This is a genomic window from Streptomyces sp. NPDC050145, assembly GCF_044460245.1.
Classification (GTDB): Bacteria; Actinomycetota; Actinomycetes; order Streptomycetales; family Streptomycetaceae; genus Streptomyces.
In genome coordinates, this window is sequence record NZ_JBITJS010000029.1 from 1 (window position 1) to 55,261 (window position 55,261).

Sequence of the window (55,261 nt, forward strand, 5' to 3'; positions counted from 1 at the left end):
CCCCCCCCCCCCCCCCCCCCCCCCCCCCCCCCCCCCCCCCCCCCCCCCCCCCCCCCCCCCCCCCCCCCCCCCCCCCCCCCCCCCCCCCCCCCCCGACGGGGTGGGCTCGCTCATGTCAGGCCGTCGCCGCCAGGGCGGTGCCGGAGGCGTCCGCGACGATCTCCCGGACGCCCGGCTCCAGCACCTCGTACAGGGGGGTGAGCTCGCCCTGCAGGAACAGCTTGCGCATCAGGGTGCGCTGGATCTTCCCGCTGGTGGTCTTGCGGATGGTGCCCGGCCGGACCAGGAGCACATTGCCCGCCGGGACGTTGAGCTGCTGCCCGATGCGGCTCTGGACGGCCGTGGCCAGGCTGCGCAGGTCGCCGTCGACGGCGCTGATCCGGACCTCCTGCACCACGACGAGGCGCTCGCGGTCGGTCTCGACGGTGAACACCGCGCCGGCGCCGGCGCCCAGGGCCTTGTCGGTGGCCTGCACCGCCCGCTCGACGTCCTGCGGGTAGAGGTTGCGCCCGGAGAAGATGATCAGCTCCTTGAGGCGGCCGGTGACGTAGAGCTCGCCGTCCTCGAGGGCGCCGAGGTCGCCCGTGCGCAGCCAGCCGCCGGCGTCCTCGCCGCCGTCGCCGTCGGTGATGTTCGCGTCGAAGATCTCCACGTTGGTCAGCGGGCGCTTCCAGTAGCCGGAGGCCACGCTGTCGCCCTTGACCCAGATCTCGCCCACGGAGCCCTCGGGACGCTCGATGCGGGTGTCGGGGTCGACGATCTTCACCGTGAAGTCGTGGATGACGCCGCTGCTGACCAGCTCACGGCTCGGTTCCTCGGCCACCGGGTCGGTGAGCGTGCCCTGTTCGAGGGCGGCCACGTCGACGGTGCGCACGGCGGGGCGGCGGTCCCTGGGGGTGCCGGAGACGAGCAGGGTGGTCTCCGCCATGCCGTAGCAGGGGAAGAACGACTCGGGCTTGAAGCCGGCGGGCGCGAAGCGCCGGGTGAACGCCTCGATGGTCTCGCGGCGAATCGGTTCGGCACCGTTGGCGGCGCTGACCCAGGTGGACAGGTCTAGTTCGGCGAGCTGCTCGTCGGTGACCCGGCGCACGCACAGGTCGTAGGCGAAGTTGGGGCCGCCGCCGATGGTGACGCCGTAGTCGCCGATGGACTTCAGCCAGCGGTGCGGGCGGCGCAGGAAGGACGTCGGGGAGAGCAGGACGGCGGAAGCGCCGATGTACAGCGGGTGCAGGATGTGCCCGATGAGCCCCATGTCGTGGTAGAAGGGCAGCCAGCCACCGAACCGGGTCTGCCCGTCGGTTCCGGCGGCGTTCTGGATCGCGGCCTCGTTGGCGAGCAGATTGCGGTGCGAGACCATGACGCCCTTGGGGTCGCTGGTCGAGCCGGAGGTGTACTGCAGGAACGCGAGGTGCTCGGGGGTGAGGTCCGGAACCCGGTAGGCGCTCGCGTCACCGTGGTCCGCGACGTCGGTCGCCAGGCACTTGACGTCGGTCAAGCCCTCGGAGGCGAGCCAGGCGGATATCTCGGGCGCGCTCGCCGAGTCGGTCAGTACCGCGCGGACCTCGGCATCGCGCAGGATGCCGGACACCCGGGTGAAGTGCTGGCCCTGCTCGGTGGGCAGCGGGGCGGGCACGGCGACGGAACCGGCGTACAGGCAGCCGGTGAACGCCTTGATGAAGTCGGTGCCCGAGGGGTACAGCAGGAGCACCTGTCCGCCCGCGGCGCCGTTCGCCTGCAGCCAGGAGGCGATGCGGCGGGCGTCGTGGTCGAGTCCGGCGTACGACAGGTGCTCGGGGACCGAGCCGTTGGCATCATCCGGCAGAAAGATGAAGGCGTCCTCGGTACCGAGCTCGGCCGCACGGTCCAGAACCAGTTCCGTGAAGGTTCGGAAGCTTGTCAACGTCTTTGCCTGGCCTCTCCGAGATCCGCAGGCGTAGTGCCGGCGATGGCTGTCTGGGACATGTCCGAGACTGGCCCGCCGCGCTAAGGCGTCGCTTGTGCTGCCCGGCCGGGGTCCGGCGGCCCGGCGGCCCCCGGACATGCGACTGCCGCCCGCCAGAGGGGGGCTGGCGAGCGGCAGTCGGCACGCGCCGCACGCGCGGGGCGTACGGCTCCCGGCTCCGTGCGGACCGGCCGGGCCCCGGGCGCGGCGGGGGATGGTGACGCGCGCCGGAACGGTGCCGGTCCCCGGCCGGAGCCGGGATGTCGTGAGCTGTTCTTGCGTTTCCACCCCGCGTGAGGTGCGTTCAGGAGGCGGAGGGTGGCACGGGTGGCGGGAAGGCCGCGTCGAGCGTGACGTGGGAGGGGTGCGGCGGCAGCCGGGTGAGGTCGTGGCGGAAGTCGAGGGCGCCGTCGTCGCCCGTGCGCACGGTCTCGAAGCCGAGCGACGGGTACAGGTCTCGGACCTTGCCGTTCTTGGCGGTGGGCCGGTACGAGGCGAGGACGGCCGGCACCTCGGTGTCCCGGGCGTGGGCCAGCAGCGCCGCCAGGGCGGCCTGTTCGATGCCGCGGGCGAAGACCCGGCAGCTGAGCAGTACGTTGTCGATGCGCAGCGCGTCCGGCCCGCGCTCGGCGAACACCGCGCCGACCAGTCCGTTGTCGCCGAAGCGGTCCGCGGATCGGACGGCCAGGACCAGGTGGCGTGGTGAGTCCAGCAGGGCCCGCACCTGGTCGGTGTCGAGGCGCCGGGTGGTGAGGTTGAACTGGTTGGTGCGCAGGGTGATCTGGGAGATGCGGGGCACGTCCGCCTCGGTCACCGGTGCGACGGTGACCCGGACGTCCAGGGCCTGGAGGTACTCCTCCATCGACGCGGCGCCGTCCAGGAGTTCCAGGCGTCCGGCGTCGGCCCGGTACTGGCCGGCCCGGCCCCGGTCCGCCTCGGTCAGTTCACGGACGTCGAACCAGCCGTCGGCGAGCAGCCGGTCGATGTGCAGGGCGGGTTCCTCGTCGAGGCGGACCACGGCGGTCTCGGGTACGGAGGTGGCGACAAGGCCGCACTCGAAGGGCGAGTCGTCGACGAACACGAAACTGTCCGTGCCGAGGTTGAGCTGTGCGGCCATCTCCCGCAGATTGGCGTCCTTGGGCTGCCAGTTGGCGGTGATCCGCACGAAGTCGTCCGGCCGCAGCACCATGTCGGGGTGGTCCGCGAGCACCCGCTCCACGGGTTCCTGGTCGTTCTTGCTGCACACGCCGAGCAGGACGCCCTGGGAGCCCAGCTGGCGCACCACCTTCTGGAAGGCGCCGAAGGCCTCGCCCCGGTAGGTCCCTGCGACGGCGATGCCGTCGGGGCCGTCGTCGCCGAGGATGCCGTCCCACAGGGTGTGGTCCAGGTCGACGACGAGCACCTTCTTGGTGCGGCCGCGCAGCGCCCGGGCCAGGTGCGCGATCTCCCGGGCGTACCGGCCGAGCAGTTCGCCGCCGAGGTGTTCCTTGGTGTAGACGGCGAGCCTGCTGTCGCGGACCGGGCCCGACTCCGCGATCAGCGGCTCGAGGTCGACCACGTGGACCCGGGGGTGGGCCAGTGCGATGCGCAGCAGTCCGGTGTTGAACTCCCGCCACAGCACCGACAGTTCGGTGCGTGAGCGGTGGTCGACGAGCTGGCGCAGGTGCCCGGGCAGCAGCGGCAGGGTGTTGAGCACGAGGGTTCCCGAGCCGTGCCGGACGTACCTCTCGGCGAGCCGCTCGAGCAGGCCGAGTTTGGCCCCGACGGCGTCGGCGACGTCCGCCACCCGCCAGGGCTGCGGAAGTTCGTCGAAGACGACCTGGGCGTCGAGCACGACGAGCGACAGGTCGGTGTCGTCGGCGTACAGCGCTCCCCCGGTGTCCTGCAGGTCGCGCCGCCAGCCGTCGTGCTCGCCGTGGGTGGCGCGCAGCGGGATGCCGTGGCGGGCCAGTTCGGCGGTGAGCGGGCCGGTGAGCGCGTCCAGCGTGCCGTGTCCCGACACCGTGACGTTCAGCGGCCGGGCGTCGGGGTGCGCGGCGTGGATGCGGGCGGGGTCGACCCGGGCGAGCAGCCGGCCGGCGCGGGCCAGGTCGGCCGCGGCGGCGGGCCCCTGGGCGAGTGCGGCCAGCAGGGCGCCCAGGGCGGGGAACTCCTCGGCGAGCCGCTCCTCGGTGTGCAGGGTGCGGATGCGGTCCAGCGCCTCGGCGCGGTCGGCGGGAGCGGTCCTGGTCGTCACGGGTGCGCTCACGAACTCTTCCTCACTTCGCTGCTCGCTTGCCTGACGGTCGGCCGGCGCCGCTGTGCTCGGGCCGCACGCGGTTCTCGGTGCCGCCGCCGCTGAGGCGGTCCCAGGTGCGGCGGCGCAGCCGGGGGCCGGCCACCCGGTACAGCAGGCGGACGGGCCCGGGCAGCCGCCCCAGGAACTCCTCGCGGCGGTCGGTCCCGGCGGCCTCGCCCAGTGCGGCGAGCATGTACAGGCGGTGTGCCCGCGGCACGGCGGCCCGGCCGCGTTCGCTCAGCCGCGCCCACTGCGCCGCGGTGAACCGGCCCGGCACCAGCGGCAGGATGTGCCGCTCCTCGTCGCCGAGGTGCTCCTCCAGGGCGGGCAGCAGGGCGGCGCAGGCGTCCGCCACCTCGTCCCCGAGGTCCGGCTCGGCCCGGTCGGCCCACTGCGGCAGGGCCCGTTCGAGACGGCCGAGGGCGTCGGCGATCTGCTCGTGCTGTTCTTCCATCCGGGCCACGAGGCCGGGTTCGACGGCCGGGTCGGCCGCGAGCCGCGGCCACACCAGCTCGTCCTCGGCGAGGTGATGCTCCGTCAGCATCTGACCGAGTGCCGCCAGATGGTCGGCGACGAAGGCGGCGCGCGCCGTGTCGCCGGGGGCGACGGCGCGGACCACCGCCACCGCCGCCGCGTACTCCTGGAGGAAGAGGCGGTGCACGACCACCATCTCCCCGGTGTCCGGCGCACCCCGCCCGTTACTGGCCGACATCCTTCTCACCCTGGCCTTCGTGGTCGGTACGTTGCCGCCGGATCCTGTCCGGCCGGCCTTAAGCGGTTCTTGTGCCCACATTTTCGCTACGTACGTTTCGTTATTCAGGGTACGAGCGTCTCCCGCAATTACGCAACGTGCGTTTCGCAATTGCTCGGGTTCGCACGCCGGCCCCCGGCGACCGTCGTGCGGGCACGACCGCAAGCCGCGCTTTAGCCGGGCCCCCCAGGCTCCCGGTGTCCATCACGTCCGTTGAGTCCGTTGAGAGGCAGTGGCGATGACAGGGGCGGTGCAAGCACAGGTCTGTGTGGTGGGAGGGGGACCCGCGGGGCTCACCCTCGCGCTGGAACTGGCGCGGAGGTCCGTGTCCGTCGTCGTCGTGGAGCAGAGCGCGCGCTTCGACCGGTCGTTCCGCGGCGAGTCCATCTCCCCCGACTCCGTCTGGCTCCTGGAACGGATGGGCGTCCTGCAGGGGTTGCGCGAGCAGACCCTGGAGACCCGCCGGATGGAGATCACCGACCAGGGCCGCACCGTGCTGCGCGCGGACTTCGCCGACTACGACCGGCCGTGCCCGTTCCCCATGGAGCTGCCGCAGCCGCCGCTGCTCGAGGCGCTGGCCGGCCAGGGCGCGCAGCTGCCCGGCTTCCGGCTGCTGCGCCGCACCACCGCCACCGCCCTGCTGCGCGACGGCTCGACGGTCACCGGGGTGCGCTGCAAGGGCCCCGACGGCGAGTTCGAGATCTCGGCGGCGCTGACGGTGGCGGCGGACGGCCGGTTCAGCAAGATCCGCGAGATGTCGGGCCTGCGGTACGAGAAGCAGCCCCTGGAGCGGGACTTCGTCTGGTTCAAGGTGCCCCGGCCCGACGTCTGGGACGGCCACACCTACCGCGTACGCATCCACGGCGCCCGGCACGGGCTGTTCATCCCCACGGTCCCCGACCTCGTACGGGTCGGCTTCAACATCCCCAAGGGCGGCCTGAAGGAGCTGCGCGCGCAGGGCGTGGGCGCGCTGCACGCGCGGATGGACGAGCTCGCGCCGGAGATCTCCGCACAGGTGCGGACGGCGGTCACCTCGTGGTCGGACACGTCCATGCTGGACATCTTCACCACAGTGGTCCCCCGCTGGTCACGACCCGGCCTGGTACTCATCGGCGACGCCGCGCACACCCTGACGCCGGTGCTCGGCCAGGGCGTCAACCACGCCATCACGGACGCGGCGGTGCTGGCCCGCATGGTGGCCCCGGCGCTGCGCGCCGAGGACCGGACGGCCGCGCTGAGCCGGGCGACCCTCCGCTTCCAGGAAGAGCGCGAGGCACCGGTGGCCCGGGCCAGGGCCCTGCAGCTGCGCCAGGAACGGGCGTTCGCCCTGTCCGGCCCGCTGCCGGTGCTGCTGCGCCGGGCCGCGTACCGCCTGGTGAGTGCGAGCGCCCCGCTCAAGCGGCGGATCCTCTCCGGCATCTACTACCCGCTCCAGGAGGCGGACCGGGTCCACCCCTTCGACGTCGCCCCGGTGCCGACGGCACCGGCCGGCGTCTGAACCGCCCCGCGCGCCCCGACCACAGACCTCGACGAACGCGAAGGACAGGACTCCAGATGCCCCTCAGCCCCGAAGTGCCCGACTCCGCGGAGGCGGCCGACCCCACCCCTCTCGCGTACCCCTTCGAGCAGCCGCCCGGGCTCGCCCAGTGCCCGATGTACGCGCACCTGCGCGAGGAGGACCCGGTCGCGAGGGTGCGGATGCCCAGCGGCGACCAGGCGTTCCTGCTCACCCGCTACGAGGACGTGCGCACCGCGCTGTCGGACCCCCGGTTCAGCCGGGCGGCCACGCTGGAGCCCGGAGCGCCCCGGCTCGCCGCGGCGCCGCAGAACTTCAAGAGCCTGCTCAACATGGACCCGCCGGAGCACACCCGGGTGCGCAAGCTGGTCTCCCGCGAGTTCACCGCCCGCCGGGTGGCCGCGCTGCGCCCGCGCATCCAGGAGCACACCGACTCCCTGCTGGACGCCATGGCGAAGCTGGAGCCGCCGGTCGACCTGGTGCCCACGCTGGCCTTCCAGCTCCCGGTCACCGTCATCTGCGAACTGCTCGGTGTGCCCTTCGAGGACCGCGACGACTTCGCGGCGTGGTCCCGGGTGTTCCTGGCCACCACCTCCGTGTCCAAGGAGGAGATGCTCGCCTCGCAGATCGCCCTGCGCACGTATCTGGCGAACCTGGTGGCGGCCAAGCGCGAGAACCCCGGCGACGACCTGCTGTCCGCGCTGGTCTCGATCCACGACGAGGACGGCGACCGGCTGCAGGAGGAGGAGCTGATCTTCCTCGGCATCAGCCTGCTGGTGGCCGGCCACGAGACCACCGTCAACCAGATCGCCAACAGTGTGGTCGCGCTGCTCACCCACCCCGAGCAACTGGAGCGGCTGCGCAAGGATCCGGATCTGATCAACTCCGCGGTGGAGGAGCTGCTGCGGCTCCACCCGCCGGGCAACGAGGGGCTGCTGCGGATCACCCTGGAGGACGTCGAGCTGGACGGCGTGACGATCCCCAAGGGCAGCGCCGTCCTGCCGAGTCTCAGTTCCGCCAACCGGGACGTCCGTCAGTACGAGAACCCCGACACCATCGACTTCGACCGCCCGGCCAACCCGCACTTCGCCTTCAGCCACGGCACCCACTACTGCATCGGCTCGGGCCTGGCCCGCGCGGAGCTGCAGATCGCCATCGGCTCGCTGATCGAGCGCTTCCCGACCTTGCGCCTGGCCGTCGCGGAGGACGAACTGCGGCGCCCCGAGGGCATGCTGGTGCACGGCATCGCCTCCCTGCCGGTGAGCTGGTGACCCGGCCGGACGCGTGAACCGGGGCCCGCGGCGGATGCCGTGGGCCCCTGATCCGCACCGGGACTCCCGGGGTCAGCGTGCGGCGAGCCGCTCGACCCGCTGCTTCAACGCGCTGTTCATCGCCCGGAACTGAGGCAGGGTGTCGCTGCGGAGGCTGTCGGCGACGAAGGGCACCGCCACGCCGGAGAACTTCTCGCTCTGCGTGAGGCGGACCGTGTTGCGCCCGGTGCGCTCGATGACGAAGCCGTGCTCGCCGTCGCCGATCCAGCCCGGCCCGACCTTGCCCAGCCAGCGCAGTTCGCGGCCGGCGCTCGCCTCGAGGACGGTCGGGGTGAACGTGCTGGTCTCGCCCTTCTGTTCCAGGCGGTTGCGCATCGTCGCGCCCCGCCGCAGGCCGTCGTCGGAGGTGACGGCGGCCTCGGTCACGAAGGGGTTCCACCGCGGATAGGCGTCGAAGTCGGTGAGCACCGCCCAGACCTGCTCGGGGGCGGCCTCGATCTCGATGGACGCGGTCAGGTGGACCGGATGGGTGTTGGTCCACACCGTGTAGCCCCCGAGCACGGCCACGAATCCGGCCAGTGCCAACAGGATCCGGCCGCGGCGCCGGCGCGGGCCGGTTCGCTGCGCGGCTCGCGGTCCGGACTCGGCGGGCTCGGCGGGCTCGGCGGGCTCGGCGGGCTCGGCGGGTGTGCGGGCAAAGACGGAAGAGCCGACGGACATGGTCAGATCCTCTCTGGGTGGGGGGTGGTGGCGGCCCCGGTCAGCACCTGGTCGACGAGTTCTTCGACGTAGCCGGCGCCGATCGGCGCCCCGGTGATCAGGAGCCGGTAGTAGAGGGCTCCGGCCAACTGGTCGAAGACCACTTCGGACGAGGCGCCGGGGGACAGCGCGCCGCGCTCGCGTGCGTGGTCGAGCAGGCGGAGCGGCAGGGCGTTGCGCCGGGCGAACAGCCCGCGTACGGCGTCGCCCACGTCCGGGTGCCGGGCGGCGGCCGACACCAGTTCGGCGACGACCCCGGCCGACCGGTCGGCCTGTCCCGCGGTGTCCCGGCCGACGCGGCGCATCCGGTCGAGGCCGGTCGCGACGGCGGTGAGGTAGACGGTCAGGTCGTGCCGGATGTCGCCGGTGTCGGTGACCTCCACGTCGTCCTGGAGCTTGGCGACGAGCGCGACGAGGAGATGGTCCTTGGTGGGCCACCTGCGGTAGAGCGTCGTCTTGGCCACGGTGGCGCGGGCGGCCACCTCGTCGATGGTGAACCTGTCGTACCCCCGCTCCGTCAGCAGCTCATGGGCGGCCCGCAGGATCCGTCCGTCGGTGCCCTCGCTCCGGGGGCGGCCTCTGCGCGCGGGGGTGGTCACGGGGGCTGCTCCTTGTGGTCGGAGGTGCTTGCGCCTGTTCGGTCGGGGCCCGCGGTCGTGGCCGGGCTTTCCGTCAGGTCGGGGGCGAGCTGCCGTACCGGGCATTTCGATACGGTCGTTTCGTAATCCAGAGTAGGCAGGGTCTCCCATTTACGCAACCGGCGTAGCGAAAATGGCGTGTTCGGCACCCTCGCACGCCCACGACGCACACCGGCCCGGGCCCGCAGTGTGTGCGGGACCCGGGCCGGCGGGTGGGACCGTCAGGTCGCCCGCGCAGTGGGCCGCCGGTCGAGCGGCTCCGCCGGCTGCTCACCCGGGGCCGGGGCCGACGCTGCGGCGGGCTCCGCCTCCAGCTGGTCGAGCCCGAGGCGCGTGTGCAGGCGGCGCAGCGGGCCGGGGGCCCACCAGTTGGCGCTGCCGAGCAGCGCCATGAGGGAGGGCACCAGCAGGGCCCGGACCAGGGTCGCGTCGATCAGCACGGCGAACGCGGTGCCGAGCCCCAGCTCCTGCACGAACACCAGGCGGGACAGCGCGAGCGCGCCGACCGCCAGGCAGAACAGGGCCGCCGCCGAGGTGACCACGGGACCGGTGCGCGCCAGTCCCTCGGCCACCGCCGCGCGGTCGTCGAGACCGGCCTGCCTGCCCTCCTTGATACGGCCGATCAGGAAGACGTTGTAGTCGGTGGACAGGCCGAAGGCGAGCGCGAGGACGAGCACCGGGGTGGTCGCCTCGATGCCGTTCTGGGCGGCGAAGCCCAGGTTGCCGTGCTGGAACACCCAGACGAGGAAGCCGAGCGCGGCCGCCGTGGAGAGGGTGTTCATCACCAGCGCCTTCAGGGGCAGCAGCACGGACCCGGTGAAGGCGAACAGCAGGAGCAGCGTGATCACCGCGAGGGTCGCCGCGGCGAGCGGTACGTGGTCGCCGATGCTGGCCTTCTGCGCGAGGAAGTCGGCGGTCGTCCCGGTGTAGCGGGCGAGGACCGGCGCCTCGAGGTCCTGCACCTGCTGCGCGGCGGCCTTGGCCCCGGTGCTGAGCGGGGCGCCGCCGAGCACCGCGTCGATCTGCCAGTGCCGGTCGTCCAGCCGGACCGGTCCGGTCACCGCCTCCACGCCCTCGACGGCCGCGATCTCGCGGGCGTAGGCCGTGATCCGGCCGTCCGCCGACGGGGTGTCGAGCACGATCTGCAGCGGCGCGGCGGGCGGCTTGGAGAAGTCGTTCTCCAGTACCCGCGACACCTGTCCGGCGCTGGTGGAGGCGGGCAGCGTGGACGGGTCGGCGCCGGTGAACTTCAGGCCCGCCACCGGGGCGGCGACCAGCAGCAGGATGCCGGTCGCGGCGACGGCGACGAGGACGGGCCGGCCCATCACCGCGTGGGCGATCCGGTGCCAGCGCCGGCTCGCCTGCACCTGGGTCGCGCCGTTCTTCTGCCAGCGGCGCGGTGCCAGGGCGTTGACGCGCGTGCCGAGGACGGCGAGCAGCGCCGGCAGTCCGAGCAGCGCGAACAGGGCTGCCGCGATCACCGTGATCACACCGGCCAGACCCATCGACCGCAGGTAGGGCTGCGGGAACACGGTGATCGCGGCCAGCGCGGCAGCCACGGTCAGCGCGCTGAAGAAGACGGTGCGGCCCGCGCTCGCCACGGTGCGGCGCACGGCTTCGACACCGGGCCCGTGCGCGGCGAGTTCCTCGCGGTAGCGGGAGACCATCAGCAGCCCGAAGTCGACGGCGAGGCCCAGTCCGAGGGCGAAGGAGAGGTTGAGCGAGCCCGACGACACGTCCATGAACAGGGTGGCGACGCGCAGCCCCGCGAACGTGAGCAGCAGGGTGACCAGGGCGCCGGCCAGCGGCACGAGTGCCGCGACCAGCCCGCGGAAGACCAGGAACAGCGCGATCAGGATGAACGGCAGGGCGAGGCTCTCCGCCTTGGCGAGGTCCTTGGTGGACACCTCGTCGACCTGCACGTGGCCGGGGGTCGCGCCGCCGAGCCAGGCGTGGTCACGCAGAGCCGGATCGTCCTCGATCGCCTCCTGGAGCTCCTTCGTGGCGGCGACCGTGGCCTTCTCCGCCATGGGTCCCACGTTGCCGAGAACAACGGTGCTGCGGCCGTCGTCGGAGACGAGGGCGGGGTTCGACGCCGACGCGTAGTCGACGACACTCTTGATCTCGGGCCGGCCCTTGAGCAGGTCGACCGCGGCCGCGACGGAACCGGGCAGCGGACCGTCGGGGTCGATCGCCTTGTCGGTGCGGACGAGGATGGCGTACCCCTGCTGGGCGTCGACGCCGGTGGCCTGCTGGATGATGCGGCGTGCGGCGACGTTGGCACCGCCGGGATCGTCGTAGTCGGACAGCCCGTTGGTCAGTTTGCTGTCCACCGTGCCGCCGAACAGGGCGGCCAGGAGGGCGGCGAGCCCAGCCAGTAACAGGCTGACGCGCCGCCGTGCGTGCAGTGCGGAGCCCAGGGCAGAAAACATCGAAGGTCACCTTCCGTCGGTGGGCGAAGTGTCCCGCCGGGCGCTTTAGTCCCGCTGAAGGCCACCGCCGCACACTCCCCTCACGCCTTCTCCGGCCGACCGGACCGGTCGCCGACCGCCGCTACGGGAGACCCCAGTTGATCGACAACATGTTCGTGATTGACGCCACCGTGCACCCGTACAACGTGGCGGACGACAACCTGCGCAAGGACGGGGAGTTCCCCAACCTGCACGCCTTCGCCCTGCGCGAGATGCTCTGGGGCATGCACGAGCGCTTCGCGACGAAGGGCTCCGCCATCCCCCGCGAGGCCTTCTGCACCGACTGGCCGCCGGAGCTGCTCGTACGGACGCTGTTCACCGAGTCCGACGTCGACATGGCGGTCAACCACCGGCTGCGCATCGACGCCGTGTTCGAGGACGGCCTGTGCAACGGCGAGAAGAACCGGGAGCTGGCCGAGCGGTGGCCGAACCGGATCGTGCCCTACGCCGGGATCAACCCGGCCCTGGGCATCGAGGCGTGTCTGCGCGATCTGCGCGAGCAGGTGGCCCAGGTACCCGGCACCATCGGTATCAAGATGTACCCCAACGCCGGTTCCCCGGACCTCAGTTGGCGTCTGGACGACCCGGAGTTCACGCCGCTGTTCGAGCTCGCCAAGGAGCTCGGAATCAAGATCATCGCCCTGCACAAGATCGTGCCCAACGGTCTCGTGCCGCTGGGCCCCTTCGGCATCGACGACCTGGAGACGGTCGCCATCCGCCATATCGACCTCTCCTTCGAGATCGTCCACGCCGGCCTGCCGCCGTTCGTGGAGGAGGTCGCCATGGCGCTGATGCGGCTGCCCAACGTCTACGCGAACCTGGAGATCACCTCCGCGATCCTGGCCCACGGCATGGGATACGTGGAGGAGGCCCTGGCCCAGATGATCTCCCTCGGCGGTGCCGAGAAGATCATCTACGCCTCCGGCGCCCTGCACTTCCACCCGCAGCCCGTCCTGGAGAAGATGGCGCGCCTGACCTTCTCGGACCGGATCCTGGAGCGCTACGGCCTGGAACAGATCACCCACGAGCAGCGGGCCGCCTTCCTCGCCGGCAACTACGCGCGGATCGCGGGCATCGACCTGCCGCAGGCGGCCGAGCGGATCAAGGACGACGAGTTCGCGAAGGCCCGCGCGGAGCACGGCGGGAACCGCGCCATGTGGTCGAACTGGCGCACCATGCGCCCCGAGCAGTGGGCGGACGCGTCGTGACCGCGCCCGTCGGGACGACCGACACGACCGAGCGGGTCCACACCGCGCTCCAGGACGTGTACGACCCCTGCAGCCAGTCCTGGCAGCGTCCCATGAGCCTCGTCGACCTCGGTCTGGTCCGCCAGGTCACCGTCGCCCCCGACGGGCACGCGACGGTACGCATCAGCCTCACGGCACCGTTCTGCATGGCGGTGCCGACCATCATGCAGTCGATCGAGCAGAAGGCGGGTGCCGTCGAGGGAGTCAGCGCCGTCACGGTCGAACTCGACGGCGGCACCCTCTGGCGCCCTGAACTCATGACGGACAAGGGCCGCGAACTGCTCGCCGCGGCCCGCACCGAGGACCGCCGCACCCTGCCCCTGCTGTGACCCGGTCAGGCCGCTGTCTCGTACATCGCACGGAGAGAGGCTTCCAGGGTGTGGGTCGGGGTCCAGCCCAGGATGGATCGGGCGCGGGTGGTGTCCAGGCAGGTCCAGCCTGCGCCCACTGAGGCGTCCTGGGAACGGATCTCGCCCGGGCGGAGCACGATCGTCTCCGGGGGGAGGGATGCCGCCGAGACGAGGGCCGTGACGAGGTCGGTGATAGGCGACGCGGAGCCGCTGCCGATGTTGAACAGACGCTTGTCGGCGGGGAGGGTGGGGGTCAGGGCGGCTCGTGTCACCGCGTCCGCGGCGTCCCTGACGTCGATGTAGTCGCGGCGTGCGTCTGCGAGGGTGAGTTCGATCCGTTCGCCTGGTGTCGTCCGTGCCAGGCGGGCTGCGAGGGAGCCCAGAAAGCCGTCCTGGGTCAGGTGCGGGCCGATCGTGTTGGCGACCCGTAGTACGACCGCGTCGAGGTCCTCGGCTGCCAGCACGTGTCGGGAGGCGGCCAGTTTCGTGCGGGCGTAGTCGGTGAGCGGCGCGGGATGCAGTTGTTCGTCCGCCATCGTGCCGTACGGCATCGGACCGTATTCGTGGACCGTGCCCAGTTGGATCAGGCGGGGGCGGTGTGCTGCCGGCAGTAGTCGTAGTGCGCCGGTGAGGGTCTTCACCAGGTCCACGTTCACCCGGTGCTGTTCTTCGCCCCAGCCGAGTGTTGCGTTGACGACCGTGTCGGCCTTCTGGTCCGCCAGGATCTCTGCGAGCCGCTCTGGTGGGCAGGCCGTGGCGTCCAGTGCCAGGAAGTGGTGGGCGTCGGTGTGGGGTGCGGGCCTGCGGGCCACGGCGGTGACTTCGGTGCCGCGGGCTTCGAGGGCGGCGCAGACGTGGCGTCCCATGCAGCCGGTCGCGCCGAGGACGACAGCCTTCTTCATCGGTGGGCCTCGGCGGCTGCCAGGCAGTCCTCGTAGCGCGGCAGGATGCCTCGGGCCCTTGCCTCGGCGAGTGACAGAGAGTGGGTGTCCCGCTGGGAGAACATGAACTGCATGTCCTTGGGCCAGGGCAGGCCGAGCTCGGGGTCGAGTGGGTCGATCTCCCGTTCGAGGTCTGCCCGGTACGGCGTCGAGACCAGGTAGGTCATCACCGTGTCGTCCTCCAAGGACAGGAAGGCGTGGCCCACGCCGTCCGGGATGTAGACCGCGCGGAAGGTCTCGGTGTCCATCTCGACGGTGTCCCAGGCGCCGAAGGTCGGGGAACCGAGGCGTATGTCGACCACTACGTCCAGTCCTCGGCCGCGCGAGCAGTGCACGTACTTGGCCTGGCCGGGCGGGGTCGCCGGGAAGTGGACTCCGCGCATCACTCCGCGTGCCGAGCGGCTGTGGTTGGTCTGGGCGATGGGGAAGGGGTGTCCCAGCACCTCGGTGAACGCTCCCTGCTGGAGCGGGGAGACGAACAGGCCTCGCTCGTCGCGGAACGCGGGTGGCGTGAACTCGAAGCAGCCGGTCACGGCGAGGGGGCGTACCTCGACGCCCGTGGTGGTGGACCTGCCGGCCGTTGTCGTCGTCATGGTCCCGCTCACCTCGCGTTGCCGGGGGTGACCGGCGGGAGGAACAGTTCGGCGGCGGCGCGCTCGCGGTCGACGCGGGTACGGCGCTGGTCAGTCTTCATGTGTCCTCCTGGGGGCCATGACCATCCGCGTTGCATTCTTGGTGGGGCCGCTCGAGGACTGGTGGACACGCTGGGTGGCGGTCCTCGGCCGGATCTCGTGCTGCGCGCGACGGGGGCGCCGTCGCGCGCAGCACGGTGGTGGGTCTGCGGGTGCTCACCAGCGCAGCAGCAGCTCCACCGGGCCGCGTACCAGTGAGCCCTCGCGCCACGGCACGTCGGTGGGGGCGGTGGCCAGGCGGAGGTCGGGGAAGGCCTTGAGGAGGCTGGAGAGGGCCACCCGTAGTTCCAGGCGGGCCAGTTGGGCGCCGGTGCAGTGGTGCGGGCCGTGGCCGAAGGCGACGTGGGGGTTGGGTGCGCGCTCCAGGTCGAGCTCGTCCGGGTTGTCGAAGATGTCGGCGTCCCGGTTGGCGGAGATCATCGCGGCGATGACGGACTCGCCTGCCGGGATGACCGTTCCGCCGATCTCCACGTCTTCGGTGGTGAGGCGCGGGAGGACGTCGCCGCCGCCGAGCGCGATGTAGCGCAGGAGTTCCTCGACGGCGCTGTCCAGGTGCTCGGGGTGTGCGGCCAGCCAGGTCCAGCGGTCCTGGACCTGGAGGGTGTACACGAAGTTGGACAGTTCGGCGGCGGTGGTCTCGTAGCCGGCGAGCAGGATCGTGCCGGCCAGGCTGATGAGTTCCGCCTCGGTGAGCCGGTCCTCGTCCTCGTCGCGCGCGGCGATCATCTGGGACATCAGGTCGTCGCCGGGGTTCTCGCGCAGCCGGCCGATGTGACCGTAGAGGTACGTGCCGAACTCCTCGCCGACCTTCTGCATCTCCTCGGAGGACGCTGAGCCGTTGCTGAAGGCGACTTCGGCGACGCGCCGGAAGTAGTGCCGGTCCTTCGGCGGGACGCCGAGGAGTTCGCAGATGACGGTCATCGGCAGCGGCATGGAGAAGTGTGCGACGAGGTCCACCGGGGCGCCGTCGGCGGCTTGTTCGCGCAGGCCGGTGATCAGTCCGTCGACGATCTCCTGGATGCGCGGGCGCCAGCGCTGGACGGCGCGCTCGGTGAACGCGCTCGCCACCAGGCGGCGCAGCCGGGTGTGCTCCGGGGGGTCCATCGCCAGCAGGTGCCCGGGGGCGGTGATCTCGCGGACCGTGCGGGGCACGTCGAGGCCGACGGTCGCGGCGCGGGACAGGCGCCGGTCGCTGAGCACCTGCTTCACGTCGGCGTACCGGCTGACGAGGTGGCCTTCGCCGCCGTAGGGCAGTGTCACGCGCTGTACGGGGCACTGCGCGCGCAGCCGGGTGAACTCGGCGGGCACGTCCAGGGGACGGCCGGGGCCTGACTCGTCGAAGGGGAAGGCCGGAGCCTCGCCGGTGTCCGCCGGGCCGGGCGCGGTGCGCTCGGGGGTGGTGGTCACACCGGCTCCTTGGCTCCGAGGAGGGTCGGGTCCGCGGTCGTGACGGGCTTCTTCTTGGGGCGGCCGAGGCGGAGCATCAGCGGGCGTTCCACGTAGCGGCACAGGGCGAGGCCGGCTGCCTGGGTGAGGACGAGGGTGCCGAGGACGATGCCGAGGCCGGACCAGAGCCCGAATTTCTCGGTGGGGCCGGCGAGTTCGCGGACGATGGCGAGGACGGGCCAGTGCACGAGGTAGGTGGCGTACGAGGCGTCGCCGAGGGTGACCCAGCTCTTGCGGGCGAGGAAGGTGGAGCGTCCGTCGATGTCGCGCAGGGCGATGAGCGGGATGAAGAGGCAGACGGTGATCGACAGGACGCCGCTGCTCGCGTAGGTGGCGGGCAGGACGTCGTCGACGGCGAGCCACACGAGGTAGGTGGCGACGACGGTGGCGAGGAAGATCCAGCGGGCGCTGATCCGGGGCCACTGGCGGGTCTGCACGATGCGCGCGAGGACGATGCCGAGCAGGAACTCGGGGAGGCGGCTCAGCGGCAGGAAGTAGACCATCCATGCCTGGTCGAAGGAGAGCGGTGCCCAGAACGGCCAGACGGGGCCGCCGACGAAGGCGTCGATGAGGGCGGGGATGGTGATGATGAGGGCGACGAGGCCGGCGAAGACGCCCCACAGGGCCTTGGCGGGGATCTTCAGGAGGGGGCGGATGAAGAGCGGCAGGGCGAGGTAGAAGGCGATCTCGCAGGAGACCGACCAGTTGATGCCGTAGACGCTCATCATGTACGACGGGTTGGGGATCCAGGCCTGCACCAGGAAGAGGTTGGCGATGGCCGGGCCGACGTCCGTGGGGCCGATGAGGGCCATGGGGCCGACGACGGCGAGCAGGATCAGGGTGAAGGCCCAGACCGCCACGTGGCCGGGGAAGATCTTGGCGGCGCGGGCGCGCCAGTAGCGGGCGAGTCCGTTGCGCCAGGCCTCGCCCCAGGTGAGGACGAAGCCGCTGAGGATGAAGAACGAGGTCAGGGCGGTGGTGCCGTACGGCCAGATGTGGCCGAGGTCGTTGATGTCCTCGTTCTTGAAGAAGCGGGCGGCGGCGAGGGTGTGGGTCCAGAACACCGCGTTGAAGAGGATGAAGCGGTAGCCGGTGAGGGAGGGCAGCTTGGCGATGCCGGCCGAGGAGGTGGAGGCTGGTGGGGCGGCTGATCTGGGCGAGGTGGGGACGGACATCCCGGTCGCTCCCGTCGTGTGTGGTGGGGTGGGGACTGTGGTGGCGGTGGCCGGGGCGGGGTGCCTCGGTGGTGCCTGGGTCCCGCTTGGTTTTGGGTTCCGCTCGGCTTGCGTCCTGCTTGACGTTGGGTCCGCCGTGGACGCGGGTGTTCGCCCTGGGTGCGCGGGTGCTGTGGGCTTTGGCCGCGGCTGGGCGCAGGGCCTCGCGGTGGGGTGTAGGGCTTCGCGGTGGGACTGTGCGACCGGACGGTCTGTGACCGATAGTGGATTTCTCGCCTGGAGAAACGTTCGAGTCACGGTGTATGGCGGTCGGAGCGGTACCGGGCGGGGGCTCGACTGCCCTTCTCACCCTGGGGTACGGCCGGACGTCGCCGTCACGTGCCCGTCCGTGTCACTTGGCCGGATGCTCGATCACTCGTGCCGCCGGAGTCAGCTGTACGCCTTCCACCCGTTGCCGTCGCCCAGGGCCTGTGCCAGGGCGGTCTGCCAGTCGCGCAGGGGCGGGAGACCGGCCCTGGCCCAGCCTTCGTGGGAGAGGACGCTCCAGTGGGGGCGGGGTGCGGGGCGGGTCAGTCGTGAGCTGTCGATGGCGCGGACCAGGGACGGGTCGGCGCCGGTGAGGCGGTACACCTCGCGCGCCAGGCCGTGCCAGCTGACCTGGCCGGTGCTCGTGGCGTGGTAGATGCCGGTCGCGTGCGTCCGGGCGACGTCGAGGATCCGTTCGGCGAGGTCGCCGGTCCAGGTCGGCTGTCCGAACTGGTCGTCGACCACATCCGCCGTGCGGCCTTCCCCGGCGAACCGGACCATCGTGCCGACGAAGCTGTGGCCGTGGTGGCCGTAGAGCCAGCCGGTGCGGAGTACCGCGGTGCCGGACGGGTGTTCCGTCAGCGCGGCTCGCTCGCCGGCGAGTTTGGTGCGGCCGTAGGCGGTGCGTGGGCGGGGTTCGGCGTCTTCCGGGTACGGGGTGGCGTGGTCCGCGGTGCCGCCTTCGAAGACGTAGTCGGTGGAGATGTGGACCAGGTGTGCCCCGGTGCGGGCGCCGGCGCGGGCCAGGTGGCGCGGCCCGTCGGCGTTGATGCGGTGCGCCGATGCCTCGTCGGACTCGGCCGCGTCGACGGCGGTCATGGCGGCGCAGTTGACGACGACGTCGGGGCCGGCCGCGGTGAGGGCTTCGTCGACGGCGCGGGGGTCGGTCACGTCCAGGGCGGCGCGGTCGAGGGCGGTCACCTCCGCTCCGCTCTCCTCGAGCCGTTCGCACAGGGCGCGGCCCAGCATGCCGGCGGCGCCGGTGACCAGCCATCGGGTCTGTCGTGAACTCAGCACGCGGCGATGCTAGTTGGCGGTCGGGGGCCGCAGTAAGGCGTCGGAGCGGAAGATCGAGCGGCTGTCCAGCCGGGCTCCAACGGGACGGCCGAGAGTTCAACAGTGTGACAATTCAACGCGCACACGAAGAGATCCTGAAGCTGATCCTGGCCGCCGAGGGCGGTGCCGAGCAGATCGAGGCGGCGATCCGTGAGGTCGGCCCCGAGCGGACCGCGCACATCCTCGCCGACGAGCTGGTGAACCGCGCCGATCTGCACGAGATCCCGGGCCAGGACACCGCGCCGGTCGACATCCAGCTCGCCCTCGCGTTCGACGGGGCGACCGTCGGGCATGTGATCCGGGCGGGCAAGAGTGCCGAGCACGAGGCGGGGCGCGCCGAGCAGCCGCACGCGACGATCGAGGCGGACCTGGCCGAGCTGTTGCGTGCGGTGCTGGGCCCCTGGCGGGCGCCGGAGGCGCAGGTCCTGCGGATCGTCTGGCACGATCTGGAGGACACCGAGCGTCTCGGCGGGACCATGCACGTCTTCCCCGTCGTGAAGCGTCTGGTGCGGGGTACCACGGGCCGGCACGAGGACCTGGGCGAGCTGTCGCTGCGTCAGGGCTCGGACAAGTGGGGTCTGCACTTCTACACGCCGCACTACGACCGGCACTTCGGCCCGCTGCGCGACCGCCCGCTGAAGATCCTGGAGCTCGGTATCGGCGGTTACGGCAACCCGGCCTCCGGTGGCGGCTCCCTGCGCATGTGGAAGCGCTTCTTCCCGCGTGCGGTCATCTACGGCGTCGACGTGTTCGACAAGGCTCCGCTGCGCGAGCAGCGCATCCACACGGTCGAGGGCGATCTGTCGGACGAGGGGTTCCTGCGGTCGCTGGGCCGTGATCTCGGCCCGTTCGACATCGTCATCGACGACGCCAGCCACGGGAACGACGATCTGATCGCCGCCTTCAAGTCGCTGTTCCCGTACGTGCGTCCGGGTGGCCTGTTCGCGGCCGAGGACCTGCAGACCTCGTACTGGCCGGGGTACGGCGGCAGCTCGCGGGAGCTGAGCTCGCCCGGCACGTCGATGGGCTTCCTGAAGACGCTGCTGGACGGCCTCAACCACGAGGAGCGCGAGCACCCGGAGGGTCACGAGCCGTCGCAGACGGATCTGACGCTGACGGGCGCGCACTTCTACCCGAGTCTGGCCGTGTTCGAGAAGGGTGTGAACGCCGAGGGTGCGAGTGCCTCGTGGATTCCGCGTCAGAAGATGTCGTACGAGGAGATGTCGGCCGTGGACTGGGGTGAGGGTCTCACCGCCGACCACGCGGACGAGGACGGCCCCGGGCAGTAGCCGGGCCGGAGTGGGTGGCGACACCTTCTGTGCCGTGGAGACCGTGCAGCCCGTCGGGGACGTTCCCGACGGGCTGCGGTGTTCGTGGTGCTGCGAGCGGTGCGACCGGGGTGGCGGATCAGGTCCGCAGGCCCGCCTTCTCCATCGCCTGGGCGACGTGGGCGAGTACCTGTTTGCGGCCGTCCAGGTCGGTCGCGTTCGCGGAGGCCAGCACGCTCAGTGTGGTGACTCCGGCCTCGGACCAGGCGTGCAGCCGGTCGGCGATGCGGTCGACGGGGCCGAGCAGGGCGGTGCGGTCGATGAAGTCGAGAGGGATCGCGGCCGCGGCACCGGCGCGGTCGCCGGCGGCGAGGCGTTCCTGGAACGTGTCGATGCCGCTGTCGAAGCCCATCCTGCGGGCCAGTCCGCAGTAGAAGTTGTCGGCTCCGCCGACGGCGAGCAGGAGCGCGTAGTGGGCTCGCAGTTCGGCGGCGGCTTCGGCCGGGTCGTCGGCGATCGAGGCGGCGACGTACGGGATGACTTCGAAGTCGTCCGCGGTGCGGGCCGCGCGTTCGTGGCCGGCGGCGAGCTGTCGTACGGAGTCGGCGACGAGTTCGGGGGTGGTGAAGCCGCTGACCCATCCGTCGGCGATCTCGCCCGCGAGCCGCAGGCTCTGTGGTCCGACGGCGCCCAGGTAGAGGGGGATCCGTGCTTCGGGCTGCTCGGTGAGCAGGTGCAGGGGGGCGCCCTGGAGGCCGTGTGCGGGCAGGTGGAAGTGGGTGCCGTCGTGGCGGACCGGGGCGCCGGTGAGTGCGCGGCGGACGATGTCGACGTATTCGCGGGTGCGGCCGAGCGGGTGGGCGAAGTCCACGCCGTACCAGCCGTCGGAGATGTGCGGGTTGGAGACGCCGAGGCCGAGTCGGAAGCGGCCGTCGCTCAGGGCGTGGAGGGTGGCGGCGGCGAGGGCGGTGGCGCCCGGGGGGCGGGCGGGGATCTGCATGACGCCCGAGCCGATGGCGATGCGTGAGGTCGCTCCGGCGACGAGTCCGAGGACGCTCACGGCGTCGGAGCGGGGGCTCTCGGCGGCCAGGACGAGGTCGTAGTCGAGCCGTTCGGCCTCGCGGGCGAGCTCTCCCGCCCCCTGGTAGGTGAGGTTGGCGGCTAGACGCATGACGGGACTTCCTTTCGGGTGCGGGTGCGGGTGTGGATGAGTTCCCGTGCTGCCGACAGCTGCTCGCGGTCGCCTTCGGGGGTGCGGGAGCGGGCGGGCAGCAGTGCGACGGCTTCGCTGTGTCCGCGTTTCACGTCGGCGTGGCGGCGCGCGAGGGTGGTGAGTCCCTGGCCGGGGCCGGTCTCGATGAGCAGGTGGGGGCCCGTGGCGAGGAGCTTGTCCAGGGTGGGCCAGAACAGGACGGGTGCGACGGGGTGGCTCGCCCAGAGCGCCGGGTCGCGTACGGAGGCGGCGTCGAGGGGGCCGCCGGTGAACGCCGACCACAGCGGGATGGTGGGCGGGTGCGTGCTCACGTTCCGGTACAGCGTCAGGTCGGTGAAGAGCGGTGCGAGGACCGGGCTGTGGAACGGGTGGTGGGCGGCGACGGGCAGGGTGGTGATCCCGGCTTCCCGCAGTTCGGCGGCGATGGCGTGGAGCGGGGCGGTGTGGCCGGCGAGGACGGTCTGGCGGGGGGCGTTGAGCGCGCCGACGGCGATGTCGGGGTGGCGTGCCAGGTAGGGGTGTACGTCTTCGGGTGTGCCGGCGACGGTGAGCAGTCCGCCCGCCGGGGCCGGGGATATCCGGTCGACGCGGTCGCGCATGACGGCGACCGCGTCCGCCAGGGAGAACACTCCGGCGAGGGTCGCCGCCACGAGTTCGCCGACGCTGTGGCCGAGGAGGGCGACGGGGCGGACTCCCCAGGAGAGCACGGTGCGGCCGAGGGCGTGGCCGAGGGCGAACAGGAGGGGCTGGGCGCGGCGTACGTCGTCGATGGGGACGGCCGGGTTCTCACCCAGCCAGTCCGCGCGCAGTTCGTCGCCGTTGCCGAACAGGGCGAGGGTCTCGTCGACGGCGTCGGTGAACACGTCGTCGTGGCCGTAGAGGCCGGTGGCCATGTGTGCGTACTGGGCTCCCTGGCCGGGGAACAGCAGCACCGCGTCCGCAGGTGCCTCCCGGGACGGTTTCAAGAGGCTTTCCATGCGCGGGCCTTCCTCGTCCGACGATGTGTCCGCGTCAACCTGCCGCGTCCGCGTGGAGGGCTGCTCGAGAAGTGGTGTACCGGCGCCCGCGCTCCCCCGTCGCTCCAGGCCGGGTCCACCTGTGGTCGACCCGGGGCCGTCAGGATCGGCGGGCCGGCCGACTTGCGGCCCAGTTCCCGGGGAGGGTTTCCGACTGTGCGGTGGGATGACGTCTACCTGCGCGCGAGTGCCGTGCACCTGCCGGCGGTGATGCCCGCCGACACCGCGGTCGGCCTCGGTCTGATCGATGCCGTGTCCGTGAAGCGGATGCAGAGCACGGGCGTGACCGTCGGTGACGAGAGCCCTCCGGACATGGCGGCTGCCGCGGCGGGTGAGGCCCTGCGGCGCTCCGGTGTCGCGCCGGAGGACATCGCCCTGATCCTGCACGCGTCCCTGTACTACCAGGGGTACGACATGTGGGCTCCGGCGTCGTACGTCCAGCGCACGGGGGTGGGCAACCGGTGCCCGGCCATGGAGGTGCGGCAGACCTCGAACGGAGGGATGGCCGCGCTGGAACTGGCCGCCGCGCACCTGACCGCCACCGGGGGGCCCGCCGCTCTGATCACCACCGCCGACCGGTTCTGTGCGCCGGGTATCGACCGCTGGCTCACCGACCCGGGGACCGTCCTCGCGGACGGTGCGACCGCTGCGGTCGTCGCCCGTGGCAGTGGCTTCGCCCGGCTTCTCTCGCTGGTTCTGCTCTCGGAGCCGGGCCTGGAGGAGATGCACCGTGGTGAGGACCCGCCGGGCGACGCGTCGCTGGCGGTGCGCAGCCCCATCGACTTCGGCGCCACGACCCGTGTCTATCTGCGTACCCCGGAGGGGCAGCGTTCGGTGGCCCGGATGGCGGCCGCGCAGACCCAGGCGTTCGAGCAGGCGCTGGAGGAGGCGGGTGCGGAGCTGGACGGCATCGACTGGTTCCTGCTGCCGCATCTGGGGCGGCGCCGGCTGGACGTCAACTTCTTCCGCCGTTACGGCATCGACCCGGACCGCACGCTGTGGTCCTGGAGCCGTGGCATCGGCCACCTGGGGGCCGGCGACCAGTTCGCGGGCCTGACCCGTCTGGTGGAGACCGGGCGTGCCCGGCCGGGCCAGCGTGCCTTGCTGGCGGGTGTCGGGGGCGGTTTCACGTGGTCGGCGGCGGTGGTCGAGTTCACGGACGTGCCCGAGTGGGAGGCGTCCGGCGCCGATCGAGCGGGCCTGTAGCCGGGCACCGCAGAGTCCGAGAGTGAGGCCGCCCTGTCAGCCGCGGCCGGAACACGAGAGGGAGAAAGCTCCATGAACATCGATGATCTCCGTAGGATCCTCGTCGAGTGCGCGGGTGATGACGGGACCGGGAGCCTTGACGGCGACATTCTCGACACGCCCTTCGCCGATCTCGGCTACGACTCGCTGGCTCTGATGGAGACCGCGAGCCGTATCAAGCAGGAGTTCGGCGTGGTCATCCTCGACGAGGACATCGCCACGGTGGAGACGCCGCGGGTCCTGCTGAGGATCGTCTCGGACCTCGCGAGCTCGCAGGCCGCAGCCGCATGACCGGCCGGCGCCACACGGTCATCACGGGCATCGGTGTCCTCGCGCCCGGCGGCAACGGCACGAAGGCGTTCTGGGACCTGATGACGGCCGGCCGCACCGCGACCCGCCGTATCGCCGCGTTCGATCCGTCCGAGTTCCGCTCCCAGGTCGCGGGCGAGGTCGACTTCGACGCGGAGGCCCAGGGGCTGGGGCACCGCGAGGTGCGCCGCCTGGACCGGGCATCGCAGTTCGCCGTCGTCACGGCGCGTGAGGCGCTGGAGGACAGCGGCCTGGACCTGGACGCGGTCGACCCGTCGCGTACGGGTGTGAGCATCGGTACGGCGATCGGTGCGGCCACCAGTCTGGAGCGGGAGTACCTGGTGCTCTCCGACTCGGGCAAGGACTGGCTGGTCGACCACCGGTACGCCTCACCGCATCTGTTCGACTACTTCACCCCGGCCACGATCGCCACCGAGGTCGGCTGGGACATGCGCGCCGAGGGACCGGTCAACACCGTGTCCACGGGCTGCACTTCGGGGATCGACGCGGTGGGCAACGCCCACCAGCTGATCTCCGAGGGCAGTGCGGACATCGTCTTCGCCGGGGCGACGGAGGCGGCGATCACCCCGCTCGCGATCGCCTGCTTCGACGCGATCAAGGCGACGACGCCGCGCAACGACGACCCGGAGACCGCGGCCCGCCCCTTCGACCGGACCCGCAACGGCTTCGTCATCGCCGAGGGCGCCGCCATGTTCGTCCTGGAGGAGTACGAGCACGCCAAGCGGCGCGGGGCGAAGATCTACGGCGAGATCGCCGGCTACGCCAACCGCTGCAACGGCTATCACATGACGGGGCTGAGCCCGCACGGCCGGGAGATGGCCACGGCGATCACCTCGGCGATGGACGAGGGCGGCATCGACAAGGACGGCCTCGACTACATCAACGCGCACGGCTCGGGCACCAAGCAGAACGACCTGCACGAGACGGGCGCCTTCAAGCGCGCGCTCGGCGAGCACGCCTACGGCACTCCGGTCAGCTCGATCAAGTCGATGATCGGTCACTCGCTGGGGGCCATCGGCTCGATCGAGATCGCCGCGTGCGCCCTGGCCATCGAGCACGGGGTGATTCCCCCGACGGCCAACCTGCACGAGAAGGACCCGGAGTGCGACCTCGACTACGTGCCGCTGACGGCGCGTGAGGCGCGGGTCGACACCGCCTTGACGGTCGGCAGCGGCTTCGGCGGGTTCCAGAGCGCGATGGTGCTGCGCAAGTGGCGAGGAGCGAAGCGATGACCGTGGTGTTCACCGGACTCGGTGCGATGGCCCCCAACGGCCAGTCCACCGAGGAGTTCTGGACGGCGACGCTGGAGCAGCGCAGCGGGATCGCGCCGCTGGAGCGTTTCGACGCCTCGCAGTACCCGTCGCGGCTCGCGGGCCAGATACGCGACTTCAAGGCCGAGCAGTTGCTGCCCGGCCGGCTGCTGCCGCAGACGGACCGGGTGACCCGGCTGGCTCTGGTGGCGGCCGAGGCGGCGATCGAGGACTCGGGGGCCGACCTCGAGTCACTGTCCGACCTCGACATGGGTGTGATCTCGTCGAACGCGCACGGCGGTTTCGAGTTCACCCACAAGGAGATCCAGAAGCTCTGGTCCAAGGGGCCAGAGGCGGTCAGCGTGTACGAGTCGTTCGCCTGGTTCTGTGCGGCGAACACCGGTCAGATCTCCATCCGTCACGGCATGCGCGGTTCGGGCAGTGTGCTCGTCGCCGACCAGTCGGGCGGCCTGGACGCGCTCGCGCTCGCCCGGCGCACCATCCGCCGCGGCACCCCGTTCACGATCGCGGGTGGCGTCGAGTCCTCGTACGACCCGTGGGGCTGGGTGTCGCATCTGGCCACCGGGCGGATCAGCGAGGCCGAGGACGCGGGGCGTGCCTATCTGCCCTTCGACGCGGCCGCGAGCGGGTACGTGCCGGGCGAGGGCGGCGCGTACCTGGTGATGGAGGACGCGGAGGCGGCTCGCGGGCGTGGCGCCACGGTGTACGGCGAGTTGGCGGGTCATGCGGCGACGTTCGACCCGCGCCCCGGTTCGGGGCGTCCGCCGGCCCTGGCGGCGGCGATCCGCGGTGCCCTCAAGGACGCGGGCGTCGAGGCCGGGGACGTCGACGTGGTGTTCGCCGACGCGAGCGGCGTGCCGGAGCTGGACCGCGTCGAGGCCGACGCGCTCGCCGCGGTCTTCGGCCCGCGCGGGGTGCCGGTGACGGCACCCAAGACGCTGACCGGCCGGCTGTACGCGGGTGGGGCGCCTCTCGATGTCGTCGCCGCCCTGTTGTCGCTGCGCGACGGGGTGATCCCCGCGACGGCGCACGTCACCGACGTTCCCGAGGAGTACGCGTTGGACCTCGTGACGGGGCAGGCGCGCCGCGCGGAGCTGCGTACGGCGCTGGTGGTCGCCCGTGGCAACGGGGGCTACAACTCGGCGATGGTGGTGCGCTCATGAGGATCCTGTTCGCCTCGGCTCCCGGCTACGGTCTGATGCTGCCGATCGTGCCGCTGGTGTGGGCGGCCCGCGCCGCGGGTCACGAGATCCTCGTCGCCACCACCGCCTACATGACGAAGGTGGGCCCCGGGTGGGGGCTGCCGATCGCGGATGTCTTCCCGCATCGTGATGTGGGCGGGGACCTGATGCTGGCCTCCTCCGGGCAGGCCCCGGAGCCCGGTACGCCCGAGTACGACGACCCGCGTCTGCCCGAGGGCTACTGGGACCTGGCCAGGCAGGTGAAGCCGTTCGAGCTGTTCACGCTCGTCTCCACCGAGGGCACGATCGCCGCGGGCCGCGACTTCGGCGCCGATCTGATCGTGTACACCACGGACCATCAGGCGGGCCGGATGGCGGCCGTCGCGCTCGGGATTCCGGCCCTGGAGGTCGGCAACCGGGTCTCCTGGTCGACGCGTGACCCGGAGTTCAACGAGGCGACCGACCACAACGACCGTACCGGTGTCATCCCCGACGACTCCCCGGTGGTGCTGGGCCTGCGCGAGCGGCTCGGCATCGGTGACCGGGAGCCGGAGCTGATCGCCCGCGTCGATCCGCGGGCGCCCAGCATGGGTGGCCTGACGGCCGACGAGGCCGGTCCGGGCGACGGTGTGCCGTGGTGGCCGATGCGTTACGTCCCCTTCAACGGCGGTGTGACGCTGCCGGAGTGGGCGCTGGTGACTCCGGAGCGGCCGCGGATCTGTCTCACTCTGGGCACGGTCGTCCCGCTGCTCTCGGACGGGGGCACGCTGGGTTCGCTGCTGCGGTGGCTGGGTGAGCTGGATGTCGAGGTGGTCCTCGCGGACCACTCGACGGACCTGTCCAAGCTGGGCCCGCTGCCGGACAACGTGCGGGTCGCGGGCTTCCTGCCGCTGTCCACCTTCCTGGACACGTGCTCGCTGGTGATCCATCACGGCGGCTCGGGGACGGCGGCGGCGGCCCTGCACTACGCGGTGCCGCAGCTGGTGCTGCCCGGCGGTTCCGACAACCCGCTGATCGCGCGGAAGGTGGTGGACCGGAAGGTCGGGCTGTCCCTGGACCCGGCCGAGGCCGACGCACCGCGCCTGTGCGAACTCGTCGGCCGGCTCCTGGCGGAGCGCTCGTTCGCCGACGCGGCGGCCGAGGTCAGCGCGGAGATGGCGACGCAGCCGAGTCCGGCACAGGTTCTCGACCGCGCCGTGCGGTCCGTACACCCCACTTCATGACGTCCGCCAAGTCTTCCCAGCCTTCCCAGCCTCCCCAGCCTTCCGAGTCTTCCGATTTCCGATCAGGAGTTTCCGTGACCACGACGACCCTGGCGACCGACCGGTCGCGCAGCATCAGCGAGCTCTACGCAGAGGTCCAGCAGTTCTACGCCGGGCAGGTGCGCTTCCTGGACGCCATGCAGGCCGACGCGTTCGCCGACTCGTTCACCGAGGACGGCGTGTTCGACCACCGGCCGGGTGCCGACCCGCTGGTCGGCCGTGCGGCGATCTCCGCGGCGATCCGCGCCTACCAGGAGACCAAGCACGCGGCCGATCCGGTGCAGCGCCGCCACTGGTTCAACATGGTGCAGGTCTTCCCGCAGGACGACGGCTCGATCCGTACCGAGTACTACGCCGTGGTCTACCAGACCCGGCCGAACGTCTCGGAGCCGATGGTCGGCCCGAGTTGCTTCGTGACGGACGTTCTGGCGTTCGAGGACGGCGAACTGCGTACCAAGTTCCGCAAGGTCAGCCCGGACTACGAGGTCTGACGCGCCCGCAGGGTGCTGCGGACGTACGGACGAGACGGAGAAACGGAGAAGGGGGCGGCCCGCCGAGCGGGCCGCCCCCTCCTGCGTTCTCGCGCCGTCGCCCTGCGGGTCAGGCGAGGCAGCAGGGCGGCCCGCCGTGGTAGGCGATCATCTCGCCGAGGGCCGTCTCCATGACCGGCATGGGCAGCGGGTCCTCGGGGCCGGCGCCATCCAGCTCGGCGTAGGCGCGGTGCAGGTTGGGCACCAGCCGCTCGTTGTCCAGGAGTCCGGCGTACGGGCCGGGGCCGGACTCGGCGGCGGCCTGAGCGGGGGTGAGGCCCGCCGCGTGCCCCTCGGCGGCCACCCGCTGGACGTGCCGCAGGTACCCCTCGACGACGTCGAAGACCTCGGGCCCCGAGACGGCGCCGTGGCCCGGCACGACGGTCGTGGCCCCGAACGCGCGCAGCCGGTCCAGGGCGGCCAGCGACCCGGCGATCGAGCCCATCAGGCAGAACGGCGTCACCCCGTTCATGACGAGGTCGCCGGTGAACAGGACCTTCTGCTCGGGCAGCCACACGACCGTGTCGTTGGAGGTGTGCGCGGGTCCGACGTGTTCCAGTTCGGCCCGGACGGAACCGATGTGGAGGGTGAGGCCGTCGCGGTAGGTCAGGGCGGGCGGGGCCAGCTCGATGCCGCCCCAGTCGACGTCCGGCCACAGTCCGGTCAGGTGCAGTCCGGCCGCGACCATCTCGGTGCGGGTCCGCTCGTGGCCGATGACGAGCGCTTCGGGGAACAGGTAGTTGCCGAAGGCGTGGTCGCCGTGGAAGTGGGTGGTGACGACGGCGCGGGGCGCGGCCGGGTTCAGGGCGAGGGCGCTCGCGCGCAGGTGCCGGGCCCGGGCCTCGGTGGCGGCGGTGTCGACGAGCGCGCTCTCGCCGTCGGAGACGATGATGCCCGCGTTGTTGAGGCACCAGCCGCCGGGCGGTTGCAGGTAGGCGTGGACGCCGTCGGCCACCTCGACGACCTCGGCGAAGGGTGCGGGCACCCGGGACGTCCCGGGTTCCGCGGTGCGGGCTGCGGTGATGCTGGGCGGCACGGCCGGTCTCCTCACATGGCTTGCGTCAGTGCCCCGAGTCTTCTGCGCCGTCCTCGCAGCGTGGTCGAGGGCGCCGCGAGCCTTCTCCAGCCGACCTTGAGTTCGTCGCTACCGGCCGGGCGGAGCGTGGGGCGAGGTGCCGGCCTCTCCGGGCGCCCTGGAGCGTAAGGAGCAAGGATGTCCGACCAGTTCCCGCGAGAGTCCGGGGTGGCTGCCGCGGCGCCCGCGGTGGCCGCGCTCGCCGCCGGCGTGGCCGAGCGCGCCGAGGAGGAACGCCGCATCGACGCCGAGGTGCTGCGGGCCGTGGTCGACGCCGGCTTCGCCCGGCACTTCGTGCCGGCCGCGCACGGTGGCACGGAGTCCACGTACGGCGAGCTGGCCCGTGCCGTGCCCGTGCTGGGCGCACGGTGCCCGGCGACCGCGTGGAGCGCGGCGATCGTGGCGAGCCTGTCGCGGATGGCGGCCTATCTCCCGGAGGCGGGCCGCAAGGAGGTCTGGCGCGAGGGCCCCGACACGGTGATCGTGGGTTCCGTCTCGCCGGTGGGCAAGGCCCGTGCCGCGTCGGGCGGATGGCGGGTCTCCGGTACGTGGCCGTACGTCAGTGTCGTCGACCACTCCGACTGGGCGCTGCTGCTCGCCCTGGTGGCGACGGGCGAGGGGCGGCCGGAGCCGCGGCTGTTCGCGCTGCCCCGCTCCGCGTACCGGATCGAGCACACGTGGTCCGACATCGGTATGCGTGCCACCGGCAGCAACACTCTGATCGTGGACGACGTGCTGGTGCCGGACGAGCTGTGCTTCGCCGCGCAGGATCTGCTGACGGGCCGGGCTCCGGAGGGTTCGGCCGGTTGTCACTCCGTTCCGCTGCCGGCCGTCAACGGTCTCTTCTTCACTCTGCCCATGCTGGGCGCCGCCGAGGGCGCGCTCGCGTACTGGACGGAGTACGCCGCTCCGAAGCTGCGCAGCGGCTCGCACGTTCCGGGGCCGGGGCCCGGTCGGGGTTTCTACGAGGAGACGCTGGCGCGCTGTTCGGGGGAGATCGACGCCGCCCGGCTGCTGTTGGAGCGGGTCGCCGCGACCGCCGACCGTGATCCGGCCCCCACGCCGCTGGAGACGGTCCGCGGCCAGCGTGACTGTGCGCTGGCCGCGGATCTGCTGACGGGTGTCGTGGACCGGTTGTTCCGGGCGTCGGGGACGAGCGGGCACCGTGTCGACAGTCCGCTGCAGCGGCTGTGGCGGGACGTGCACTCGGCGGCCGGGCACGTGGTGCTCCAGTTCGCCCCCGCGGCCGCCGCGTACGCGTCCCGCGTGGCCGGGACGGTCTGAAGCGGCCTGCCTGTCAGCGGACCAGTGTGCCGCCGCCGTCCACCATGAGGATGTTGCCGGTGGTGTAGGTGGCGCGGATCATCGACAGGACCGCCTCCGCCACGTCCTCCGGTTGGCCGACGCGGTGCAGTGGGGCGACCTCCGCGACCTTCTGGGCGATGGCGGCGAAGAAGTCGCTGCCCTTCGTCCAGCCCGTCTCGACCAGGCCCGGTGCCACGGCGTTGACCCGGACCTCGGGGCCGACGGCGACGGCGAGCAGGCGGGTCATGTGTTCCAGGGCCGCCTTGCTCACCGCGTAGGGGATCGAGCTGCCCGTGGGACGGCTGCCGGCGACGGAGGAGACGTTCACGACGACGCCCTCTCCGCTCTCCTTCAGCGCGGGCATGGCGGCCACCGTGGTCTGCCAGGTGCCGAAGACGTTCAGGCCGAAGATCTCCTGCCACACCTCGGGGGTCGCGGCCGCGAGGTCGCCGTGCGGGATGGCCCGGGTGACACCGGCGTTGTTGACGAGGATGTCGAGTCGTCCGTAGTGCTCGACGGCCGCGGCGACCAGCTGCCGGGACTGCTCCGGATCGGTCACGTCCGCCTGGACGTAGAGGGCGTCGGGCAGGGAGGCCGCGACTTTCTCGCCGGCTTCCGTGGAGCGTGCCGAGTTGACGACGACGCTGATGCCCTCGGCGGCCAGTCGCCGGGCCACGGCCTCACCGATGCCGGCCGACGAGCCGGTGACGAGGGCGACGCGTTTGCTGCTCATGGCTTTCTTCCTCTTCCCTCTTCCGGATCAGTAGTTGCCCAGGCCGCCGCAGACGTTCAGCGCCTGCGCGGTGACCGCTGCCGCGTCGTCGCCCACGAGGTACTCGACCATCGCGGCGACCTCGCGCACGGTCACGTACCGTCCGTTGGGCACCCGGGTGGTGATCCGGTCGAATGCCTCCTCCTGCGTGATGCCCCACGCGTCCGCGTAGCCCTCGCGGACGCGTTGTGCCATGGGCGTCTCGACGAAGCCGGGGCAGACGGCGTTGACGGTGATGCCCGTGCGGGCGAGCTCCAGGCCGAGGGCCTTGGAGAAGCCGACGACGCCGTGCTTGGAGGCCGAGTACGGGGCGGCGAGGACCACGCCCTGCTTGCCGCCGGTGGAGGCGATGTTGATGATCCGGCCGTGGCCGGCCTCCTCCATGCCTCCCGCCGTCAGCACCTCCTTGGTGACGCGGAAGACGCTGGTCAGGTTGGTCTCGATGACGTCGGCCCACAGCTCGTCGGTGATCTTGACGGTGGGTCCGCCGCCGCTGCGGCCGGCGTTGTTGACCAGGATGCGGATCGGTCCGTGCTGCTCGACGACGGTGCGCACGAGCTCGCGGATCTGGTCGTGGTCGCGGACGTCGCAGACCGATCCGGTGACCGGCAGGCCCTCCTCCACGAGCTCCTTGACGGTGGAGGCGACCGTTTCCGTGGAGCGGCCGCACAGGTGCACGGGGGTGCCGGCGGAGGCGAGGCGCCGCACGATCTCGAGGCCTATGCCGCTGGTGCCGCCCGTCACCAGGGCTGCCCGCTGGTCCTTGGTGGTCTCGCTCATGCCCGCTCCTCAGCGCTGTGGGTCGTGAACCGGCGCACCAGGGGCACGGCGGTCGAGTGGTAGGGGGTCGTGGAGGTCGGCGTCCGCGGGCCGAAGTTCGACACGTAGAGCCGGTCGCCGGAGACGGCCACCGCGGACGGCCAGTCGAAGTCCGCGTCCGTGATCCGGGTGAGCTCGGCCGCGCGGGTGCCCTCGGAGTTCAGCTGCAGCACTCCGATCCCGTCGGACTGGGCGACGTACAGCCGGGTGCCGTCGAGGCGGATGCCGTTGGCCGACGGGATGGTCGCGCCGCCCATGGGGATGCGCTGTGCGACGCCGGTGGCCGGGGTGACGCGCATGAGGCCGCCGCCGTCGAGGACGTGGGCCAGGAGCAGCCCGCGGCCGTCCGGGGTCGGCGAGATGCCGAGGGTGGTCACCTCGCCCTCGCCGCCCTGCACCCAGTCGCCGCTCAGAGGCACCGTCACCACCTGGTCGGCGGTGGGCAGTTCGCCTGTCGGTCCGAGCGGCAGCTTGTACAGGACGGGGTGGAAGGCGTCGGTGAACCACGCGGCGCCGGCCGTCAGGGCGACGTCGGCGATCGTCGCGCCCGGCAGCGTCATCTGATACGTCGCCAGCGTCTGGCCGGTGGTCACGTCGAGGACGCGGATCTGGCCGCCGTAGGCACCGCTGACGAACAGCCGTCCGTGGCAGTCGAGCCGGATTCCGGCCGCGGCGTGCCCTTCGCCCAGGTCGGGGGAGATGTACCTGCCCTGGCCGGTGGCCAGGTCCACCCGGTACACGTCGCCGCCGAACAGTGATCCGTAGTAGGCGTACGGGGTGCGGCCGTCGGTGGCGACACCGCCCGGGTGGAATCCGGTCGGCAGCTCGATCCTCGTCGGCCAGTCCGCGTCCAGCGGGCGGGCCGCCGCCCATGCGCCCGCCGGTGTCGCGGCGAGCACCGCGGCGCCGCCCGCCGCGGCACCGAGCCCCAGCCCCAGCAGGCGGCGCCGGGACAGTGTGTTCTGCATGGTGGATGCCTCCCGTTCCGGTTCCGGCCGTCCGGTGTCTCCGGCAGCCCTGTTTCCGGTCGTCTCCGGTGGGCGACTGTGCCATCGAGGGGGCACGCTCCGGCGGATCGTGGACGGACGTTCGACGGAGGGTCCACGGCGTCCCTACCGGGTTTCGAGCGGGGTTCCACGGGCCTGCGCCGCCGCTCCAGGAACGCTCGAGGACGGCTCGAGCGCGGGACGGGAATCATTGACCGGCGGGGGTGCGGCCGCTGATCGTCGAGTCCGACCCGTGGGGTCGGCAGGGCGCCGCCGATGCGTGGACCTGTCGGAAAGAACTGAGGAGCGTGCATATCCATGGCCGACGAGCTGGAAGCCTTCGTCGCTGACTGGAACAAGCCCGTCGTCGAGGAGTTTCGGGCGAACGGCGGAAAGGTCGGGGGCCCCTTCGAGGGAGGCACCCTCGCTCTGCTGACCACGGCCGGCGCCAAGAGCGGCCTGCCGCGCACCAGCCCGGTCGGATACCTGGAGATCGACGGCAAGGGTGTCGTCATCGCCTCCGCCGGCGGCGGCCCGAAGAACCCCGCCTGGTACCACAACCTCAGCGCCAACCCGCTCCTGACGGTCGAGGTCGGTACCGAGAAGTACCAGGCCAGGGCGACGGTCCTGGAGGGCGCGGAGCGCGAGAGCGTCTTCGCCAAGGCCTGTGAGCTGTCCCCCGGTTACGCGGACTACCAGAAGAACACCGACCGGGTCCTCCCGGTCGTCGTCCTGGAGCCCGAGTTCTACGACGACGGCCGCCGGGCCCGGGGGCTCGGCCAGGAACTGACCGAGATCCACGACTGGCTGCGCGGTGAGCTCGCCGGGCTCCGTCAGCAGGTCGCTGACTTCGCCGCGGGCAGGACGGACGCCGTGACGCCGGGCGACGTGCCCGTGCTCCAGCAGCTGCGCGACAACTGCCTGAGCTTCTGCAAAGCGCTGGAGGTTCACCACGGCGGCGAGGACCAGGGCGCGTTCCCGGTCCTGGAGTCCACCTTCCCGGGCCTGGCGCCGACGCTGGCCAAGCTCCGCGAGGAGCACAAGGTCGTCTCGCGGCTGCGGACCGAGATCGCCGAGCTGGTGACGGAGCTGGAGCCGGGCGACCCGAAGGGTGCGCAGGCCAAGCTGGACGCGTTGATCGAGGAGCTGGAGCGTCACTTCGCGTACGAGGAGGCCGCCGTGGTGACGGCGCTCGACGCGCTGGCGTTCGCCCCGGCCAGTCGCGGCTGAGGCGTCGGCATGCGGATGCTCTTCCTCGCCGGGGGCAGCCCGGCCACGGTGTTCGCCCTCGTCCCGTTGGCGACGGCGGCGCGCAACGGCGGGCACGAGGTCCTGGTGGCCGCGACGGCGGACATGGTGGGGGTGATCACGGCGGCGGGGCTCCCGGCCGCGTCCGTGACGCCGCTGGCGATGCGGGACTTCATGCTCGCGGGCCGCGACGGTTCACCGTTGTCGCTGCCCGAGGAGCCCGGGGAGCGGATGCGGTTCGGCGGGCGCGGGTTCGGCCGGCTGGCCGCGGGGAGCCTTCCGGCGCTGCGTGAGCTGGGCCGGGCCTGGCGCCCCGACGTGGTCGTCGGCGGTGCGCTGGCCTTCGGTGCGGCGCTGCTCGCCGCCGAGTTGAAGATCCCCTGTGTCCGGCAGGCCTGGGACATGGGCGAGCCGCTCGCGATGGAGCTCGGGGCCGCCGACGAACTGGCGCCGGAGCTCGCGGAGTTCGGCCTGGAGGGGCTGCCCGCGGCCGACCTGTGGATCGACATCTGTCCGCCGTCCGTCGCGGATCCCGCGGCCCCGGCCGGGCTGAGCATGCGGTTCGTGCCGTGCGGGCTGCAGCGGGAGCTGGAGCCGTGGATGTACACGCGGGGCGAGCGGCGCCGCGTGTGTGTCACGGCGGGCAGCCGGGTCAGCAAGGAGTACGAGTTCGACCACCTGGACGCGCTGGTCGGCCAGGTCCGCGGCCCGGACGTCGAGGTCCTCGTCGCCGCCCCCGAGGAGGCGGCGGCCGCTCTGCGTGAGCGGCATCCGGGTGTACGGGCGGGCTGGCTGCCGCTCGACACGGTGCTGCACACCTGCGACCTGCTGCTGCACGCCGGTGGCGGGCAGACGGCGCTCACCGCGGTGCGGGCGGGCGTGCCGCAGATGGTCGTCCCCAACATGCCGAAGCTGTGGGGTCCCAACCGGCGCCTCGCGGACTACGGCGCGGCCCGCCTGCCGGCGGCCGGCGAGGACGGGCCCGAGGATGTCGCCCGCGCCTGCCGGGAGATGCTCGCCACCCCGTCGTACGCGGAGCGGGCCACGGAACTCGCGGCGGAACTCGGCGCGTTGCCGGGCCCGGCCGAGGTCCTTCCCGCCCTGGAGGCGCTCGCGCGCGGCTGATCAGCCGGGTGCGGCGGGTGACGGGCGGTCCGTGACGGCGGTCCGTGACGTGCGGTCCGTCTCCGGCGGTCTGTCACGGGTGGTCTGTCACGGGCGGTGCTTCACGGGTGGTCGTTACGTTCGGTGTTTCACAGGCGGTCCGTGACGGGCTGTCCGTCATGGATGGTGCTTCACAGGCCGTCCGTCACGGGCCGCCCGTCACAGGCGGGTCATCACGGGCCGTCCAACGCGGGCGGTTCGTCACGAGCGGTGCTTCACGGGCCGTCCGTCACGGGCCGCCCGTCACAGGCGGGTCATCACGGGCCGTCCAACGCGGGCGGTTCGTCACGAGCGGTGCTTCACAGGCGGGCCGCCACAAGCCATCCATCACGGGCCGTCCATCACAGGCGGGTCATCACGGGCCGTCCAACGCGGGCGGTTCGTCACGAGCGGTGCTTCACAGGCGGGCCGCCACAAGCCATCCATCACGGGCCGTCCATCACAGGCGGGTCATCACGGGCCGTCCAACGCGGGCGGTTCGTCACAGGCCGTCCATCACGGGCCGTCCATCACAGGCGGGCCGTCACAGGCCCTCCGTCACAGGCCGTCCGTCGCAGGCGGGCCGCCACAAGCGGGCCGCCACAAGCGGGCCGCCACAAGCGATCCATTACGGGCGGGTCATCATCGGCCGTCCAACGCGGGCGGTTCGTCACAGGCGGTGCTTCACAAGCCGTCCATCACAGGCGATCCATCACGGGCCGTCCGTCACGGGCGGTGCTGCGCGGTCAGGGTCTCCAGTACGGAGACGAACTCGGCCGGGCCCGGGGCCTGGTTGATCTCCGCCCGCAGGGCCTGGGCGCCCGCGCGGAACTCCGGCTCTTCGAGCAGCCGCCTGATCTGCTTGGTCAGCAGCCCGGTGTCGAGATCCTCGGCCTCGACGACGACTCCGGCGCCCCGGTCCTCCATGAAGCGGGCCGTGATCGCCTCGCCCCACAGGGACATCGGCACGATCAGCTGCGGCACGGCCGCCGCCGCCGCCGCCGCGAACGTGCCGCCGCCGCCGTGGTGGATGACCGCCGAGCAGCTCGGCAGCACCTGCGCCAGGGGCACGTACTCGGTCAGCCGTACGTTGTCGGGGACCGACGTGACGGTGTCCAGCATCGCCTTGTGCAGGGTGGCGACGACCTCGACGTCCAGTTCGGCGAGCGCGTCCACGACCTCCGGGAAGGAGGTCCCGGCCGCGTCGAAGAGCTGGCGGCCGCGGCCGCCCATGCCCAGCGTGAGCAGGACACGCGGCTTCTCCGGCTGCTGGTGCACCCATGCCGGGGCCACCGTGTTGCCGTTGTACGACACGCGGCGGATCGGCGCGTAGTGCGGGGCCAGGGGCAGTTGCAGGGCCCGCGGCATCGTGTCGACGGTGAACTGGCCGAGCAGCAGGTCCTCGGAGTACTCCAGCCCGTAGCGCTCCAGCATCGGCGCCATGAGGGCGTCCACCGGGTCGGGGGTGCCCGCCTGGCCGGCGCCGGCCTCCAGGGACTTGGCGCGCAGCCAGGCGATGTTGTCCTGGCCCCACAGGAAGCGGGCGTGGGCCGCCCCGGTGACGCGTGCGGCGACGCCGGCCGCCACGCAGAACGGGTCCCACACGACGAGGTCGGGCTGCCATCCGCGGCAGAACTCCACGAGGTCGTCCAGCATCGGGGTGAAGGTGCCCAGCATCCCGCACAGTCCCTGCCACTGGCGTTCCCACTGCGGGGCGTTGTCGGTGTCCAGGAACAGGGCGTCGCTCAGCTGGGAGAGCATCTCGAAGTTGTCGTTCCACTTCGCCGCGTCGGCGAGCGTCTCGCGGGAACCGAGCGGCACCGCGGGCAGCCCCGCCTCGGTGACCAGGTGCACGGTGTCGGGGTGGATGGCCACCCGGACCTCGTGGCCCGCGTTCTGCAGCGCCCAGGCGAGCGGAACGAGCGGATGGACGTGTGCCGTGGCCGGGAATGCGGTGAACAAGATGCGCATGACAGCGACTCCAGTCGTTCTGGGAGGTTCCGAGCCTGGTCGGGGTGGCTCGATCCCGGGTCGAGCAGGGATCGAGACCCCTGCACGACATTGCGGAGGACGACTGCCCCGAACCGTCTGGAGACCTGGATGACCGGCACCGGCAACCGCCTGGCGGAGCTCACCACCACGACCACGGCTCCGGCGGGACGGGCCTACGGGCTCGTCACGGACGTGACCCGCTGGCCCCTGTTGTTCGCTCCGTGCCTGCACGTCGACCTGCTGGACGGCGGTCCGGACGGCGACCGCTTCCGCATGTGGGTCCTCTCGGGCGACAGCGTGCGCGCGTGGACCTCGGTCCGGCGGGCCGACGACGCCGCTCTGCGGGTCTCCTTCCGGCAGGAGCAGCCGGCGCCGCCGCTGTCCGCGGCCGCCGGCACCTGGCATTTCGAGGCCTCCGGCGGCGAGGAGCCCACGCGGATCACGCTCACCAACGCCTATGCGCTGACCGATCCGGCGGACACCCGGACCGAGGCCTTCCTCGCGCAGGCCCTGGAGCGGCACAACTCCGAGGAGGTGGCGGCGGTGCGGTACTGGGCCGAGCGTCCCGAGGACCTCGGTGACCTGCTGTTCTCCTTCACCGACGAGGTGGAGATCGACGGTCCGGCGGAAGCCGTCCACGCGTTCCTGCACCGGGCCGACCTCTGGCCGGAGCGCCTGCCGCACGTCACCCGGCTCGACCTCGAGACGGCCCCGGCGACCGGGCCGGGCACGGACGGCGAGGACGTGGAGCGGCAGACGCTGGAGATGGACACGCTCTCCCCGGACGGCTCCGTGCACACCTCCCGCTCGGTGCGGCTGTGCTTCGCCGGTGAGCGCATCGTGTTCCAGCAGACCTCCGTGCCGCGCCCGCTGCGCGCCCACGGCGGCGTGTGGACCGTCGTCCCCGACGGGCAGCGCACCCGCGTCTCGATCCGTCACGACGTGGCGCTGGACCCCGAGGCCGTCGAGTCGGTCCTCGGCGCGGGGACCACCCCCGCCCAGGCTCGCGCGACCGTCCAGGAGCTGCTGCGCCGCAACAGCCTGCAGACTTTGGAGCGCGCCGGTGCGTACGCCGCCGAGCGGGCCGCCGCGTAGCTCCGCGGCAGCCGCCCGGGCCCGGACCGCGGTCTCAGAGTGCGGCCGCGCTCCGGTGCACGGCCTCGGCCACGCGCCGGGCGCGCGGGTCCATCCGGTCGATGACCCGCGATCCGCCGTTCGGCACGTACGCGAAGGCGAGTTCGCGCTCGGGGACCGCGCAGGCGAAGGAGCCGGTCGCGCCGGCCAGTCCGAACGAGCCGGCGGGTCCGGCGGACGCCGGGTACAGCGGGCCGTCGGGCAGCATCACGCCGAGTCCCCACGTGGTGGGCAGGAGCATGGTGCGGCACGGGCCGTCCGAGTGCACCCGGCGGATCTCGTCGACGAGGCCGGGCCCGGCCAGCCGGACCCCGTCCACCTCGCCGATGAGCGCGGCGAAGTAGCGGGCCAGGGACGGGGCGTTGGCCACGCCGTCGTACGAGGCGTTCTCCAGCCGGACCCGCTTGGTGTCGTCGGCGGTGTCGGCGTCGAAGGACATGCTGCCGATGGTCGCCCGGAAGGTGAGCGACGTGGGGTCGCCGAGCGCGGCGAGGAGCTCGGTCAGGCCGCCCGCGTCCGGGCCCTCGCCCGCGCCCTCCATCAGGAACTCGGCCTGGGACGGCAGCATCGTCGCCAGCCGGGGCAGTTCGGTCTCGGGCAGCCCGATCCAGCAGTCGAGGCCCAGCGGGCCGGCGATCTCCTCGGCGAGGAACTCGCCGACGGTGCGGCCCGTGGTGCGCAGCACCACCTCGCTGACGATGTGGCCGAAGGTCATGGCGTGGTAGCCGTGTGCGGTGCCCGGCTCCCATTCGGGTCGGGCCGCGGCGAGGGCTTCGACGACGGGCCGGCCGGTGCGCAGCCGCTCGTAGGTGATCGGTGCGTGGTCCAGTGCCACCACGCCGGTCCGCTGGGCGAGCAGCATGCGCAGGGTGACCGCGTCCTTGCCCTCGGCGGCGAACTCGGGCCAGTAGCGGGCGATCGGGGCGTCCAGTTCGACCACGCCGCGCTCGATCAGGACGAACAGCGCGCCGGCGGCGACGGACTTGGTCGGCGAGGCCAGCACGGCGAGCGTGTCGCGCTGCCAGGGGCGTCCGGTGGCCTCGTCGGCGACGCCGCCCCACAGGGAGACGACCTCGCGGCCCCGGTGGTAGACGCTCACGCCCGCCCCGGTCTGCGAGCCGTCGCGGAAGTTCTCCGCGAACGCCCGCGCGACCTGGGCGAAGCCCGGCGCGCACTCCCCCTGGACTGCCCCTGCGGCTTCGGTCACGTCAATGTCGATGGTCATGGGGATCAACTCCTCGCCCGTACCTGCCATTTATCGCTCGACATTCTCTGTTTTCGGGCTCGCAGCCGACTCGAACCATTCTCGTGAACCGGTCGGGCTCGGCGTTCTATCAAAATTTCCCGGAAGACATCCCTGGAGGCCCCATGTTCTCCGATATATCGGAATTCCATCACTGGTTCGAGCAACGGTGCGCGGCGAATTCGTACAAGGTCACCGAGACTCCCCTGGACCGCCTGGACGGCTGGTCCTTCGAGGAGGGGTCGGGGAATCTGGTGCACCGCAGCGGACGCTTCTTCTCCGTCCAGGGTCTGGAGGTGACGGACTCGGGACGGGCGGTCGATTCCTGGCGGCAGCCGATCATCGTGCAGCCGGAGCACGGAATTCTCGGCATTCTGGTGAAGGAGTTCGACGGCGTTCCGCACTGTCTGCTCCAGGCGAAGATGGAGCCGGGGAACAAGAACCTGGTGCAGCTGTCGCCCACCGTGCAGGCGACGAAGAGCAACTACACCCGGGTGCACGGCGGCCGGCCCGTTCCCTATCTGGAGCACTTCCTCGTGCCGCGCGACGGCGAGATCCTCTTCGACGCCCTCCAGTCGGAGCAGGCGTCCTGGTTCCTCGCCAAGCGCAACCGCAACATGATCGTGCGGACGCGGGAGGACGTCCCGGTCCTGGACGACTTCTGCTGGCTGAGTTTCGAGCAGATCGCCGAACTGCTGCAGACCGACGACCTGGTGAACATGGACACCCGTACCGTCCTGTCCGGTGCGACCCGGCTGCGGCGACCGGCGGGCGTCCCGGGCGACGAGGGTTTCGACGGTGCGCTCGCCGCGTCCTGGCAGCCCGGACGCGCCGCGCTGCACAACACCGCCGAGCTGCTGAGCTGGTTCACCGAGGCGAAGGCCCGCTGCACCCTCGAGCGGCGGCTCGTGCCGCTGGCGCAGACGAAGGGCTGGTCGCTGCGCGACGGCGCCGTCGTCCATGACGAGGACCGGCACTTCAAAGTCCTCGGACTGCGCGTGGAGGCGTCCAACCGCGAGGTCGCGGGCTGGTCGCAGCCCATGATCGCGCCGCGCAGCCAGGGCGTCGTCGCGTTCGTCGCCCGGCGGGTCAGGGGTGTGCTGCACCTGCTGGTGCAGGCGCGCGTCGAGACGGGGGCGCTCGACCGTGTCGAGATGGCGCCGACCGTGCAGTGCCAGCCCGCCGACTATGCGGCCGTCGACGGTTCGGGGCCGGGGACGACCGCGCGGCCCGCGTTCCTGGACCTCGTACTGGCCGCCGATCCGGGGCGGATCCGGTTCGACGCCGTGCAGTCCGAGGAGGGCGGCCGCTTCCACCACGCCCGCAACCGCTATCTGCTGGTGGAGGCCGAGGAGGACTTCCCGCTCGAAGCGCCGCCGGACTTCGTGTGGATGACGGTGCGCCAGCTCATGGACTTCGTGCGGTACGGCAGTCATCTCAATGTCGAGGCGCGCAGTCTGCTGACCCTGCTCGGGTTCCTGCCCCAGCCCTCGAGGACAGCTCCAGCGGCTCCCGAGACGGCTTTCCTAGCCTTGCCCGAGATTGCTCGCACAGCGAGTCGAAGAGGTTGAGGAGAGAGCGAATGACGACCCTGGTGAGTGCCGACTCGATCCGCGACGAACTGCGGCCGCACCTGGCCGGCATCCTCTACTGCGAGATCGAGGAGATCGACGACGACGCCACCTTCGCGGATCTCGGTCTGGACTCGGTCCTGGGCGTGGAACTGGTCGCCTTCGTCAACACCAAGTACGGCCTGGAGGAGATTCTCGACACGGTCTACGACCACCCCACGGTCCATCAGCTCAGCGCGTACGTGAGCGACCGGGTGGCGGAGCTGGAAGCGACCGCCAAGTGAGCCCGACCGGCCTGGTGAGCGGCCCGGCGCTCGTCGACGCGTCCTCCCTGACCCGGCGGGTCACGGTGGCACCGGGCATGTGCGGGGCCGGGTCCCTGTTCTTCGGGCAGCTGGGCGACTGGACGTGGGAGGCGGTCGACGCGGCGAGCGGCACCAATGTGTACGCGGCCCGCAGCGTCGACGGCCATCCCACCTACCTCTCGTTCTACTACTTCCGGGTGCGCGGCAGCCGGCAGGTCCATCCGTACAACATCGGTTTCGGCGACGAGTTCGACGTCACCTCGCGGGTCTTCGACTTCGGGCCCCAGTCGGTGATGACCCTGCACCGCCTGTCCCGTCCCGGCACGTTCGGTCCGGAGGAGGTCCTCGATCCGCGGGAGCTCCACGAGGAGCGGCGCGAGGACTGCCTGTACGTGGAGAACTACAACCGCTGGATCTCCCGCTCCCACCCGGACAGCAACACGGGTCTGGTCGAGGCGTCGCCCGCCGGTTTCCGGCACGAGCACCTGCCGCAGCTGCCGCAGGAGTACTCGCCGCGCGGATCCTGCGGCCGGGCCCGCAAGACCGGCACCTTCCACGAGCACGGGATCCCCGGCTACACGGCCGCGCATCCGTACACGACGACGTACACCCTGGACCGGGTCCGGGACCTCAACGGCGCCGGGCTCATGTACTTCGCGTCCTACTTCTCCATCGTGGACACGGCGCTGCTGCGCCAGTGGCGCTCCCTGCACCGGGACCCGGCCGCGTTCAGCAGGCGGACCGTCCTCGACCACCGCATGGGCTACTTCGGGAACGCCGACGCCGACGCCGAACTGACCCTGACCGTGACGCTCTGGCGCAGCGACAGCGTGCCGGGCGAGGAGATCGCCGAGGTGTCGGTCCGGGAGACCGAGGGGGGACGGCTGCTCGCCGTCTGCTCCGTCCAGCAACTGGTGGAGGAGTCATGACCGCGCCCGTCGCCGCCGATGCGGCGACCGTCCGAGGCGTTCTTCTGGAGGTCATCGCCGAGATCCTGCCGGACGTGCCCGCCCAGGAGGTCCTGGACGAGCGCAGCCTGGCGGACCTGGGTGCGGACTCGGTCGACCGCGTCGAGATCATCACGACGCTCACCCACCGGCTCGGCAGCCGTGAGCGGGTGTCCCGGTTCGCCGAGATCCGTGACATCGGGGGCCTGATCGCGCACCTGGCCGGGCCGGGAGGCGCACGATGACCGGCACCGCGGCATCTGGTCCCGTACGGATCGGCATCGAGGCCCTGAACGTCTACGCGGGCGTCGCGAAGATCTCCGCCAAGGCCCTCTTCGACGCCCGGGGTCTGGACCCCGACCGCTTCGCCAACCTCATGACGGACGAGCGGTCGGTCCAGCTGCCCTGGGAAGACTCCGTCACGAACGCGGTCAACGCCGCCAAGCCGATCGTCGACGCGCTGAGCGAGGAGGACCGGGGGTCCATCGAACTCCTCGTCACCTCCAGCGAGTCGGGTCTCGACCACAGCAAGTCGCTCGCCTCCTGGGTGCACGGCCATCTCGGCCTGTCCCGGCAGTGCCGCTACATGGAGGTCAAGCAAGCGTGCTACGGCGCCACGGGCGCCCTCCAGCTCGCGGCCGGCTACCTGCGCGCGGGGCTGCGGCCCGGCGCCAAGGCGCTGATCATCGCCACCGATGTCAACCCGATGGACGAGTACGCCAAGTACGCCGAGCCCACCACCGGGCACGGCGCGGTGGCGCTGCTCGTGGGCGACGCTCCCGGTGTGCTCGCCCTGACGCCGGGCGCGTACGGCCTCAACAGCTTCGACGTCATGGACACCGCCCGGCCCGCGCCGGACTACGACCTGTACAACCCGGACCTGTCGCTCCTCGCCTATCTGGAGTGTCTGTCCGACAGTTTCCGCGCCTACGCGGACAACGTGCCGGGCACCGACTTCGCCGAGTCCTTCGACCACGTGGTGATGCACACGCCGTTCGGCGGCATGGTGCGGGCCGCGCACCGCAAGCTGATGCGGGAGCAGGCGCCGCGTGCGCCGAAGCTGATCGCGGAGGACTTCGAGCGCCGGGTGGTGCCCTCGCTGCACTACGCCCGCTCCATCGGCAATCTGTGCTCCGGTTCGATCTGGCTGGCGCTCGCCAGCCTCGTCGACCACGAGAGCGCCGAGCGCCTGGAGGGCTCGCGCCTCGGCATGTTCTCGTACGGTTCCGGCTGCGCCTCGGAGTTCTTCGGCGCGACGGTCATGCCCGGCGCCAAGGAGGTCGTCGGCAAGACGGCCACGGCCGAACGGCTCGCGCTGCGACGGGATTTGAGTTTCGCCGAGTACGCGGAGATGCTCCCCGTCACTCGCCGCATCCTGGTCCCCCAACCGCGCCGCGAGATCGACCTGGGCCCGGCGGACGCCTACCTCGCCCCGTTCCGCGACCACGGCAAGCTGCTCGTGCTGGCCGGGGTCGAGGACTACATCAGGCGGTACGAATGGCGGTGACGGCCTCCGGCGCACCCGTCCGGGTCCGCGTCGACTCGGCGCGGACGCCCGTCGTCCGGGCGACCCTGGACAGCCCCGCCACCCGCAACCGCCTCGACGACGAGCTGCTCGCGGAGCTGACCGGCGCCCTGGAGCGGGCCGAACGGACCGAGTCCGCCTCGGTGTTCGTCATCGACGCCACCGGTGACACGTTCTGCTCCGGCATCGCGCTCGGCGACCTCGACCACGCCGACTGGCAGCCCCGGCTCACCGCCGTGCACGACCTGCTGCGCCGGCTCACCGACTCGCCCCTGGTCACCGTCGCCGTCGTCGACGGCGCGGCCACCGGCGGCGGCGTCGGCCTCGCCGCGGCCTGCGACCACGTCATCGCGGGGTCCGGCGCGAGCTTCCGGATGACGGAGGTCCTGCTCGGCCTCGTCCCGGCGGTGATCCTGCCGACCGTCGCCGAACGCGTCGGCCGCCACCGGGCGTACGCGATGGCCCTCGGTGCCGAGGAACTGGCCGCCGACGCGGCCGCCGCCGCCGGTCTCGCCGACCGGCGGGCCGAGGACTGCCGCCGCGAACTCCAACTGCTGCTGCGGCGGCTGCGGGCCGCCGACCCCGGCGCCGTCCGCGCGCTCAAGCGCTACCGCCGCGAGCTGTACCCCTTTGACGAGGGCCACGCCGACCGCGCGGTGCGCGTCGTCGGGGAACGCCTCGGCGACCAGCGGGTGCGCGAGCGGCTGGACACCTTTCACCGGCAAGGACTTATACCGTGACCACTCTTCCGTACGGGCCTGTCGAGCTGCGCATCGAAGCGCCCGTCGCCACCGTCCGGCTGTGCGACGAGGCGGGCAGCAACCGGTTCACGCCCGAGCTGCGCGCCGGGCTGATCGCCGCGCTCCGCGCGGCCGCCGCCGATCCCGCCGTCCGGGCCGTCGTCCTGGAAGGCGCTCCCGGCGTCTTCAGCGCGGGCGGCACCACCGAACGCATGCTCGGCACGCACGAGCAGCGTGTGGTCGAACTGTGGGAGATGATGCGGGCGATCGCCGACTGTCCCGTCCCGGTGATCGCCGCCGTGCAGGGCCACGCGCTCGGCGGCGGCCTGCTGCTCGCCCTGTACTGCGACGTCGCCGTCCTGAACGAGCGCTCCCGCTACGCGATGAACTTCCTCGCCTTCGGCTTCACGTCGATCCTGGGGGCCTCCCACATGGTCCCCGCCGCGTTCGGCCGGGCGCTGGGCGCCGAGATGATCTACACGAGCCGCAGCTACACCGGGCGCGAACTGCGCGACCGCGGCGCCGGGACGAGGATCACCGCCCCTGAGGCGGTGCTCACCGAGGCGCACCGGATCGCCGTGCAGGTGGCCCAGGCGCCGCGCCCCGCGATGGAGCTGATGAAGTCGCAGCTGGTGCGCACCGTGCTTGCCGATGCCGAGGCGGCCCTGGAGCGGGAGATCCCCGACCACGAGGAGACGATCCTCGGCGAGGAGGCCCGGCGCCGCATCCGCGGCCTGCACGGCCAGCGTCTCGCGGGCGCGGCCTCCGGTGCGGCCCGCGAGGACCGGGGGACCGCCGCATGAGCACCCCTTCGGACGCCCCCGTCGCCGTCATCGGCATGTCCTGCCGGACCTCCGGTGCCGAGACCCTGACCGAGTTCTGGGACCTCGCCTCCCGCGCCGAGCGGCGGCTGCGGGACGTACCGGCGGACCGCTGGTACGGGCTGGACGAGCAGGTCGCGGCGGCGAACACCCCGCGTGCCTTCCTCCTGGACTCCGTCGACGGCTTCGACGCCCGCTTCTTCGGCATCGCCCCGCGCATGGCGGCCTTCATGGACCCGCAGCACCGGCTGATGCTCGAACTGGCCTGGCACGCCGTGGAGAACGCGGGCCTGGATCCCGAGTCCCTGGAGGGTGAGCCCGTCGCCGTCTTCGCGGGCGCCTTCATGTCCGACTACGGCGAGCGGATGCTCGCCCGGGGCAAGCGCGCCGACGGGGCGGCGTTCCCCGGCACGATGATGGCGTTCCTCGCCAACCGGGTCTCGTACCAGTTCGGCTGGACGGGCCCCAGCATGGTCATCGACTCGGCCTGCTCGGCCGGCCTGTCCGCGCTCGGCTTCGCCGTGCAGGGCCTGCGGTCCGGCGACTACCCGATGGCACTCGTCGGCTCCCCGAACCTGTTCAGCGCCGGCTACTACGCCACGAACGCGTACCTCGGGGGCGCCCTGTCCCCCACCGGCGACTCGGTGCCGTTCAGCGAGTCCCGCAACGGCTACCTGCGCGGGGAGGGCGGCGCCTGCCTGCTGCTCAAGCCGCTGGACGCGGCGCTCGCCGACGGTGACCCGGTCCACGCCGTCATCCGCTCCGTGGGCAGCGCCCACAACGGGCGCGGCGGCGGGCTGACCGGCACCGACCAGGACTCCCAGATCTCGCTGGTGGAGCGCACCCTGGCCGCGTCCGGGCTCACCCCGCGCGACCTCGGGCACCTGGAGGCCCACGGCACCGGCACCCGGAGCGGCGACGCCACCGAGATCGCCGCGCTGGCCCGGCTGCTGCCCGCGGACCGGGGCCCGGCGGCGGGCCCGGACGGGAAGCTGTGGGTGGGGTCGGTCAAGGCCAACATCGGGCACCTGGAAGGTGCGGCCGGGCTGATCGGCATCGTCAAGACCGTGCTGGCCATGCAGGAGGGCGCCATCCCCCGCATCGCCGGGCTCGGCACGGCCGACGAGAGCCTGCCGGTCGGCGACTCGCCCCTGGGCATCCCCGTCGAGAACATGCCGTGGCCCGCCGGCGACGTCCCGCGCATCGGCGCCGTCAACGCGTTCGGCCTGGGCGGTTCCCTGTCCCACGCGGTGGTCGAGGAGGCGCCGCGGCGGACCGAAGGCACCCGCGCCGCTGCGGCCGAGGAGATCGTGCCGCTGTCGGCGGGCAGCGATGAGGCGGTGGCCCTGCTGGCCCGCCGCCTGCTGCGCACGCTCGACGGCACGGACGCGCCCGCACTGGACTCGCTGGCCTGGACGCTCCAGCACGGGCGGCGGGACATGAAGCACCGCCGGGCCCTCGTCGTGTCCGACTCCGCGTCCCTGCGCACCGCGCTCACGGCCGTGGCCGAGGGCACGCACCGGCCGCCGACCGACGGGATCGCCCGCGTGTGGGAGGACGGCGGCGCACGGGACTGGCACGTGCTGTGGAAGGACCGGGACCTGCCGCCGCGGGCCCATCTGCCCGGCACCCCGTTCCGACGCCGCCCGTGCTGGTTCGACGACGAGGCGCCCTCCGCGCTCTGACCCCGGCCTGCGGGCCGTACACGAGAACATCGCCCCCGACCGGAAAGAGACTTGCGATGGCGAACGAGCAGCGTGACGGGCGGGTGCACCGCACCGTGCACAAGGCGGAGACCGACGCCCCCGCGGACGTGGTGTACCGGCTGATCGAGGACACCTCCCGATGGCCGCTGTACCTGCCCCCGAACGTGCAGGTCGAGCAGGTGGAGACGTCCGGTGACAGCGAGCGGCTGCGCATGTGGGCCACGGCCAACGGCCAGGTGAAGTCCTGGACCTCGCGCCGTGTCCTGGACCCGGCGGCCCGCCGCATCGAGTTCCGCCAGGAGGTCCCCGCGGCTCCCGTGGAGACGGTGGGCGGCACCTGGATCGTGACCGAACTCGGTCCGGAGCGCTCCTTGCTGACCCTGCTGCACGACTTCACCGTGGCCGACGGCCGCCGCGAGGACGTGGACTGGGTCGAGCGGGCCATCGACACGAACAGCCGTGCCGAGCTGGCCAACCTGTGCACGCTGGCCGCCGGCTGGGCCCGCCTGGACGAACGCGTCATCTCCTTCGAGGACTCCGTCCACGTCGACGGCCCGGCGGAGCGGGTCTACGACTTCCTGCACCGGGCCGACCTGTGGCCGGAGCGCCTGCCGCACGTGGACGGTCTCGAACTCACCGAGGACGAACCGGGCGTGCAGGTCATGACGATGAACACGCGCACACCGGACGGCTCGGCGCACACCACCGAGTCCGTGCGCGTCTGCTTCCCCGAGGACCTGCGGATCGTCTACAAGCAGACCGCCACCCCCGCCCTGATGACCGCGCACACCGGCTGCTGGACGGTACGGCCCGCCGAGGGCGGCGGACTGACCGTCACCTCGCAGCACAGCGTGGTGCTGTGCGAGGAGGCCATCGAGGGGGCACTCGGCGCGGGGGTCGATCTCGCGCAGGCCCGCCGTCAGGTCCGCGAGGCGCTGGGCCGCAACAGCGGGGCGACGCTCCTCCACGCCAAGCGGTTCGCGGAGAGCGCCGTCCTCCCTGTCTGAGCCCTCACACCGGGATGCGGACCGCCTCGGCGCGCACCGCGTCCAGCAGCCCGGCCTGCGCCACCGACTCCGCGGAGAGGAGGCGCAGGCCGGGCCGCGCCGCTTCCTCCCCGCGCACGGCAGCGGCGAAGAACCGCCACACCGCCTCGAAGTGGTCCTCGGCCGGGACGGTGATCTCGCGCTGCTCGGTGCCCTCGCCCAGCCGGATCACCGGCGCGTGCCCCGGCGCCGTGGTGTACACGTGGTCCACCGCCAAAGTGCCCTGGCTGCCCTGGATCTCGTACCAGGACCGGTAGTGGTGCTCCATGCCGAAGCGGATCTGCGCGACCGCTCCGCCGGGGGCGGTCAGCAGCACGGCGCCGGACAGATCGACCCCGTGCGCGCGGCTGTCCCGCAGGCTCGCGCCCGCCACGGTCAGCCCCGTACCGAGGAACCGCAGCGCTGCCCGCAGGGGGTACACCCCGTTGTCGAGGAGTGCCCCGCCGCCCAGGTTCGGGTCGAGGCGTTGGTCGCCGGCGGGGCGCGGCGGGATGGTGAACGCCGCCGACACGGTGCGGATCTCGCCGAGCACCCCGGAGTTCAGCAGGGCGGCGACCTGCCGCTGGGTGCCGTGGTGGAGGAACATGAAGTTCTCCAGCAGGACCAGGCCGCGTTCGCCGGCCAGGCGGAACAGCCGCTCGGCGTCCGCGCCGGAGGCCGCCAGCGGCTTCTCCACCAGCACGTGCTTTCCGGCCCGTAGCGCCTGTTCGGCCCAGCGGGCGTGCAGCAGGGTCGGCAGGCACAGGTAGACGGCGTCCACGTCGGCGCGGGCCAGCAGTTCCTCGTACGAGGCGGCGGCCGGGGCGTCGAACCGGGCCCCGAAGGCCGCCGCGCGGGCCGGGTCGCGGGCCGCGACCGCGGCCAGTTCCACTTCCGGGACGCGCAGCAGGGCGGGCAGGGTGCGGCGAGCGGCGATGTCCCCGCAGCCGAGCAGACCGACCCGGGTCGCGGGACCGGGGGCGGGGGTGTCAGCGGGCACCGATCAGCACCTCCTTCGCGGGGCGCGGCGGCGTGTGGTGCGGCAGCCGGCCGGAGGCGAGGGCCTCGGCGAGGGACGGGGCGGCCGCGTCCTTGGCGGAGCGCACCGGCGGTCCGTCGAGCTCCCAGGGGATTCCCAGTTCGGGGTCGAGGGCGTCGAGGTCGACCATGGCGCCGGGCACGTACTCGGCGGACAGCAGGTAGTTCACGCAGGTGCCGTCCTCCAGGGCGAGGAAGGCGTGGCCGATGCTGCCGGGCATGTAGAGGGCGGTGCCCTCGCCGGCCGACAACCGCGTCGCCTGGTACCGGCCGAAGGTGGGTGAGCCGAACCGCAGGTCGACCATGACGTCCAGGATCGAGCCGCGCACGCAGGTGACGAGTTTGCTCGCGTCGGCGGGCACGTCGTTGCAGTGCAGGCCGCGCAGTACGCCTCGGTGCGACACCGAGTTGTTGACCTGGCGGACGGTGAACGGCAGGCCGGTCGCGGCGGTCAGCACGCTCTCCTTGGCGGCCTCGAAGAAGCGGCCGCGCTCGTCGCCGAACGGCTCGGGAGAGAGCTGCCAGGTGCCCGGGATGCCGGTCTCGTCAATGCGCACGGCTGCTCGCCGCCCGCTCCTGTGCGGTGCGGGCCTTGAGCGGCTCCCACCAGGCGCGGTTCTCCCGGTACCAGGCCACGGTGTCGGCGAGGCCCTGGTCGAACGGGACCTGGGGGGCGTAGCCGAGCTCCGTGGATATCTTGGCGATGTCCACGCAGTAGCGGCGGTCGTGCGCGGCCCGGTCCGCGACCCGGCGCACCGCGGAGTCGTCGCGCCCGCACAGCTCGAGCAGCCGTCCGGTGAGCTCCAGGTTGGTGAGTTCGGTGCCGCCGCCGATGTTGTAGATCTCGCCGGGGCGGCCCTTGGCGGCGACCAGGGCGATGCCGCGGCAGTGGTCGTCGACGTGCAGCCAGTCCCGGCTGTTGCCGCCGTCTCCGTAGAGGGGGACGTCGAGGCCGTCGACCAGGTTGGTGGTGAACAGCGGGATGGCCTTCTCGGGGAACTGGTAGGGCCCGTAGTTGTTGGAGCAGCGGGTCACGCAGACCTCGAGGCCGTGGGTGCGGTGCACGGCGAGCGCGATGAGGTCGGAGGAGGCTTTGGACGCCGCGTAGGGCGAGTTGGGCAGCAGCGGCTCCTCCTCGTCCCAGGAGCCGGTGTCGATGGAGCCGTACACCTCGTCGGTGGATACGTGGACGAAGCGGCCCACGCCGGCCCGTACGGCCTCCTGCAGCAGGGTCTGCGTGCCGAGGACGTTGGTGTGCACGAAGGCCGAGGAGTCCTCGATGGAGCGGTCCACGTGGGATTCGGCGGCGAAGTGGACCACCAGGTCGGTGCCGGCGAAGAGCCGGGCGACGAGGGCGGCGTCGCAGATGTCCCCCTGGACGAACTCCAGGCGCGGGTCGGCGGCCACCGGGTCGAGGTTGGCGCGGTTGCCGGCGTAGGTGAGCGCGTCCAGCACCACCACCCGGGTGGGCTCCAGGCTCGGGTAGGTGCCGGACAGCAGCTCTCTGACGAAGTGCGAGCCGATGAAGCCCGCGCCTCCGGTGACCAGGACACGCATCAGCGGGAAGCCTTTCTGGGGACGAGTGAGGGGTGACGAGAACGACGACGGGGCGGGCGGTGTCCGCCGGTGCTCAGGCGGCCGTGGAGGAGTCGGCTGCCGCGTCCGCCGCGGCCCTGCGGGCGATGTCCCGCACGTAATTGCCGTAGCCGGAGTCGCCCAGTTCGCGGCCGAGCGCGTGGCACTGGTGGTGGTCGATGAACCCCATGCGCAGGGCGATCTCCTCCACGCAGGCGATCCGCTCGCCCTGGCGCTGCTCGAGCAGCTGGACGTACTGGCCGGCCTGGAGCAGGGAGTCGTGGGTGCCCATGTCCAGCCATGCGAAGCCGCGGCCCAGCTCGGTGAGCCGGGCCCGGCCCTGGGCCAGGTACGCCTGGTTGACATCGGTGATCTCGAGCTCGCCGCGGGCCGAGGGGGTGAGCCCGGCGGCGATCTCCACGACGTCGTTGTCGTACAGGTACAGGCCGGTGACGGCCAGGTTGGAGCGGGGCTTGACCGGCTTCTCCACGAGGGAGAGCAGCCGTCCGTCCGCGTCGGTCTCGCCGACTCCGTAGCGCTCCGGGTCGTTGACCGGGTAGCCGAACAGCTCGCAGCCGTCGAGGCGGGCCGCGGCCTGCGCGATCGTGGTGGAGAACCCGGCGCCGTGGAAGACGTTGTCACCGAGGATCAGGGCCACCGGGCTGTCGCCGATGTGCTTCTCGCCGATCAGGAACGCTTCCGCGATGCCGCGCGGCTCGTCCTGCTGGGCGTAGCTGAGCTCGATGCCCAGGTGGGAGCCGTCGCCGAGGAGGGAGCGGAACATGTCCAGGTGGTTGTGGGAGGAGATGATCAGGATCTCCCGGATCCCGGCGCGCATCAGCACCGACAGCGGGTAGTAGATCATCGGCTTGTCGTAGACCGGGAGCAGCTGCTTGGAGACCGTGCCGGTCAGGGGGCGCAGTCGGGTTCCGCTGCCGCCGGCCAGGATGATCCCCTTCATCGGCCGCCGGCCGCCCTGGCCGGTGACCGCCAGCAGCGGCGCCGGGCCGGACCCTGGTCCCACGTCCCGGCCCGGGATCCGTCCCTGAACCGCGTGCTGTACGTCCGTCATTGCTGCTCTCCGTAGCATCCGGACCGCCGCGACGGCGGTCTCGATCTTCTGTGGGTCGACTGCGGTTCCGCCGACGGGGCCGGGGGGCCGGGGCGGGGACCGGGGGCCGGGGGTTCAGGCCCGGGTGGTGAACTCCCGGATCGTGGAGATCACGTAGTCGAGCATCTCTTCGGTCAGTCCCGGGTAGACGCCGATCCAGAAGGTCTGATCGGTGATCAGATCGCTGTTGACCAGCGGCTCGGCGATCCGGTGCGGTCGCTCGGCGTAGGCGGGGTGCCGGGTGAGGTTTCCGGCGAAGAAGCGGCGGGTGTGGATCTGGCGGGACTCCAGGTGGTCCACGAGCGCCGCGCGGGAGTAGGCGGCGTCCGGGTCCACGGTGATCAGGAAGCCGAACCAGCTCGGGTCGCTCTCCGGGGTCGCCTCCGGCAGCAGCAGGCCGGGCAGCCCCTCCAGGCCCTCGCGCAGCTGCCGCCAGTTGCGGCGCCGGGCCGCGCCGAACTCCTCGATCCGCTGCAACTGGCTCAGGCCCAGGGCGGCCTGGAGGTCCGTCGCCTTCAGGTTGTAACCCACGTGGGAGAAGATGTACTTGTGGTCGTAGCCCTTCGGCAGCTTCCCCATCTGCTGGTCGAAGCGCTTCATGCACCGGTTGTCCTCGCCCGGCTCGCACCAGCAGTCCCGCCCCCAGTCGCGGAAGGACTCCACGATCCGGGCCAGGGCCAGGTTGCTGGTCAGGACGCAGCCGCCCTCGCCCATGGCGATGTGGTGCGCGGGATAGAAGCTCGTGGTCGAGAGGTCGCCGAAGGAGCCGGTGCGCCGGCCCCGGTAGGTGGAGTCGACGGCGTCGCAGTTGTCCTCCACGAGGAACAGCTCGTGCTCCTCGGCGAGCTGGGCCACCTCCTCCACCCGGAAGGGGTTGCCGAGCGAGTGGGCGATCATGATCGCCCGGGTCCTGGGGCCGATGGCCGCCGCGATCCGCTCGGGGGTGGTGTTGTACGTGCCCATCTCGACGTCCACGAACACCGGCACCAGGCCGTTGTGGAGGATCGGGCTGACGGTGGTGGGGAAGCCCGCGGCCACCGTGATGACCTCGTCGCCCGGCTTCAGGCGCCGCTCCTCGAGCTGCGGGGAGGTCAGGGCGCTGAGCGCCAGCAGGTTCGCGGAGGAACCGGAGTTCGTCAGGTGTGCCTTGCGGGTGCCGATGAACCGGGCGAAGTCCCGTTCGAAGCGGCGTGAGCTGGTGCCGGCCGCGATGCGCATGTCCAGCGCGGCCGAGACCAGGGCCAGCCGGTCGTCAGCGCTGAGCACGGCCCCGGACACCTGGACCGGGGTGACTCCGGGCTGGAAGGGGCCGGGGGCCTTTTCCTCGTGGTATTCACGGACGAGCTCCGCGATGCGTTCCTTGGCCTCGCCCATGGTCGTTCCCTTCAGATGGCACACGGGTGACGGAATCCGAGCGTAGGGAGGGCGGGGTATCGCATTGCCTGAGTGCCGGTCGAGCGTGCGCGTCGGCCGCGGTGCACGTGGTCAGGGGTGTACGAGCCCGGTGATCCGCTCCGGTTGGACCGCCGGCCCGCGAGGCGGTACCAGCACGCCGGAGTCAGCGGGGTGCGCTGTCGCCCTGGGGTGGCTCCGGCGTGTGGTGGGCTGTGGCGGGATCCCCTCGTGCCTGCCTCGACCTCGGCCGACGAAAGCCGGCCACGACGTGGGCCGCAGACGGGTCACCAGGCGCGCGTGTGCCGTCCGCACCCCCACCGGCATCACCATCATGCTGCTGATCCGCAGGTGCGCGCCGATGACGGATCAGTCCCGACACACCGTCGCTGATGCGGCCTCGGGCCGTCCCCAGGCCCAGGGTCGGGGTTGCTGATTCCTGTAGTAAGAGGGGCCCAGCCCCCGCACGCCTCTGACCTGCATAAATGTGGATCCTGATCCGACTCCCGAGTCGTATATGCCGACTCCCGAGTCGGCATATACGACTCGGGAGTCGGATCAAGCGGATTCCCGAGTCGTATCGTCCCGACTCCAGAGTCGCATCATGCCGACTGGGGAAGCGGATCGCTTACCGCCACGGTAATAACTGGGCCGCGCGGGAACCCGCCGCGACACGGGCATTGATTACCAATGCGCTAATGTTCACGGCGGTAAGCGATGCGTCGCCGGACGGGCATCGCATACCGACGTGTACGCACCTCTGAGAGGCCACTCATGGCGGAACCGGCACGGCAGTTCTTCGCGCTCGTCGATGCCCAGACCGGCGAGATGACGGAGGCCGGTGAACCCGAGGACTCCGGCGGCCGCCAGCAGGTGGTGCGCGATCCGTACGGCTTCGACGGGCCACACATCAACGTCGGGATTCGGCGTGGCCGGGCCCTGGCATCGGCTGCTTCCGGGCTGACGGATCGAGAGTTCAGAGTCCTGGTCTGGTACTGGTTCGCCACAGAGCAGAGCCAGGGAGCTCCGATGATGACGAGGGCGGACATCGCCAAGGAACTCGGCATGAGTCCCGACACTCTGAGCCGGACCGTCAAGATTCTCCACGGGGCCAGGCTGCTGGTTGCCGCCGGCGGGATCGGACGGACCACCTTCTACCGGTGCACCCCCTATCTGGCGTTCATCGGCAGTGGCTTTGCGCACCGCACTGCCGTGAAGGACTGGAACCCGCCGGAGACGGAGATCCGCGAGCCCAGGTCGAAGACCCGGGGCAGGAGCGGGAAGAATGGTTCTGGGGCGGCGTCGAAGGCGCCTGTGGCGAAGGGTGACCACTCATGAAGATCCAGGGTCCGGAGGACGTTGTGGACGTGCTTCGCCGCACCGGCCGTGTGCTGAGCCCGAACCAGCGGCTGGTTGTCCTGCTGTACGCGTCCGTGAAGCAGGAGCCGGACGGTTCCGTCGTGGTCCGGGCGTCCGAGCTCGCCGAGATCGTCGGGATGAACGCACCGTCGTTCTCCCGCACCCGTAAAGAACTGGTCGCTCTGGGATGGCTGGAGGAAGCCGGCCGGGTCGGGCAGGTCAAGCTCTACCGTCTGGCTGAGCAGGAGGATGAGCCGCAGGCCCGCGGCCGCGA

The 55,261-nt window shown here is 71.9% G+C and carries 50 protein-coding genes (1 of these 50 cut by a window edge); 26 read left to right on the plus strand and 24 right to left on the minus strand.

Annotated features, from left to right (window positions below; translation table 11 throughout):
- Positions 1–115 precede the first annotated feature (115 nt).
- From ACIBTU_RS37255 to ACIBTU_RS37265, 3 genes are all read right to left on the minus strand, one after another.
- Positions 116–1,900 carry a fatty acyl-AMP ligase gene (locus tag ACIBTU_RS37255; RefSeq protein WP_399131173.1) on the minus strand — a complete coding sequence of 595 codons (1,785 nt, stop codon included), beginning with the start codon at positions 1,898–1,900 and terminating at the stop codon, positions 116–118.
- Between the two features lie 346 nt (positions 1,901–2,246).
- Complete coding sequence (locus tag ACIBTU_RS37260) at positions 2,247–4,190, minus strand: HAD-IIIC family phosphatase (RefSeq protein WP_399131174.1); 1,944 nt, start codon at positions 4,188–4,190, stop codon at positions 2,247–2,249.
- A gap of 10 nt (positions 4,191–4,200) precedes the next feature.
- Positions 4,201–4,932, minus strand: coding sequence for a hemerythrin domain-containing protein (locus ACIBTU_RS37265; RefSeq protein ID WP_399131175.1), 732 nt, complete (start codon positions 4,930–4,932; stop codon positions 4,201–4,203).
- 277 nt (positions 4,933–5,209) lie between these two features.
- Between ACIBTU_RS37265 and ACIBTU_RS37270 the strand changes: the two genes are divergently transcribed.
- Positions 5,210–6,469, plus strand: coding sequence for an FAD-dependent oxidoreductase (locus tag ACIBTU_RS37270; RefSeq protein ID WP_399131176.1), 1,260 nt, complete (start codon positions 5,210–5,212; stop codon positions 6,467–6,469).
- A 56-nt stretch (positions 6,470–6,525) separates the two neighbouring features.
- The gene (locus ACIBTU_RS37275) at positions 6,526–7,758 is read left to right on the plus strand and encodes a cytochrome P450 (RefSeq protein ID WP_399131177.1); all 1,233 of its coding nucleotides are present in this window, start codon (positions 6,526–6,528) and stop codon (positions 7,756–7,758) included.
- Positions 7,759–7,830: 72 nt separating this feature from the next.
- Here ACIBTU_RS37275 and ACIBTU_RS37280 read toward each other — a convergent pair whose 3' ends face one another.
- The 3 genes from ACIBTU_RS37280 to ACIBTU_RS37290 form a co-directional block, all read right to left on the minus strand.
- The gene (locus ACIBTU_RS37280) at positions 7,831–8,478 is read right to left on the minus strand and encodes an SRPBCC family protein (RefSeq protein ID WP_399131178.1); all 648 of its coding nucleotides are present in this window, start codon (positions 8,476–8,478) and stop codon (positions 7,831–7,833) included.
- Positions 8,479–8,480: 2 nt separating this feature from the next.
- The gene (locus ACIBTU_RS37285; protein ID WP_399131179.1) at positions 8,481–9,116 is read right to left on the minus strand and encodes a TetR/AcrR family transcriptional regulator; all 636 of its coding nucleotides are present in this window, start codon (positions 9,114–9,116) and stop codon (positions 8,481–8,483) included.
- Positions 9,117–9,376: 260 nt separating this feature from the next.
- Positions 9,377–11,587 carry an MMPL family transporter gene (locus ACIBTU_RS37290; protein ID WP_399131180.1) on the minus strand — a complete coding sequence of 737 codons (2,211 nt, stop codon included), beginning with the start codon at positions 11,585–11,587 and terminating at the stop codon, positions 9,377–9,379.
- Between the two features lie 149 nt (positions 11,588–11,736).
- On the opposite strand from ACIBTU_RS37290, the gene ACIBTU_RS37295 reads away from it, so the two are divergent.
- Both ACIBTU_RS37295 and ACIBTU_RS37300 read left to right on the plus strand, forming a co-directional pair.
- Positions 11,737–12,834, plus strand: coding sequence for an amidohydrolase family protein (locus ACIBTU_RS37295; protein ID WP_399131181.1), 1,098 nt, complete (start codon positions 11,737–11,739; stop codon positions 12,832–12,834).
- The gene (locus ACIBTU_RS37300; RefSeq protein WP_399131182.1) at positions 12,831–13,202 is read left to right on the plus strand and encodes a metal-sulfur cluster assembly factor; all 372 of its coding nucleotides are present in this window, start codon (positions 12,831–12,833) and stop codon (positions 13,200–13,202) included. The genes ACIBTU_RS37295 and ACIBTU_RS37300 overlap by 4 nt, the downstream gene beginning before the upstream one ends.
- 5 nt (positions 13,203–13,207) lie before the next feature.
- Here the strand turns inward: ACIBTU_RS37300 and ACIBTU_RS37305 are convergent, their stop codons facing one another.
- The 5 genes from ACIBTU_RS37305 to rfbD all read right to left on the minus strand — a co-directional run bounded on the left by ACIBTU_RS37305 (position 13,208) and on the right by rfbD (position 18,800).
- Positions 13,208–14,125, minus strand: coding sequence for an NAD-dependent epimerase/dehydratase family protein (locus tag ACIBTU_RS37305; protein WP_399131183.1), 918 nt, complete (start codon positions 14,123–14,125; stop codon positions 13,208–13,210).
- A complete protein-coding gene (locus ACIBTU_RS37310; RefSeq protein ID WP_399131184.1) occupies positions 14,122–14,757 on the minus strand; it encodes a dTDP-4-dehydrorhamnose 3,5-epimerase family protein in 636 nt (211 codons plus the stop codon). Before ACIBTU_RS37310 ends, ACIBTU_RS37305 begins: the two co-directional genes overlap by 4 nt.
- A gap of 255 nt (positions 14,758–15,012) precedes the next feature.
- Positions 15,013–16,263: a cytochrome P450 gene (locus ACIBTU_RS37315; RefSeq protein WP_399131185.1), complete on the minus strand. Its 1,251-nt coding sequence runs from the start codon at positions 16,261–16,263 to the stop codon at positions 15,013–15,015.
- Positions 16,260–17,477 carry an acyltransferase family protein gene (locus ACIBTU_RS37320; protein ID WP_399131186.1) on the minus strand — a complete coding sequence of 406 codons (1,218 nt, stop codon included), beginning with the start codon at positions 17,475–17,477 and terminating at the stop codon, positions 16,260–16,262. The genes ACIBTU_RS37315 and ACIBTU_RS37320 overlap by 4 nt, the downstream gene beginning before the upstream one ends.
- 429 nt (positions 17,478–17,906) lie before the next feature.
- Positions 17,907–18,800 carry a dTDP-4-dehydrorhamnose reductase gene (rfbD, locus tag ACIBTU_RS37325; RefSeq protein WP_399131187.1) on the minus strand — a complete coding sequence of 298 codons (894 nt, stop codon included), beginning with the start codon at positions 18,798–18,800 and terminating at the stop codon, positions 17,907–17,909.
- Positions 18,801–18,904: 104 nt separating this feature from the next.
- On the opposite strand from rfbD, the gene ACIBTU_RS37330 reads away from it, so the two are divergent.
- Positions 18,905–20,128, plus strand: a complete 1,224-nt coding sequence (locus ACIBTU_RS37330; RefSeq protein ID WP_399131188.1) for a hypothetical protein — start codon at positions 18,905–18,907, stop codon at positions 20,126–20,128.
- A 118-nt stretch (positions 20,129–20,246) separates the two neighbouring features.
- Here the strand turns inward: ACIBTU_RS37330 and ACIBTU_RS37335 are convergent, their stop codons facing one another.
- Both ACIBTU_RS37335 and ACIBTU_RS37340 read right to left on the minus strand, forming a co-directional pair.
- On the minus strand, positions 20,247–21,278 hold the full coding sequence (locus ACIBTU_RS37335) for an LLM class flavin-dependent oxidoreductase (protein ID WP_399131189.1): 1,032 nt from the start codon (positions 21,276–21,278) through the stop codon (positions 20,247–20,249).
- The gene (locus ACIBTU_RS37340; RefSeq protein WP_399131190.1) at positions 21,269–22,297 is read right to left on the minus strand and encodes an acyltransferase domain-containing protein; all 1,029 of its coding nucleotides are present in this window, start codon (positions 22,295–22,297) and stop codon (positions 21,269–21,271) included. Before ACIBTU_RS37340 ends, ACIBTU_RS37335 begins: the two co-directional genes overlap by 10 nt.
- Before the next feature lie 195 nt (positions 22,298–22,492).
- On the opposite strand from ACIBTU_RS37340, the gene ACIBTU_RS37345 reads away from it, so the two are divergent.
- The 6 genes from ACIBTU_RS37345 (at position 22,493) to ACIBTU_RS37370 (ending at position 28,116) form a co-directional block, all read left to right on the plus strand.
- Positions 22,493–23,542: a ketoacyl-ACP synthase III family protein gene (locus ACIBTU_RS37345; RefSeq protein WP_399131191.1), complete on the plus strand. Its 1,050-nt coding sequence runs from the start codon at positions 22,493–22,495 to the stop codon at positions 23,540–23,542.
- A gap of 72 nt (positions 23,543–23,614) precedes the next feature.
- Positions 23,615–23,872 (plus strand): acyl carrier protein, encoded by a 258-nt coding sequence (locus tag ACIBTU_RS37350; protein WP_399131192.1) that lies wholly within the window; start codon positions 23,615–23,617, stop codon positions 23,870–23,872.
- Positions 23,869–25,143, plus strand: a complete 1,275-nt coding sequence (locus tag ACIBTU_RS37355; RefSeq protein ID WP_399131193.1) for a beta-ketoacyl-[acyl-carrier-protein] synthase family protein — start codon at positions 23,869–23,871, stop codon at positions 25,141–25,143. Before ACIBTU_RS37350 ends, ACIBTU_RS37355 begins: the two co-directional genes overlap by 4 nt.
- Entirely contained in the window at positions 25,140–26,345 is a 1,206-nt protein-coding gene (locus ACIBTU_RS37360) for a ketosynthase chain-length factor (RefSeq protein WP_399131194.1), read from the plus strand. Before ACIBTU_RS37355 ends, ACIBTU_RS37360 begins: the two co-directional genes overlap by 4 nt.
- Positions 26,342–27,586 (plus strand): glycosyltransferase, encoded by a 1,245-nt coding sequence (locus ACIBTU_RS37365; RefSeq protein ID WP_399131195.1) that lies wholly within the window; start codon positions 26,342–26,344, stop codon positions 27,584–27,586. The genes ACIBTU_RS37360 and ACIBTU_RS37365 overlap by 4 nt, the downstream gene beginning before the upstream one ends.
- A gap of 74 nt (positions 27,587–27,660) precedes the next feature.
- Complete coding sequence (locus ACIBTU_RS37370) at positions 27,661–28,116, plus strand: nuclear transport factor 2 family protein (protein WP_399131196.1); 456 nt, start codon at positions 27,661–27,663, stop codon at positions 28,114–28,116.
- A 109-nt stretch (positions 28,117–28,225) separates the two neighbouring features.
- Here ACIBTU_RS37370 and ACIBTU_RS37375 read toward each other — a convergent pair whose 3' ends face one another.
- Positions 28,226–29,191 carry an MBL fold metallo-hydrolase gene (locus ACIBTU_RS37375; RefSeq protein ID WP_399131197.1) on the minus strand — a complete coding sequence of 322 codons (966 nt, stop codon included), beginning with the start codon at positions 29,189–29,191 and terminating at the stop codon, positions 28,226–28,228.
- 177 nt (positions 29,192–29,368) lie between these two features.
- Here ACIBTU_RS37375 and ACIBTU_RS37380 point away from each other — a divergent pair, with 177 nt between their 5' ends.
- Positions 29,369–30,514, plus strand: coding sequence for a hydrolase (locus tag ACIBTU_RS37380; protein WP_399131198.1), 1,146 nt, complete (start codon positions 29,369–29,371; stop codon positions 30,512–30,514).
- Positions 30,515–30,527: 13 nt separating this feature from the next.
- Here ACIBTU_RS37380 and ACIBTU_RS37385 read toward each other — a convergent pair whose 3' ends face one another.
- From ACIBTU_RS37385 to ACIBTU_RS37395, 3 genes are read right to left on the minus strand one after another with little or no spacing between them, the layout of a single operon-like run.
- Positions 30,528–31,268, minus strand: a complete 741-nt coding sequence (locus ACIBTU_RS37385; RefSeq protein ID WP_399131199.1) for an SDR family NAD(P)-dependent oxidoreductase — start codon at positions 31,266–31,268, stop codon at positions 30,528–30,530.
- Positions 31,269–31,295: 27 nt separating this feature from the next.
- On the minus strand, positions 31,296–32,087 hold the full coding sequence (locus tag ACIBTU_RS37390) for an SDR family NAD(P)-dependent oxidoreductase (RefSeq protein ID WP_399131200.1): 792 nt from the start codon (positions 32,085–32,087) through the stop codon (positions 31,296–31,298).
- Positions 32,084–33,094, minus strand: coding sequence for a superoxide dismutase (locus ACIBTU_RS37395; protein ID WP_399131201.1), 1,011 nt, complete (start codon positions 33,092–33,094; stop codon positions 32,084–32,086). The genes ACIBTU_RS37390 and ACIBTU_RS37395 overlap by 4 nt, the downstream gene beginning before the upstream one ends.
- A gap of 336 nt (positions 33,095–33,430) precedes the next feature.
- On the opposite strand from ACIBTU_RS37395, the gene ACIBTU_RS37400 reads away from it, so the two are divergent.
- Positions 33,431–34,342, plus strand: coding sequence for a nitroreductase/quinone reductase family protein (locus ACIBTU_RS37400; protein WP_399131202.1), 912 nt, complete (start codon positions 33,431–33,433; stop codon positions 34,340–34,342).
- A 9-nt stretch (positions 34,343–34,351) separates the two neighbouring features.
- Positions 34,352–35,485, plus strand: coding sequence for a glycosyltransferase (locus ACIBTU_RS37405; protein ID WP_399131203.1), 1,134 nt, complete (start codon positions 34,352–34,354; stop codon positions 35,483–35,485).
- A 744-nt stretch (positions 35,486–36,229) separates the two neighbouring features.
- On the opposite strand, the gene ACIBTU_RS37410 is transcribed toward ACIBTU_RS37405, so the two are convergent.
- On the minus strand, positions 36,230–37,474 hold the full coding sequence (locus ACIBTU_RS37410; protein WP_399131204.1) for a nucleotide disphospho-sugar-binding domain-containing protein: 1,245 nt from the start codon (positions 37,472–37,474) through the stop codon (positions 36,230–36,232).
- A gap of 129 nt (positions 37,475–37,603) precedes the next feature.
- Between ACIBTU_RS37410 and ACIBTU_RS37415 the strand changes: the two genes are divergently transcribed.
- On the plus strand, positions 37,604–38,590 hold the full coding sequence (locus ACIBTU_RS37415) for an aromatase/cyclase (RefSeq protein WP_399131206.1): 987 nt from the start codon (positions 37,604–37,606) through the stop codon (positions 38,588–38,590).
- A gap of 34 nt (positions 38,591–38,624) precedes the next feature.
- Here the strand turns inward: ACIBTU_RS37415 and ACIBTU_RS37420 are convergent, their stop codons facing one another.
- Positions 38,625–39,854, minus strand: coding sequence for a serine hydrolase domain-containing protein (locus ACIBTU_RS37420; RefSeq protein WP_399131208.1), 1,230 nt, complete (start codon positions 39,852–39,854; stop codon positions 38,625–38,627).
- A 143-nt stretch (positions 39,855–39,997) separates the two neighbouring features.
- Here ACIBTU_RS37420 and ACIBTU_RS37425 point away from each other — a divergent pair, with 143 nt between their 5' ends.
- Genes ACIBTU_RS37425 through ACIBTU_RS37465 form a run of 9 tightly spaced genes read left to right on the plus strand, consistent with a single transcriptional unit; the run spans position 39,998 to position 48,494 of the window.
- The gene (locus ACIBTU_RS37425; RefSeq protein WP_399131209.1) at positions 39,998–41,443 is read left to right on the plus strand and encodes an NDP-hexose 2,3-dehydratase family protein; all 1,446 of its coding nucleotides are present in this window, start codon (positions 39,998–40,000) and stop codon (positions 41,441–41,443) included.
- An 11-nt stretch (positions 41,444–41,454) separates the two neighbouring features.
- On the plus strand, positions 41,455–41,727 hold the full coding sequence (locus ACIBTU_RS37430; protein ID WP_399131210.1) for an acyl carrier protein: 273 nt from the start codon (positions 41,455–41,457) through the stop codon (positions 41,725–41,727).
- Positions 41,724–42,677: an LnmK family bifunctional acyltransferase/decarboxylase gene (locus ACIBTU_RS37435; protein ID WP_399131211.1), complete on the plus strand. Its 954-nt coding sequence runs from the start codon at positions 41,724–41,726 to the stop codon at positions 42,675–42,677. The genes ACIBTU_RS37430 and ACIBTU_RS37435 overlap by 4 nt, the downstream gene beginning before the upstream one ends.
- Positions 42,674–42,940, plus strand: a complete 267-nt coding sequence (locus ACIBTU_RS37440; protein WP_399131212.1) for a phosphopantetheine-binding protein — start codon at positions 42,674–42,676, stop codon at positions 42,938–42,940. Before ACIBTU_RS37435 ends, ACIBTU_RS37440 begins: the two co-directional genes overlap by 4 nt.
- On the plus strand, positions 42,937–44,202 hold the full coding sequence (locus ACIBTU_RS37445) for a hydroxymethylglutaryl-CoA synthase family protein (protein ID WP_399131213.1): 1,266 nt from the start codon (positions 42,937–42,939) through the stop codon (positions 44,200–44,202). The genes ACIBTU_RS37440 and ACIBTU_RS37445 overlap by 4 nt, the downstream gene beginning before the upstream one ends.
- Entirely contained in the window at positions 44,193–44,960 is a 768-nt protein-coding gene (locus tag ACIBTU_RS37450; protein ID WP_399131214.1) for an enoyl-CoA hydratase/isomerase family protein, read from the plus strand. Before ACIBTU_RS37445 ends, ACIBTU_RS37450 begins: the two co-directional genes overlap by 10 nt.
- A complete protein-coding gene (locus ACIBTU_RS37455) occupies positions 44,957–45,763 on the plus strand; it encodes a polyketide synthase (RefSeq protein WP_399131215.1) in 807 nt (268 codons plus the stop codon). Before ACIBTU_RS37450 ends, ACIBTU_RS37455 begins: the two co-directional genes overlap by 4 nt.
- Positions 45,760–47,466, plus strand: coding sequence for a beta-ketoacyl synthase N-terminal-like domain-containing protein (locus tag ACIBTU_RS37460; RefSeq protein WP_399131216.1), 1,707 nt, complete (start codon positions 45,760–45,762; stop codon positions 47,464–47,466). Before ACIBTU_RS37455 ends, ACIBTU_RS37460 begins: the two co-directional genes overlap by 4 nt.
- Before the next feature lie 56 nt (positions 47,467–47,522).
- Positions 47,523–48,494, plus strand: a complete 972-nt coding sequence (locus tag ACIBTU_RS37465; RefSeq protein WP_399131217.1) for an aromatase/cyclase — start codon at positions 47,523–47,525, stop codon at positions 48,492–48,494.
- A gap of 4 nt (positions 48,495–48,498) precedes the next feature.
- On the opposite strand, the gene ACIBTU_RS37470 is transcribed toward ACIBTU_RS37465, so the two are convergent.
- From ACIBTU_RS37470 to rfbH, 5 genes are all read right to left on the minus strand, one after another.
- The gene (locus ACIBTU_RS37470; protein WP_399131218.1) at positions 48,499–49,512 is read right to left on the minus strand and encodes a Gfo/Idh/MocA family protein; all 1,014 of its coding nucleotides are present in this window, start codon (positions 49,510–49,512) and stop codon (positions 48,499–48,501) included.
- Positions 49,502–50,107 carry a dTDP-4-dehydrorhamnose 3,5-epimerase family protein gene (locus ACIBTU_RS37475; protein WP_399131219.1) on the minus strand — a complete coding sequence of 202 codons (606 nt, stop codon included), beginning with the start codon at positions 50,105–50,107 and terminating at the stop codon, positions 49,502–49,504. The genes ACIBTU_RS37470 and ACIBTU_RS37475 overlap by 11 nt, the downstream gene beginning before the upstream one ends.
- On the minus strand, positions 50,097–51,107 hold the full coding sequence (gene rfbB / locus ACIBTU_RS37480; protein ID WP_399131220.1) for a dTDP-glucose 4,6-dehydratase: 1,011 nt from the start codon (positions 51,105–51,107) through the stop codon (positions 50,097–50,099). Before rfbB ends, ACIBTU_RS37475 begins: the two co-directional genes overlap by 11 nt.
- 73 nt (positions 51,108–51,180) lie before the next feature.
- On the minus strand, positions 51,181–52,086 hold the full coding sequence (gene rfbA, locus ACIBTU_RS37485; RefSeq protein ID WP_399131253.1) for a glucose-1-phosphate thymidylyltransferase RfbA: 906 nt from the start codon (positions 52,084–52,086) through the stop codon (positions 51,181–51,183).
- Positions 52,087–52,311: 225 nt separating this feature from the next.
- Complete coding sequence (rfbH, locus tag ACIBTU_RS37490) at positions 52,312–53,610, minus strand: lipopolysaccharide biosynthesis protein RfbH (RefSeq protein ID WP_399131221.1); 1,299 nt, start codon at positions 53,608–53,610, stop codon at positions 52,312–52,314.
- Positions 53,611–54,402: 792 nt separating this feature from the next.
- Between rfbH and ACIBTU_RS37495 the strand changes: the two genes are divergently transcribed.
- The gene (locus tag ACIBTU_RS37495; RefSeq protein ID WP_399131222.1) at positions 54,403–54,966 is read left to right on the plus strand and encodes a MarR family transcriptional regulator; all 564 of its coding nucleotides are present in this window, start codon (positions 54,403–54,405) and stop codon (positions 54,964–54,966) included.
- On the plus strand, positions 54,963–55,261 hold the 5' portion of the coding sequence (locus tag ACIBTU_RS37500) for a replication initiation protein, RepL2 (RefSeq protein WP_399131223.1). 22 nt of this gene lie beyond the right edge of the window; only the first 299 of its 321 coding nucleotides appear in the window; it begins with the start codon at positions 54,963–54,965; its stop codon lies off the right edge, out of view. The genes ACIBTU_RS37495 and ACIBTU_RS37500 overlap by 4 nt, the downstream gene beginning before the upstream one ends.

Excerpts from the sequence above, each read along its gene's own strand:
- ACIBTU_RS37385 (WP_399131199.1), bottom strand. The coding sequence starts at position 31,268 with ATGAGCAGCAAACGCGTCGCCCTCGTCACCGGCTCGTCGGCCGGCATC.
- rfbA (WP_399131253.1), bottom strand. The coding sequence starts at position 52,086 with ATGAAGGGGATCATCCTGGCCGGCGGCAGCGGAACCCGACTGCGCCCC.
- ACIBTU_RS37320 (WP_399131186.1), bottom strand. The coding sequence starts at position 17,477 with ATGTCCGTCCCCACCTCGCCCAGATCAGCCGCCCCACCAGCCTCCACC.
- ACIBTU_RS37390 (WP_399131200.1), bottom strand. The coding sequence starts at position 32,087 with ATGAGCGAGACCACCAAGGACCAGCGGGCAGCCCTGGTGACGGGCGGC.
- ACIBTU_RS37425 (WP_399131209.1), top strand. The coding sequence starts at position 39,998 with ATGTTCTCCGATATATCGGAATTCCATCACTGGTTCGAGCAACGGTGC.
- ACIBTU_RS37460 (WP_399131216.1), top strand. The coding sequence starts at position 45,760 with ATGAGCACCCCTTCGGACGCCCCCGTCGCCGTCATCGGCATGTCCTGC.
- ACIBTU_RS37465 (WP_399131217.1), top strand. The coding sequence starts at position 47,523 with ATGGCGAACGAGCAGCGTGACGGGCGGGTGCACCGCACCGTGCACAAG.
- ACIBTU_RS37430 (WP_399131210.1), top strand. The coding sequence starts at position 41,455 with ATGACGACCCTGGTGAGTGCCGACTCGATCCGCGACGAACTGCGGCCG.
- ACIBTU_RS37400 (WP_399131202.1), top strand. The coding sequence starts at position 33,431 with ATGGCCGACGAGCTGGAAGCCTTCGTCGCTGACTGGAACAAGCCCGTC.
- ACIBTU_RS37275 (WP_399131177.1), top strand. The coding sequence starts at position 6,526 with ATGCCCCTCAGCCCCGAAGTGCCCGACTCCGCGGAGGCGGCCGACCCC.
- ACIBTU_RS37365 (WP_399131195.1), top strand. The coding sequence starts at position 26,342 with ATGAGGATCCTGTTCGCCTCGGCTCCCGGCTACGGTCTGATGCTGCCG.
- ACIBTU_RS37380 (WP_399131198.1), top strand. The coding sequence starts at position 29,369 with ATGTCCGACCAGTTCCCGCGAGAGTCCGGGGTGGCTGCCGCGGCGCCC.
- ACIBTU_RS37445 (WP_399131213.1), top strand. The coding sequence starts at position 42,937 with ATGACCGGCACCGCGGCATCTGGTCCCGTACGGATCGGCATCGAGGCC.
- ACIBTU_RS37440 (WP_399131212.1), top strand. The coding sequence starts at position 42,674 with ATGACCGCGCCCGTCGCCGCCGATGCGGCGACCGTCCGAGGCGTTCTT.
- ACIBTU_RS37420 (WP_399131208.1), bottom strand. The coding sequence starts at position 39,854 with ATGACCATCGACATTGACGTGACCGAAGCCGCAGGGGCAGTCCAGGGG.
- rfbH (WP_399131221.1), bottom strand. The coding sequence starts at position 53,610 with ATGGGCGAGGCCAAGGAACGCATCGCGGAGCTCGTCCGTGAATACCAC.
- ACIBTU_RS37495 (WP_399131222.1), top strand. The coding sequence starts at position 54,403 with ATGGCGGAACCGGCACGGCAGTTCTTCGCGCTCGTCGATGCCCAGACC.
- ACIBTU_RS37450 (WP_399131214.1), top strand. The coding sequence starts at position 44,193 with ATGGCGGTGACGGCCTCCGGCGCACCCGTCCGGGTCCGCGTCGACTCG.
- rfbB (WP_399131220.1), bottom strand. The coding sequence starts at position 51,107 with ATGCGTGTCCTGGTCACCGGAGGCGCGGGCTTCATCGGCTCGCACTTC.
- ACIBTU_RS37305 (WP_399131183.1), bottom strand. The coding sequence starts at position 14,125 with ATGAAGAAGGCTGTCGTCCTCGGCGCGACCGGCTGCATGGGACGCCAC.
- ACIBTU_RS37410 (WP_399131204.1), bottom strand. The coding sequence starts at position 37,474 with ATGCGCATCTTGTTCACCGCATTCCCGGCCACGGCACACGTCCATCCG.
- ACIBTU_RS37355 (WP_399131193.1), top strand. The coding sequence starts at position 23,869 with ATGACCGGCCGGCGCCACACGGTCATCACGGGCATCGGTGTCCTCGCG.
- ACIBTU_RS37335 (WP_399131189.1), bottom strand. The coding sequence starts at position 21,278 with ATGCGTCTAGCCGCCAACCTCACCTACCAGGGGGCGGGAGAGCTCGCC.
- ACIBTU_RS37405 (WP_399131203.1), top strand. The coding sequence starts at position 34,352 with ATGCGGATGCTCTTCCTCGCCGGGGGCAGCCCGGCCACGGTGTTCGCC.
- ACIBTU_RS37350 (WP_399131192.1), top strand. The coding sequence starts at position 23,615 with ATGAACATCGATGATCTCCGTAGGATCCTCGTCGAGTGCGCGGGTGAT.
- ACIBTU_RS37415 (WP_399131206.1), top strand. The coding sequence starts at position 37,604 with ATGACCGGCACCGGCAACCGCCTGGCGGAGCTCACCACCACGACCACG.
- ACIBTU_RS37360 (WP_399131194.1), top strand. The coding sequence starts at position 25,140 with ATGACCGTGGTGTTCACCGGACTCGGTGCGATGGCCCCCAACGGCCAG.
- ACIBTU_RS37270 (WP_399131176.1), top strand. The coding sequence starts at position 5,210 with ATGACAGGGGCGGTGCAAGCACAGGTCTGTGTGGTGGGAGGGGGACCC.
- ACIBTU_RS37310 (WP_399131184.1), bottom strand. The coding sequence starts at position 14,757 with ATGACGACGACAACGGCCGGCAGGTCCACCACCACGGGCGTCGAGGTA.
- ACIBTU_RS37280 (WP_399131178.1), bottom strand. The coding sequence starts at position 8,478 with ATGTCCGTCGGCTCTTCCGTCTTTGCCCGCACACCCGCCGAGCCCGCC.
- ACIBTU_RS37265 (WP_399131175.1), bottom strand. The coding sequence starts at position 4,932 with ATGTCGGCCAGTAACGGGCGGGGTGCGCCGGACACCGGGGAGATGGTG.
- ACIBTU_RS37295 (WP_399131181.1), top strand. The coding sequence starts at position 11,737 with ATGTTCGTGATTGACGCCACCGTGCACCCGTACAACGTGGCGGACGAC.
- ACIBTU_RS37340 (WP_399131190.1), bottom strand. The coding sequence starts at position 22,297 with ATGGAAAGCCTCTTGAAACCGTCCCGGGAGGCACCTGCGGACGCGGTG.
- ACIBTU_RS37290 (WP_399131180.1), bottom strand. The coding sequence starts at position 11,587 with ATGTTTTCTGCCCTGGGCTCCGCACTGCACGCACGGCGGCGCGTCAGC.
- ACIBTU_RS37395 (WP_399131201.1), bottom strand. The coding sequence starts at position 33,094 with ATGCAGAACACACTGTCCCGGCGCCGCCTGCTGGGGCTGGGGCTCGGT.